Source organism: Paracoccus sp. Arc7-R13 (assembly GCF_004010775.1).
Classification (GTDB): Bacteria; Pseudomonadota; Alphaproteobacteria; order Rhodobacterales; family Rhodobacteraceae; genus Paracoccus; species Paracoccus marcusii.
In genome coordinates this window covers 1-57,113 of record NZ_CP034814.1, presented here as the reverse complement: position 1 = coordinate 57,113, position 57,113 = coordinate 1, and the positions used below count along the sequence as shown (strand labels likewise).

General features: G+C 56.4%; 58 protein-coding genes. 33 read left to right on the top strand and 25 right to left on the bottom strand.

Going from position 1 to position 57,113, the window contains the following annotated elements; genetic code table 11:
• The first annotated feature begins 302 nt into the window (after window positions 1-302).
• From EOJ32_RS18965 to EOJ32_RS18930, 8 genes are all read left to right on the top strand, one after another.
• Window positions 303-875: a recombinase family protein gene (locus EOJ32_RS18965; protein WP_198143235.1), complete on the top strand. Its 573-nt coding sequence runs from the start codon at window positions 303-305 to the stop codon at window positions 873-875.
• The gene (locus EOJ32_RS18960; RefSeq protein WP_127899896.1) at window positions 872-1,159 is read left to right on the top strand and encodes a hypothetical protein; all 288 of its coding nucleotides are present in this window, start codon (window positions 872-874) and stop codon (window positions 1,157-1,159) included. The genes EOJ32_RS18965 and EOJ32_RS18960 overlap by 4 nt, the downstream gene beginning before the upstream one ends.
• A 67-nt stretch (window positions 1,160-1,226) precedes the next feature.
• A complete protein-coding gene (locus EOJ32_RS18955) occupies window positions 1,227-1,781 on the top strand; it encodes a hypothetical protein (protein WP_127899895.1) in 555 nt (184 codons plus the stop codon).
• A 279-nt stretch (window positions 1,782-2,060) separates the two neighbouring features.
• Window positions 2,061-2,855 carry a helix-turn-helix domain-containing protein gene (locus EOJ32_RS18950; protein ID WP_240542610.1) on the top strand — a complete coding sequence of 265 codons (795 nt, stop codon included), beginning with the start codon at window positions 2,061-2,063 and terminating at the stop codon, window positions 2,853-2,855.
• Between the two features lie 870 nt (window positions 2,856-3,725).
• Window positions 3,726-4,055, top strand: a complete 330-nt coding sequence (locus EOJ32_RS18945; RefSeq protein WP_127899894.1) for a hypothetical protein — start codon at window positions 3,726-3,728, stop codon at window positions 4,053-4,055.
• Between the two features lie 113 nt (window positions 4,056-4,168).
• A complete protein-coding gene (locus EOJ32_RS18940; protein ID WP_127899893.1) occupies window positions 4,169-4,603 on the top strand; it encodes a LexA family transcriptional regulator in 435 nt (144 codons plus the stop codon).
• Window positions 4,604-4,614: 11 nt separating this feature from the next.
• Window positions 4,615-5,904 carry a Y-family DNA polymerase gene (locus EOJ32_RS18935; protein WP_240542609.1) on the top strand — a complete coding sequence of 430 codons (1,290 nt, stop codon included), beginning with the start codon at window positions 4,615-4,617 and terminating at the stop codon, window positions 5,902-5,904.
• A gap of 53 nt (window positions 5,905-5,957) precedes the next feature.
• Complete coding sequence (locus EOJ32_RS18930; protein WP_127899891.1) at window positions 5,958-6,338, top strand: hypothetical protein; 381 nt, start codon at window positions 5,958-5,960, stop codon at window positions 6,336-6,338.
• A 49-nt stretch (window positions 6,339-6,387) separates the two neighbouring features.
• On the opposite strand, the gene EOJ32_RS18925 is transcribed toward EOJ32_RS18930, so the two are convergent.
• Together EOJ32_RS18925 and EOJ32_RS18920 are read right to left on the bottom strand one after the other, a co-directional pair.
• Window positions 6,388-6,645, bottom strand: coding sequence for a hypothetical protein (locus EOJ32_RS18925; protein ID WP_127899890.1), 258 nt, complete (start codon window positions 6,643-6,645; stop codon window positions 6,388-6,390).
• Between the two features lie 380 nt (window positions 6,646-7,025).
• Window positions 7,026-7,907 carry a hypothetical protein gene (locus tag EOJ32_RS18920; RefSeq protein ID WP_127899889.1) on the bottom strand — a complete coding sequence of 294 codons (882 nt, stop codon included), beginning with the start codon at window positions 7,905-7,907 and terminating at the stop codon, window positions 7,026-7,028.
• A gap of 555 nt (window positions 7,908-8,462) precedes the next feature.
• On the opposite strand from EOJ32_RS18920, the gene EOJ32_RS18915 reads away from it, so the two are divergent.
• From EOJ32_RS18915 to catB, 4 genes are all read left to right on the top strand, one after another.
• Window positions 8,463-9,269, top strand: a complete 807-nt coding sequence (locus tag EOJ32_RS18915) for a hypothetical protein (RefSeq protein ID WP_127899888.1) — start codon at window positions 8,463-8,465, stop codon at window positions 9,267-9,269.
• Window positions 9,270-9,466: 197 nt separating this feature from the next.
• Window positions 9,467-10,669 carry a hypothetical protein gene (locus EOJ32_RS18910; protein WP_127899887.1) on the top strand — a complete coding sequence of 401 codons (1,203 nt, stop codon included), beginning with the start codon at window positions 9,467-9,469 and terminating at the stop codon, window positions 10,667-10,669.
• Between the two features lie 245 nt (window positions 10,670-10,914).
• Window positions 10,915-11,427: a GNAT family N-acetyltransferase gene (locus tag EOJ32_RS18905; protein WP_127899915.1), complete on the top strand. Its 513-nt coding sequence runs from the start codon at window positions 10,915-10,917 to the stop codon at window positions 11,425-11,427.
• A gap of 283 nt (window positions 11,428-11,710) precedes the next feature.
• Window positions 11,711-12,346, top strand: coding sequence for a type B chloramphenicol O-acetyltransferase (gene catB, locus EOJ32_RS18900; RefSeq protein WP_127899886.1), 636 nt, complete (start codon window positions 11,711-11,713; stop codon window positions 12,344-12,346).
• 116 nt (window positions 12,347-12,462) lie between these two features.
• Here the strand turns inward: catB and EOJ32_RS18895 are convergent, their stop codons facing one another.
• Window positions 12,463-13,794 (bottom strand): hypothetical protein, encoded by a 1,332-nt coding sequence (locus tag EOJ32_RS18895; protein ID WP_127899885.1) that lies wholly within the window; start codon window positions 13,792-13,794, stop codon window positions 12,463-12,465.
• Between the two features lie 776 nt (window positions 13,795-14,570).
• Between EOJ32_RS18895 and EOJ32_RS18890 the strand changes: the two genes are divergently transcribed.
• The 8 genes from EOJ32_RS18890 to EOJ32_RS18855 all read left to right on the top strand — a co-directional run bounded on the left by EOJ32_RS18890 (window position 14,571) and on the right by EOJ32_RS18855 (window position 22,447).
• A complete protein-coding gene (locus tag EOJ32_RS18890; RefSeq protein ID WP_127899884.1) occupies window positions 14,571-15,440 on the top strand; it encodes a DUF932 domain-containing protein in 870 nt (289 codons plus the stop codon).
• Window positions 15,441-15,495: 55 nt separating this feature from the next.
• On the top strand, window positions 15,496-15,786 hold the full coding sequence (locus EOJ32_RS18885) for a hypothetical protein (protein ID WP_127899883.1): 291 nt from the start codon (window positions 15,496-15,498) through the stop codon (window positions 15,784-15,786).
• 134 nt (window positions 15,787-15,920) lie between these two features.
• Window positions 15,921-16,370, top strand: a complete 450-nt coding sequence (locus tag EOJ32_RS20485; protein WP_240542608.1) for a hypothetical protein — start codon at window positions 15,921-15,923, stop codon at window positions 16,368-16,370.
• 727 nt (window positions 16,371-17,097) lie between these two features.
• Entirely contained in the window at window positions 17,098-18,972 is a 1,875-nt protein-coding gene (locus EOJ32_RS18875; protein ID WP_127899882.1) for a ParB/RepB/Spo0J family partition protein, read from the top strand.
• Between the two features lie 68 nt (window positions 18,973-19,040).
• Window positions 19,041-19,220: a hypothetical protein gene (locus EOJ32_RS18870; protein WP_127899881.1), complete on the top strand. Its 180-nt coding sequence runs from the start codon at window positions 19,041-19,043 to the stop codon at window positions 19,218-19,220.
• Window positions 19,221-19,509: 289 nt separating this feature from the next.
• A complete protein-coding gene (locus EOJ32_RS18865) occupies window positions 19,510-19,728 on the top strand; it encodes a hypothetical protein (RefSeq protein WP_046001854.1) in 219 nt (72 codons plus the stop codon).
• Between the two features lie 779 nt (window positions 19,729-20,507).
• Window positions 20,508-21,845, top strand: coding sequence for a DUF3560 domain-containing protein (locus tag EOJ32_RS18860; protein WP_127899879.1), 1,338 nt, complete (start codon window positions 20,508-20,510; stop codon window positions 21,843-21,845).
• The gene (locus EOJ32_RS18855; protein ID WP_127899878.1) at window positions 21,842-22,447 is read left to right on the top strand and encodes a methyltransferase type 11; all 606 of its coding nucleotides are present in this window, start codon (window positions 21,842-21,844) and stop codon (window positions 22,445-22,447) included. The genes EOJ32_RS18860 and EOJ32_RS18855 overlap by 4 nt, the downstream gene beginning before the upstream one ends.
• 328 nt (window positions 22,448-22,775) lie before the next feature.
• Here EOJ32_RS18855 and EOJ32_RS18850 read toward each other — a convergent pair whose 3' ends face one another.
• A complete protein-coding gene (locus EOJ32_RS18850; protein WP_127899877.1) occupies window positions 22,776-23,522 on the bottom strand; it encodes a hypothetical protein in 747 nt (248 codons plus the stop codon).
• A 793-nt stretch (window positions 23,523-24,315) separates the two neighbouring features.
• Here EOJ32_RS18850 and EOJ32_RS18845 point away from each other — a divergent pair.
• From EOJ32_RS18845 to EOJ32_RS18835, 3 genes are all read left to right on the top strand, one after another.
• Window positions 24,316-24,537, top strand: a complete 222-nt coding sequence (locus EOJ32_RS18845) for a hypothetical protein (RefSeq protein WP_127899876.1) — start codon at window positions 24,316-24,318, stop codon at window positions 24,535-24,537.
• Window positions 24,538-24,541: 4 nt separating this feature from the next.
• Window positions 24,542-24,847: a hypothetical protein gene (locus EOJ32_RS18840; RefSeq protein WP_127899875.1), complete on the top strand. Its 306-nt coding sequence runs from the start codon at window positions 24,542-24,544 to the stop codon at window positions 24,845-24,847.
• Between the two features lie 407 nt (window positions 24,848-25,254).
• Window positions 25,255-25,782, top strand: a complete 528-nt coding sequence (locus tag EOJ32_RS18835) for a thermonuclease family protein (protein ID WP_164871511.1) — start codon at window positions 25,255-25,257, stop codon at window positions 25,780-25,782.
• 255 nt (window positions 25,783-26,037) lie between these two features.
• On the opposite strand, the gene EOJ32_RS18830 is transcribed toward EOJ32_RS18835, so the two are convergent.
• From EOJ32_RS18830 to EOJ32_RS18805, 6 genes are all read right to left on the bottom strand, one after another.
• Window positions 26,038-26,463: a type II toxin-antitoxin system VapC family toxin gene (locus tag EOJ32_RS18830; RefSeq protein ID WP_127899873.1), complete on the bottom strand. Its 426-nt coding sequence runs from the start codon at window positions 26,461-26,463 to the stop codon at window positions 26,038-26,040.
• Complete coding sequence (locus EOJ32_RS20205; protein WP_046001866.1) at window positions 26,463-26,711, bottom strand: type II toxin-antitoxin system VapB family antitoxin; 249 nt, start codon at window positions 26,709-26,711, stop codon at window positions 26,463-26,465. The genes EOJ32_RS18830 and EOJ32_RS20205 overlap by 1 nt, the downstream gene beginning before the upstream one ends.
• Window positions 26,712-26,823: 112 nt before the next feature.
• A complete protein-coding gene (locus EOJ32_RS18820) occupies window positions 26,824-27,711 on the bottom strand; it encodes an abortive infection family protein (protein ID WP_127899871.1) in 888 nt (295 codons plus the stop codon).
• A 12-nt stretch (window positions 27,712-27,723) separates the two neighbouring features.
• Window positions 27,724-28,176, bottom strand: a complete 453-nt coding sequence (locus EOJ32_RS18815) for a hypothetical protein (protein ID WP_127899870.1) — start codon at window positions 28,174-28,176, stop codon at window positions 27,724-27,726.
• Window positions 28,176-28,883: a hypothetical protein gene (locus tag EOJ32_RS18810; RefSeq protein WP_127899869.1), complete on the bottom strand. Its 708-nt coding sequence runs from the start codon at window positions 28,881-28,883 to the stop codon at window positions 28,176-28,178. Before EOJ32_RS18810 ends, EOJ32_RS18815 begins: the two co-directional genes overlap by 1 nt.
• Window positions 28,876-29,595, bottom strand: a complete 720-nt coding sequence (locus tag EOJ32_RS18805; RefSeq protein WP_084693958.1) for a ParA family protein — start codon at window positions 29,593-29,595, stop codon at window positions 28,876-28,878. The genes EOJ32_RS18810 and EOJ32_RS18805 overlap by 8 nt, the downstream gene beginning before the upstream one ends.
• A gap of 923 nt (window positions 29,596-30,518) precedes the next feature.
• Here EOJ32_RS18805 and mobC point away from each other — a divergent pair.
• The 3 genes from mobC to EOJ32_RS18790 are packed head-to-tail and all read left to right on the top strand — an operon-like array spanning window position 30,519 to window position 35,574.
• Window positions 30,519-31,031 (top strand): plasmid mobilization relaxosome protein MobC, encoded by a 513-nt coding sequence (mobC, locus tag EOJ32_RS18800; RefSeq protein ID WP_052715390.1) that lies wholly within the window; start codon window positions 30,519-30,521, stop codon window positions 31,029-31,031.
• Entirely contained in the window at window positions 31,031-33,400 is a 2,370-nt protein-coding gene (locus tag EOJ32_RS18795; RefSeq protein WP_127899867.1) for a relaxase/mobilization nuclease domain-containing protein, read from the top strand. The genes mobC and EOJ32_RS18795 overlap by 1 nt, the downstream gene beginning before the upstream one ends.
• A gap of 11 nt (window positions 33,401-33,411) precedes the next feature.
• On the top strand, window positions 33,412-35,574 hold the full coding sequence (locus EOJ32_RS18790) for a type IV secretory system conjugative DNA transfer family protein (protein ID WP_052715391.1): 2,163 nt from the start codon (window positions 33,412-33,414) through the stop codon (window positions 35,572-35,574).
• Between the two features lie 63 nt (window positions 35,575-35,637).
• On the opposite strand, the gene EOJ32_RS18785 is transcribed toward EOJ32_RS18790, so the two are convergent.
• From EOJ32_RS18785 to EOJ32_RS18720, 14 genes are all read right to left on the bottom strand, one after another.
• Window positions 35,638-36,657 carry a type IV secretion system protein gene (locus EOJ32_RS18785; RefSeq protein WP_164871510.1) on the bottom strand — a complete coding sequence of 340 codons (1,020 nt, stop codon included), beginning with the start codon at window positions 36,655-36,657 and terminating at the stop codon, window positions 35,638-35,640.
• Window positions 36,658-36,677: 20 nt separating this feature from the next.
• Window positions 36,678-37,133, bottom strand: coding sequence for a hypothetical protein (locus tag EOJ32_RS18780; RefSeq protein ID WP_127899865.1), 456 nt, complete (start codon window positions 37,131-37,133; stop codon window positions 36,678-36,680).
• Entirely contained in the window at window positions 37,130-38,116 is a 987-nt protein-coding gene (locus EOJ32_RS18775) for an ATPase, T2SS/T4P/T4SS family (protein WP_046001869.1), read from the bottom strand. The genes EOJ32_RS18780 and EOJ32_RS18775 overlap by 4 nt, the downstream gene beginning before the upstream one ends.
• Entirely contained in the window at window positions 38,116-39,552 is a 1,437-nt protein-coding gene (locus EOJ32_RS18770; RefSeq protein WP_127899864.1) for a TrbI/VirB10 family protein, read from the bottom strand. The genes EOJ32_RS18775 and EOJ32_RS18770 overlap by 1 nt, the downstream gene beginning before the upstream one ends.
• On the bottom strand, window positions 39,549-40,244 hold the full coding sequence (locus EOJ32_RS18765; protein WP_127899863.1) for a TrbG/VirB9 family P-type conjugative transfer protein: 696 nt from the start codon (window positions 40,242-40,244) through the stop codon (window positions 39,549-39,551). Before EOJ32_RS18765 ends, EOJ32_RS18770 begins: the two co-directional genes overlap by 4 nt.
• Window positions 40,241-40,897: a virB8 family protein gene (locus EOJ32_RS18760; RefSeq protein WP_127899862.1), complete on the bottom strand. Its 657-nt coding sequence runs from the start codon at window positions 40,895-40,897 to the stop codon at window positions 40,241-40,243. The genes EOJ32_RS18765 and EOJ32_RS18760 overlap by 4 nt, the downstream gene beginning before the upstream one ends.
• Window positions 40,897-41,706, bottom strand: a complete 810-nt coding sequence (locus EOJ32_RS18755) for a type IV secretion system protein (RefSeq protein ID WP_084693960.1) — start codon at window positions 41,704-41,706, stop codon at window positions 40,897-40,899. Before EOJ32_RS18755 ends, EOJ32_RS18760 begins: the two co-directional genes overlap by 1 nt.
• Window positions 41,703-42,815, bottom strand: coding sequence for a lytic transglycosylase domain-containing protein (locus tag EOJ32_RS18750; RefSeq protein WP_127899861.1), 1,113 nt, complete (start codon window positions 42,813-42,815; stop codon window positions 41,703-41,705). The genes EOJ32_RS18755 and EOJ32_RS18750 overlap by 4 nt, the downstream gene beginning before the upstream one ends.
• Before the next feature lie 174 nt (window positions 42,816-42,989).
• A complete protein-coding gene (locus tag EOJ32_RS18745; protein ID WP_127899860.1) occupies window positions 42,990-45,386 on the bottom strand; it encodes a VirB4 family type IV secretion system protein in 2,397 nt (798 codons plus the stop codon).
• The gene (locus tag EOJ32_RS18740) at window positions 45,376-45,654 is read right to left on the bottom strand and encodes a type IV secretion system protein VirB3 (protein ID WP_127899859.1); all 279 of its coding nucleotides are present in this window, start codon (window positions 45,652-45,654) and stop codon (window positions 45,376-45,378) included. Before EOJ32_RS18740 ends, EOJ32_RS18745 begins: the two co-directional genes overlap by 11 nt.
• Window positions 45,655-45,658: 4 nt before the next feature.
• Entirely contained in the window at window positions 45,659-45,931 is a 273-nt protein-coding gene (locus EOJ32_RS18735) for a TrbC/VirB2 family protein (RefSeq protein ID WP_255352906.1), read from the bottom strand.
• 44 nt (window positions 45,932-45,975) lie between these two features.
• Window positions 45,976-46,596 carry a lytic transglycosylase domain-containing protein gene (locus EOJ32_RS18730; protein WP_371706328.1) on the bottom strand — a complete coding sequence of 207 codons (621 nt, stop codon included), beginning with the start codon at window positions 46,594-46,596 and terminating at the stop codon, window positions 45,976-45,978.
• Window positions 46,597-47,111: 515 nt separating this feature from the next.
• On the bottom strand, window positions 47,112-47,741 hold the full coding sequence (locus EOJ32_RS18725; RefSeq protein ID WP_084693962.1) for an acyl-homoserine-lactone synthase: 630 nt from the start codon (window positions 47,739-47,741) through the stop codon (window positions 47,112-47,114).
• Window positions 47,707-47,961 (bottom strand): hypothetical protein, encoded by a 255-nt coding sequence (locus EOJ32_RS18720; protein WP_046001878.1) that lies wholly within the window; start codon window positions 47,959-47,961, stop codon window positions 47,707-47,709. Before EOJ32_RS18720 ends, EOJ32_RS18725 begins: the two co-directional genes overlap by 35 nt.
• 131 nt (window positions 47,962-48,092) lie before the next feature.
• Between EOJ32_RS18720 and EOJ32_RS18715 the strand changes: the two genes are divergently transcribed.
• The gene (locus tag EOJ32_RS18715) at window positions 48,093-48,719 is read left to right on the top strand and encodes an autoinducer binding domain-containing protein (protein ID WP_127899858.1); all 627 of its coding nucleotides are present in this window, start codon (window positions 48,093-48,095) and stop codon (window positions 48,717-48,719) included.
• A gap of 452 nt (window positions 48,720-49,171) precedes the next feature.
• On the opposite strand, the gene EOJ32_RS18710 is transcribed toward EOJ32_RS18715, so the two are convergent.
• Window positions 49,172-49,852 (bottom strand): uracil-DNA glycosylase, encoded by a 681-nt coding sequence (locus EOJ32_RS18710; RefSeq protein WP_240542612.1) that lies wholly within the window; start codon window positions 49,850-49,852, stop codon window positions 49,172-49,174.
• Between the two features lie 203 nt (window positions 49,853-50,055).
• Between EOJ32_RS18710 and EOJ32_RS20480 the strand changes: the two genes are divergently transcribed.
• Genes EOJ32_RS20480 through EOJ32_RS18680 form a run of 6 tightly spaced genes read left to right on the top strand, consistent with a single transcriptional unit; the run spans window position 50,056 to window position 57,111 of the window.
• Window positions 50,056-50,304: a plasmid stabilization protein gene (locus tag EOJ32_RS20480; protein WP_127899857.1), complete on the top strand. Its 249-nt coding sequence runs from the start codon at window positions 50,056-50,058 to the stop codon at window positions 50,302-50,304.
• Window positions 50,305-50,306: 2 nt separating this feature from the next.
• The gene (locus EOJ32_RS18700) at window positions 50,307-50,729 is read left to right on the top strand and encodes a type II toxin-antitoxin system VapC family toxin (RefSeq protein ID WP_127899910.1); all 423 of its coding nucleotides are present in this window, start codon (window positions 50,307-50,309) and stop codon (window positions 50,727-50,729) included.
• Complete coding sequence (locus EOJ32_RS18695; RefSeq protein ID WP_127899856.1) at window positions 50,726-53,470, top strand: DNA methyltransferase; 2,745 nt, start codon at window positions 50,726-50,728, stop codon at window positions 53,468-53,470. The genes EOJ32_RS18700 and EOJ32_RS18695 overlap by 4 nt, the downstream gene beginning before the upstream one ends.
• Entirely contained in the window at window positions 53,470-53,883 is a 414-nt protein-coding gene (locus tag EOJ32_RS18690) for a hypothetical protein (protein ID WP_127899855.1), read from the top strand. The genes EOJ32_RS18695 and EOJ32_RS18690 overlap by 1 nt, the downstream gene beginning before the upstream one ends.
• A complete protein-coding gene (locus EOJ32_RS18685; protein ID WP_127899854.1) occupies window positions 53,880-55,928 on the top strand; it encodes a DEAD/DEAH box helicase in 2,049 nt (682 codons plus the stop codon). The genes EOJ32_RS18690 and EOJ32_RS18685 overlap by 4 nt, the downstream gene beginning before the upstream one ends.
• Entirely contained in the window at window positions 55,921-57,111 is a 1,191-nt protein-coding gene (locus EOJ32_RS18680) for a GIY-YIG nuclease family protein (protein ID WP_127899853.1), read from the top strand. Before EOJ32_RS18685 ends, EOJ32_RS18680 begins: the two co-directional genes overlap by 8 nt.
• Window positions 57,112-57,113 lie beyond the last annotated feature (2 nt).

The window sequence follows — 57,113 nt, the reverse complement described above, 5'->3', positions numbered from 1 at the left end:
GACTGCCTACCGGTAAGTCGAGTTTAGCTCACCATTGCCGAGTCAAGCACAATCGCAAAATTAACCAATCTGCCTGTCCAAAAAGTTATTCTGCTTTCTTAGCTTAGCAAATCCTTCCAGACCCCGCGTTCTAGAGACCTAGCGCGGATCAGTGCATGCCCTCCCCTCTACCTACATACCGGCCATGTTCAAAAACGATCGTTGATGCAGCAACGCCAAACGTGTTGCAAAATCCGTCAAATAAGCGAGTTTTGCGACATGCCCAGTATGGGGTGACTTCTGCAGCATTGATGAGGCCACACGTGGCGACAGTTGGCTATTCCCGAGTATCGACAAGCGGCCAAGATCATCGTCTACAGAACGATGCCCTTGAGGCGGCCGGGTGTGACTACATCGTGTCTGAGGTGGGCAGCGGGGCAAATGAGAATGGCCGGCCGCAACTGCAGAACCTTTTGGCGAAGCTTTCTCCTAACGATACGCTGGTTGTCTGGCGCCTGGATCGGCTCGCGCGCAGCGTTAAAGAGCTGATCGCGATAGCAAATAATCTTTCTGACCGAGACATCAGCCTCCGATCGCTGAACGAATTGATCGACACGACGACCCCGCAGGGCAGAATGATCTTCCACGTCTTTGCGATGATTGCTCAGTTTGAGCGAGATCTGATTGCGGAGCGAACAAAAGCTGGCCTTGAAGCCGCGCGAAGCCGAGGCAGCCAGTTCGGGCGCAAACGCCTTTTGACCCCGGCACAGATACGTCAGGCCCAAGACTGGCTGGCCTCAAAGAAAATGACACAGGCTCAAGCAGCGAAGGCACTTGGAGTTAGCCGTGCTACCCTTATGCGTGCCATCGCACTGAAATTGGACGCCTCAAAATGATCGCATCATTGGCGATCCTTGCGCTTGCTCAGATGACTGCGCCGGGCCTTGAACCCTCAATGCAGCAGGTGCTTCATCTGTGTGTAACGCCGAATGATCCCATCGAGGACGCACAGGCACTCACCCATTACGGTCTATCTGTCAGGGACGAGTATGACCGTTATTTCAACGACCTGAATGCCTATTTGCTGTGTTTGCAGCAGTCTCAGGCCGACATAATCCAACAGGGCAACCGGTGGCATGAACGATACAAAAGCGCGATAGCTGGAAACATTGTTGAATGATTAAACATTTCATTTATGTTGTAACCTGTCGTTTGCCTATGGTAGCTCGCTCGAACGGAGGTCTGTGATGCGACTGAAATACCTAGCTGCAGCAGCTTTCGCGTCGGTCTCTCTGGCGTCAGCGCCGATAGCGGATGCTTACCCCATCGACTGCGCGATCCTCTTGTGCATGGCCGGTGGGTTTCCTCCGTCAGCTGAATGCACAGCCGCCCAGGTCGAGGTGATCCGACGAGTGACGCCGTGGCCGATTGAGCCGCCGTTGCAGCTCTGGAACTGTCCGATGAGCGGCGGCGGGTCAGTACCTGTTCCTAATCTGGGCTCAGACGGTCTCACCCCAGAAATACGGCAGTATCGTGATGCCGTTGAGGTTTGGGAGCTTTCTAAGCGAAGCCAAAGTGGCAGTGGTGGCCGTGAAGTCTCTACAACCGCGATCCGCAATTTCTACAATCGCGAGGGTGACTTTGTCCGGCAGGCACAAAGCAATGTCCCGAGCTGGGTCAGTGCTGCGGTAACCGCGCATACAGGCAACGCCTTTAGCTCAGAATTTGGTAACTTCCGGGCCATCCTCTTGCGGATGCAGGACCATACCGGTGCGTATACCACCGAGTGGGTCAGATACTGATGCGTGTCGAGAGCCGCCGACGGCTACACAAAGAATTGCCGCTAACCCCTTGCATGCGTAAGGTGATCGGCAAAATGCCCGCAAACGGGAAAGGGACGAGCAGAATCAGATAAAAGACCGGCCCAAAAGCAAAACCCCCCGCGCGGGGGTCCGCACGAGGGGGCTTAAGGTTGATAACACAGGTTTGGCGACCTGAATTAGCACTTGTTCACCTGCTATAGTTATCTCCCCGTCCCCGAAAATCAAGAGCAAAAGCGCATCTGTGCGAGCGGATGAGACTTGCCTGCGGACACCGCGCTTCTTGAATTCGAGGAGCAGGATATGTCTACGACTACAGCCGCGACAGGCGGCACTTTTTTCAAACGCCTTGGGGGCGTGATTTCAGGCGCATGCGCCGACGACCGTGCAGCAGGCGGCACCCCAATTCGTCGCAACTCTCGGCGGGTAGGATCGTGCGAAGCATCTTTCTGGCATGGCACGTCGCGTCAGGAGGTTCAGAAAATCCTCCGTGCTGCGCAACGCTATGAGCTGGAAGGCAAGAAACCCGGTCGGCGCAATGGCCCCTTGGGTGGCGTGGCACTGGAGCTTCTGACCCTTTTCGCCAACCTTGTAAGCTTCAAGACAGGCCGACTGGACCCTTCACTTGACTGGATCACCGGAAAGCTGAAGCGGTCGCGTGACGCGGTTGTTCGCGCCATGAAGGCGTTGCGCGATCATGGCTTTCTGGACTGGCTACGCCGGTACGAGCCGACCCCAAATGAAGGTCGTGGGCCGCAGGTCAGGCAGGTCAGCAATGCCTATCGCCTGTCGGCACCTAAACGCGCCCTGGCGCTTTTGGGACGTTGGGCAAGCCGTCCCGCTTTGCCCGAGGATGAGGGACGCGAGCAAGCTGATCGCAGCGCCATGGAGGCAGAGTTCAAAGCAACATTGGATCTCAGTAGCTACGCCACCTTCCAGTGTGGTGACTCGCCTCTTGGAAAAGCTCTCGCACAGCTGGGAAAATCCATTGATTTACGCGAGTCCGCTAAGCGGACTGAATCCCAAGCTACCTCTTATTCTTATGCTGCGAGCTAGTACCGACAGCCCGTGTCATATCAAGCCGCGTGCTTAGAGCAGCACCGATCCCCATGATATGCGCAGTAGAAGCATGACCGTTACAGATAATGCCTCGACCGGAGTTCTTGGTGCGATGTTGCATGGCTGGAGAAATAAGCGTGTAGAAGCCGAACAGCGTTACAAGGCCGTTTCATGCCATGAGAGCGTAGTAGGCGAGTTTTTCAGCCGTGCATGTGTGGATCAGACTGCTTCAGAACGATGCAAAGGGAGAGCATCGTTAGGCGTTTCTGCGATACCAAGCACGCTGGCGGGCGTGACGGATCAACAAAAATCCTACGCCAAGCAGGACAACGGCGCCTTCCCATTCACCTGTAACGAGCGCTTGGACGCCAAGGACGCCCAAGAGGATGCCAATATAAAGGCCCCGTCCCTTGCGACGGTAGTTGGCGCCGCACGCCGCACAGACCGTGTAGCCTCCACTGACCTCTGTGCCGCAGTGCCCGCAAAAGCGAGACGCGACCGTTTGGGTATCATGATGATGAACATGCGTCATTGTCATCGTCCTCGCTCTTGCTTCCGTGCCGCCTTTTCCGAGCATCGCACCGGGTTTTCAACCTGCGCCAGATCGCATTGTAGGCTTCTATAACCTCCATCTTGCGATGTTCGGCTTCAAGAAGCTCATTCCGCTCAATCGGCGTCAGGTGATCTTTCCAAGACATACGCCCATATTATGCTATTATTTAGCATACCTGTAGCTGTATCCGTTACAGTCAGTGATAAATTCATGGTTGTTTTTGGCAATAGCTTTACATTTAGGTCAGGAATACCTTACCTCATCCGCCGCTCATAATTGTGCTGGCTAGGCCGCAACCTGTCGTGACGGAACTGATGATGAAAGAGAACCTAAAGCTGCTATTCGACCTCCTGCCCCCACCAGGTACAAAAGGCTTTCTGGTTCTGGAGCATCTGACCGCTGCAGAACTGCAAGATCGCGGACAGGAAACAGAGGCAGACAGTGTTATCAGGCTCAGCCTGTGCAGCACGAGGGAGGGGGAAAATCCGGTTCCAGTCTATGAACTTCTGCTGTCCGAGTATGAAAGCCATAACCCTATCGAGGCCCACAACCGCATCAGGACATGGGCTGCTGGCTTCATGATGGGTGCGAACTATGCTGGAGAATCCATCGGGCTTGTCATCAAGTCCACGCAGGGAGCCTGAATGTCCGGAATGAGAGCCCAAGTCAGGCTTAGGAGCTAACTTTTCTCATCCGTCCTTGACGCCGCAGGGGGTGTTCGGGTTATGGCTAGTGTTCCCGTATTGTTCTAATAGCCATGACCCTGCACCTCAGCCCTATCAAGATCACGCTCATCGACCGGCATGTGCCTTTGGCATCCATGCCGGTTCCAGCCGGTTTTCCGTCACCCGCCGCGGATGATCTTGAGGATACGATCGACCCGATCAAGTGGGTAGTGCGGCATGAGCATGCGACCTTCTGGTGGCGCGTGTCCGGCGATAGTCTGGAGGCAGAGGGCATCCTGGACGGCGACCTGATCGCCGTGGATCGCGCAGGAAAGCGCCGCCATGGCCGCATCGTCGTTGCGGTGGTCGATGGTGCCATTACCGTCAAGAAGCTCGCCAAGCGCGATGGTGTCTGGTTTCTCGATCCGCGTGCCCGTGCGGATGGCTATGCCACAATCCCGGTCACGGAGACGACCGAGATATGGGGAGTTGTCGCCGGCGTCGTGCGCCGCCTGCCCATAGAATAGGGGCGGTCCTGGTGGAGCAATCCGACCGCCCCATTGCACTGATCGACTGCAACAACTTCTATGTCAGCTGTGAACGCCTGTTTGATATGTCGTTACGCGGCATTCCTGTCATTGTTTTGTCCAACAATGACGGCGCAGTAGTTGCCCGTTCGGACGAGTCTAAAGCACTCGGAATACGCATGGCCGAGCCAGTCTTTAAGATCCGTGATCTGATGAAGCGGCATGGGGTCAAGGCTATGTCGTCTAACTATGCGCTTTACGGTGACGTAAGTCGCAGAGTCTCTGAGGTCCTGCACAGCTATTCCCCGCGCCTTGAGACATACTCGATTGACGAGAGCTTTGTCGATTTATCTGGCTTTGGGGATCGCATGGAGACCCATGCTGCCCAAATGAGGGATGCAGTCAGGACCGAAACCGGCATCCCGACCTGCGTGGGTATCGCGCCCACCAAGACGCTTGCCAAGCTGGCGAACTATGCCGCCAAGAAGAACCCGCTTTTTTCCGGGGTCTGCAATCTCATGGACCAGGACGTCCGGGACTATGTAATGCGCCGCATTCCCATCGGAGAGATTTGGGGCGTTGGGTCCGCGACCGAGGCCAAGCTGAAGGCTCAGGGGATCAACTCTGCCGCCGAGCTGCGCGACCTGCCTTTGGCCCTTGGCCGCAAGATCGGCACGGTTGTCCTGGAACGCTTAGTGGCAGAGCTGCGCGGGCTGCCCTGCATAGATTTTGAGGACGTGCCCCCGCAGCGTAAGGGCATGGCCGTCACCCGCTCCGCGGGCACGCCCATGACTAGCTTCGACACGCTGGCTCAAGCCATCAGTGCCCACGCCACCCGGGCGGCCGAGAAGCTGCGGCAGCATGGCTTGGTGGCAGGCACGATGACGGTGTTCTATCACACCAATCCCCACAAGCCCGACAGGCCGCGCCATTCGTTTTCGCGCAGCATCCGCCTGCGGCCCATGTCCAACCACACTTTCGACCTGGTGGATGCTGCCGTGGCGGCTGCACGGAAGGGCTGGAAAGGCGATCCGTCCGGAAACGGCTATGGCTATACCAAGGCCGGGATCATCCTCGATGACCTGCTATCCGAGGCCGACCGACCCGCCATGCTGTTTCCCCCGGATCGACCGCGCGATGCGCGCCTGACGGATGCGCTCGATGCGATCAATGACCGGTTCGGAAAGAAGACGATGGTACTGGCGCGGGAGGGGGTCAGCCGGACTTGGGCGACAAAGGCCGATCATCGATCACGGCGCTACACAACTCGGATCAGCGAGCTGCCAACTCTTAAAGTATAGCGGCAAATTCTAAGGTGTGCCAACGTAACCCTTCAACGTACATGGAGGCGGAAATGGGTTGGAATGGGGTCAAAATAGACAGTAAAGACATTGAAAACCATATCCGTAAGGTTTCAATGTACGAGCTGGGCATAGAGAAAGAAAATATTCTCATGCTTGTTCAAGATAATAGCTTAGACCATTGGGCGCTGGCATATGAAGATATGGGGCATATAAAAGCGGCGATTATACGCGTAAAGTGGGACGATGCGGGATTTTGCAATACCAAGGTAATCACAGAAGAAGAAGGGCCGACTGCTATAGTTGTGCCAACTGAATTGCTTGATATGCTGACCCCTACAGAAAACCAGTATGCCAAAGAGTGGCGAGAGGATTGTTATCTTATATCGAAAGGCGTAACAGCCGTTATACGAGAGTTCCGCTCTGTTAGGTAGTAATATTCACCCGCAGGAAATAATATCTGTGGGTGAATATTATAGTGCTTCAGTCTTTAAGCTGGATTTCTGTGCATTGTCCTTGTACCCAGAACTTACTTTGAGATACGCAGATTTGTTCGGGAGTCATCTGGGGCCAAAGGGCGCCTTTAGCAAATCCGAATAATCCTACTAGAAGAAATGCGGAGCCAATACCTACCATAACCGCCCAGTTTAAAGGAATGTCAGAAAAAGGCTTTCTTTCAATAAGCTTGAAAAATCCACACCCTAGTATAATAAAGCCAACTATACATATTGCCGCAACCATCTTATTTACATCCTTTAATTCTGATATCACTACTGCAAATTAATAAATCATCTCTGATGATAGTTTACCACAAAAAAAATGCAGATTTGCAATGTCTATCTTTTGAAAGCAGCTAAATTTTGGCAGCGTCCCTCGCGTCGTTCGGTTTAGGGCTTGTCGCCCTAGACCGCCCGTCCCGAGGGACCGCGCTCTAGGCTCCGGCCGGCAAGGGCCGGCCTGCGCCCCGAGCCTATGCCCCTGCCCTTCCTTTACGCCTGGTCCTGCCCGCTTGTCTCGTTCCGAGCCTGCCCGTGCAGGGGCGCAATAGTCAGGCCAGCGGCATAGTCTCGGCCCTTCGGGTCACGATCGCTCGCGCAGGGACCTGCCTTCCCGTTTGGGTGCTAACGTCCTCGGACAAGGTTGAGCAAGGCTTTATCCTTCATCAGATAATCACCGAAGAATGTTGCAAGACCCGTTTCTGTCATTACTTCCAAGTGGGAAACGATATAAGAGCCTCCCGGCATTAAGCCTTTGTATTCTCTTCCAATGAATATTGATGCTCTATCTACTTGCGATGGAGAGCCCTCTTTAGAACCATCATCTGAATAATTGACGGTCCATAGGGTTCCATCAGGAATCACTACGATAGGCAGTGCTATCGCCCAATGTGGCTTTACTGAACCTACTATGTCCACAAGTTCATCGTCAGAAATATTATCTACTAAGTCGTCAAGAGACTGGAGTGCTTGCGACCACTTTTCGAAGAACTCGGCGTCGTTGACATGTAGATCTTCTTTGTTGGCATAGCGTCCCACCTGAGCGGTGCTTTTCCCGACTGGTTCACCAGTTGGATATAAGGCGCTAGTTCCGATCCTTATGCCGTGCATGGCTGAGGGCATTTCGATATGCGGGAGATAAAAAGGGGCACTCGCATCTTGCGATTTCTTTTTAGAGTGTAGGAAAGCTTCATGGAAAGCTTCTGTTTCCCTACGGTGCACACATGAGACTAAAAGCGGAAAATGTAGTCCTATCGACTTGCATTCGATAGCAGCTACAAATGTCGCTGCTCCTTGAGTTAAACTCACCCGCAAGTCAAATTCCCGGTACTTTTTCGTATCAGGGTCTCGATACTGCCCGCCATGGTCGCATGAGATACCCATTTCTGTAAGCTTTTTGAGTATTCGTAATTCGAATGAAAAATCTGAAGCTTCGTTGAGATATTCTTCCAAAGCGTCTATGCCAATAGGGTCTTTTTTTAGCTTCGTACTCAATTTCAGCTCCAATATACTTCATCCCATTGCAGATCATACTTGAGAAAGCCCGGCTGGTCGCCGGACTTGTGTCTGATCCTGCGGACGGGCCGGGGGATCGACGCGGGCCAAGGCCCGCGCTCACCCCCACCCCGACGATCTTTCATTTCATATCCGCCAACAGACCTGATCGGCCCTGTCAAAAGACAAGCGCCGCCTGCGGCGTCGTCTCCACCGGGGGCCGTGTCCTCGCGCTTTGCGCTGCGGGCCGCACCACCCCCCGGCTCCGATCCTTTGACAGAATGTAGATTCACAGACGGGTTTGCCGCGGCAGTGCTGGAAGTGCAGGCTCACACCACCTCTTTAACCACACATTTTTACCTCGTTCGTCAGGCAATATTACCGCTTTGAGCCCATTAGCGACATTCGTCCTAGCCGAAGCGAATGCAGTTGCAGCGAGCCGAACGGCCCATAGTCGTCTGTCGAGGGCGCGCCTACGCTGCGGCGCAGCTCCCCTTGTGGCCGCTCGTAGTCTGGCGCACCAAAATTTTAGTGGGTATCGCGCGAAGCGCAATCCGAGAAAGTGTGATGGCAAGAACGAAGCGTGCATATCTGCGGGCCGTATGGGACGGTAAAATGTGCGCGCTGTGTGGCGGGCTGCGAAAAGCTGAGTCAGCTGAGCACGCGCCCCCGACCGTCCTTTTCCACGGCAAATCCCGCCCGCGAGGATTGGAGGTGCCGGCCTGTGAGCGTTGTAACGGTGGCAGTAGTGTTTTTGATCAGCTAGTGACAATGGTCGCGATGAGCTCAGATCCTGAGGCGATCATCAATCCTCGTGCCTTGTCTGACTATCAGCTGAAGATTATCGCGGGCACTGCGCACAACGCTCACCTTGTCACAAAAGGCGGATCACCCTTCATCTACCGCAGTTCGGGTCCGATCAGCGTGTTGGATCATGACGGCAGTCCGACGCATACGGCACGCGCCGTTGAACTTGATTCCCTCGTCAGCGAAGGGATCGCTCGTTGGGCCGCTAAGCAAACGCTTGCGCTCTGGTATATCCATACAAAAATGATCGCATCGCATAGATCCACAATCAATGTCGACATACTGACAAACGCCGCGAAGCCGGATGCGCGGTTCGAGGCTATGATTGCCGCTATGGGCTCGGAAATGAGTTTGGGTGTCGGCGCAAAGGCCAAGTACGACGAGTTCAGCTATCGGATCGTCACATATCCTGAGCGCGGCATTGGGGTGGTGTTTGCGCAGTATCACGGCGGCATGGCGTTCATCAGTGTCCTGAACGACAGCAAATCGTCGAAGCTGTCGCGACGGGGGCTCACGTTCAGGTTTGGGACAAATGCACAGAAGGGGATACACCTTTTGAGAGGGTAAGGGCCCCGAGAGTTCCCCTATCTATTCATCACTGTGGCTTATGGGCAGACCTTCCCATGATCGGGGGCATAGATTGGGTCATGGCGGGCAGCCTATCGGCATGGCCGGGCTCCGCTGTGGACGCGCGTTTTATGCTTGTTTGTTGTTCTGGTGGGGTCGAGGGTTAGGGGTGAAATACAAGAACGGTGCGGGCGGATTTGACGACTATCCAGATCAGGACGGAGCCGGGCGAGATTAATGACTTCCGGGAGATGGCGGGTGACGATCATTTCGAGCGCTCGATCATCGATGCGGCAACGGCACATGTTGAAAACGCTTTCCGCAGAGCGTTAGGGAGTCGCCTTCTGGCCTTTAAATTGGCAAGCTCGGGCCGGGTTGGCTGGCAAAAGAAGTGGCTGGACAACCACAAGAAAACAGCCCGCACCGCGCTCGATCAGGGTGTTGTTCGCGTCACGGGGATCCGGCCGGTCATCGACGTTCCGCATGACGAGCCGGAGGCCTTCGAGTTTCTGCAAGACCCGGACGTTATGTGCTTACCCGTAACGGCGAAGATCGAGCATAACAATCCAGTTGCTACGCTTTCGATCAAAGCGAAGGTCATGAAAAATTGGAAGCGGCTGACATTCTCCCATCTGGGCGTGACGCTTCCGGTATCAGCGTTCCCATGGGCTGGCATGGATCCGCAAGCCTGCGCGTGTCCGGAATATGCGATTATCCCGCATCTCTACGGCACCGTCCCGACATACGTCTGCGCGATCTGCGGCCGGCGATCGTGGTGCGAGTGCATGTCGGACGTCGTGGAGATCCTTAGGACGCGTGAGAACTACGACACAAAGCCAATCCTTGACCTGATCAAGGCCGCCGATGGGCCACGAGAGAAGGCGTGTCACCTATGCAGAGGTGTTCCAGTGACTTCCACTCCCGACCATGGCGAAAAAGGCATCAAAGGATTGATGCTGCAGTATCGAACATATTATCTCATGGCGGCCATCGCGAATGGCTGGGACTGGAAAGAGGCAGAGAACTCTGTCCGTGAACGTCTTTCGATCCCTCGAATTGGCGAGGGATGGATCGGTGAGGCCATGCTGTTGAAGCGCGTGAGGGCTCTCTTTCCGGATGAGGAAGTCGTTCATCAGGGGGCGCCGGATTGGCTCGGTCGGCAAAGGTTCGACATCTGGATGCCTGTGCGAAAGGTTGCAATCGAATACAATGGGCAGCAGCATTATGAAGCCGTGTCGGCGTTTGGCGGGGAGGAGGCCTTTGAGCGGACTAAAATACGCGACGAATTGAAGCGCAAACTTTGCCTCGATAACGATGCAGCTCTGATTGAGCTTCCTTATTATCAAGTCCCTGAGGATTCAGCCTTATTAGATCTGATTGTCGCCATGACCCGTCCATAAACTTGCCGTACTTTTTTGTTTTGCCGGTCCAAGGCCGCCACAATGCGGCGTCGCCTTCAGATGGCTTTCCTCATATCGGATGATCTGACCGCTAAGGAGGAAGATGAGGCTGCATGCGCTGCGAAAGGGCGAAAGATCCTTCAGAGCAGACGGTCCAGGGTGACGTGCAAGCGTGCGGGACAAAGCTGCCGGTGAGCAATACCCTTGGAAACCACCTAAATCCGCAGAACTCTGGAATCCAAAGTATGAAATTTCGCCTCGCGCGTGTGTCGGATGCCCCTGCCCTTGCCGCCATTTCAATCGAGGTTTGGCTGGGGACCTATATCCGGAAAGGCGTGAATTCCTTCTTCGCAGAATTTGCGCTGAGCGAGTTCACATCGCCCAAGCTTGCGGCGCTGCTAGAAGATCCAAACGAGCATGTAATCGTGTCAGAAAACGAAGACGGCCTTGATGGGTTCATCCGCATTAGCCACGGAAAGTCAGCTCCTGTCGCAGGTTGCTCCACCATGGAGATATCGACCCTTTACGTTCAGCCGCGCCATCACGGCAAAGGACTTGGAAGGGCGCTGCTGGAACAAGGGTTGAACTACGCACTAGATGCAGGTGCACCCTCGGTCTGGCTGACAACCAATTCCGAGAACGCCCCCGCCATCGCCTTCTATCTGAGGCAGGGCTTTGAAAAAGTTGGAACCACACACTTCCACATCCATGAACAGGCATACCTGAATGATGTGTTTAGACGTTTGATCTCCCCGTAGATAAAAAGCGCCCGACTGTCCGCGAAGGGCTCTTCATGCAGCGGCCGTCGCGGCCCGGCGGCGGCAGCTATGCGGGACGGAGCTGCCGGTCGGTAGACTTGCGTTTAGTGGTTGGCCATCTATTTAATAGTAGAGTTTCATCAAGTCAGGGATCAAGTGAAGTTAGCGGACCGAACCATCTGAATGACGCCCTGAGCTAATGCTCAGGGCAATTGCGCGCCGTCATCTGCGGCCGCGCACCGTTTGCATATGCGCGGACATCTCAATCATTCAGAGGCTTCAAATGCAAAACTACTTCGACAACCCTTTCCGGGGCGTGACGCTGGACAAACAGGTCACCAATCCAAACATCGTCGTTGGACGTTTCAGCTACTATTCAGGCTACTATCATGGCCACAGCTTCGACGATTGCGCCCGATACCTTATGCGGGACGAGGGTGTTGACCGTCTCTTGATTGGCAGCTTTTGCTCTATCGGATCAGGCGCAGCCTTTATTATGGCGGGAAATCAAGGCCACCGGAACGACTGGATCAGCACATTTCCTTTCTACTGGATGCCGGAGGTTCCAGCGTTTGCTGGCTCCACAAATGGGTTCTTGCCCGCCGGGGATACCGTGATCGGAAATGATGTGTGGATCGGGTCAGAAGCAATCATCATGCCAGGTGTCAGCATTGGCGATGGCGCAGTCATTGGCACCCGTTCGGTGGTTACTCGCGATGTCGCGCCCTACGCGATTGTCGGTGGTAACCCAGCTAAGTTCATTCGCAGCAGGTTTGAGGAGGGAGTCGTCCGACTGTTACTTGAAATGCAGTGGTGGGATTGGCCCGAAGAGACGTTGCGGGAGGTCATGCCCTTGATCACAAGCGGCGACGTGGAAGCCCTTCACAGGTATTGTGAAAAGCACATCTGCTCCAACTGACAGACAAGCTCGCTCCTAGTAGGGGCGAGCATCTGACTGTCGGAAAAGGGCTCTTTGCGTCGATGCCCGGTCCCGACGCGGGCGTCCGTTCTGCGGGACAGAGCTGCCATAGGAAGCTACGTCGCCGTCTTCGAGGCGTCTTCGTTTGCGAGAAGCTGTCGAGCTACGAGATCATGGTTCAGCCACAAGACGGGACCGGCAGGTGAAGCTGTTTCGCTGAAGATAAGTTGCCCGGTCGCGGTCACGACGTGGTAGCTCAACACGTCGCTGACCAACGCTTTGTGGTCTTTGTGCAGTTGAACGATTTCGCCCGACGTGCCGATCGTCTGCTCTGCCTGTTGCGGGCTGTTGGGCAAGGGCCATGAGGCGAAGTCGTAGAAGCGTTGCATCGCCTCGTGGTTTTGGTAATCCGATATTTTCTGCAATAGATCGTCCAGCGTCACGCCGTCCTTCAGCAGCGCCTGACACTCGCTCCATAGAGCCTCGACCCATGCGCCGCCGCCTTCTTTCTGTAGTGCGCGTAGCAAAGGAAGCAGCGACAGTTCGATGCCTGCGAACACATCGGAGGAGTTGGTGCGTATCTCTGGACAATTGAAGACAGTTGCCCTCACGCCATTGGCCCAACTTTTGGTGGCAATGTCCTCTAACCGCATCTTGGCATAGCCTTGAGTGTAGTTCGTGTATGTCTGCCAGCGATATTCATCGCCGATCAGCACCTTAGTCCCGTGATATCCATAGGCCGTATAGCGAACCTGCCCTCCCGACGCCTCGATCCGCTCGCAGATAGGGGCACTGGCGTCAAGTAAGTGCTGGAAGGTGTTAGCAGAAACTTCATCGAAGTTCTGAAGAATTAGCTTGCCCAGATCGCTTTTGATCAAGGCCTGCGAGGACATGTGCCGCGCGCCACGGCCCTTGTAGATGCGGTTCGCGATTACAAGAAACGCCTTTGCCTTCGGTATGCCCCCCGCCATCGTGTGCGCAAACAGCACGTTCTTGCCGTCCGGTATCATGCCGTCCAGTTCGCGCATGACGCGACCAAGTGTGGTCTTGAAGCGGTCGACACCATGCTTCCGACACATCTCGATATGCGCCCAGTCAAGCTTGTCGGCCTCCCACGACTCCACTGTCATCCTGTTGAGAAGCTCGGTCGGAGTAGGCTGCCCAACGGGTGCGTCGAGATCAAAGCCCGCCATGAGAGGTTCATTTATGATCGTGCCGCCAAGTCTCTCCTCGGCTTCTGCGAGTTCTTGGGCCGTCAGTGCGCGGAGGGCGTTGTCCTCTTCCCGCCGACCGACCGTGATTCCCACGATCTTCATGCCTGCCTTGCGGGCCTCGTCAACAAGACCTGTGGCGTATCCCCGCCCGAACAACTCGCCAAACAGGACGAACACGTCACCTTCTTTGAACAAGGTGTTGCGGCTCATATCAGAAGGGATGGGATGATTCATGTTTTCCTGCAAGTGGCTCTCGTTCTATGCCGCGCAGTATCAGAAGACATGTGAAAGGTCATCACTGCCGCGATACGCGTTAATGGCGGCCCAGTAGAGTTTTTTCCTCTCATCTGACATTTTGCACCGTGTGCAGTTTTCCGAAGAATGGCAGCTTTGGGCTCTTCGCGTCGATGCTGCCTGGCAGTCGAGAGGCTGTTTTTTCAGAGATATGGTGATCGCGGGCACCGCGATCGCTGATCCAGGAGACAGCCGCGCCTCCGCTTCGCTCTGGCACGGCTGACGATCTTTCATTTCTTTTTCCGCCTGCCATCCGGCCGGCGATCCGAACACGGGCTCTGGTGCCGCTGCGCGTCAGCCTCCACGGAGAAATCCGGTTCCTCCCACGCGCAAGCGCGCGGGCCCCTCCCAATTTCACCGCTCCGGCCCCGTGTGTCAGATCACCGTCCGGCCGCAGGTCGGGCTGCGCCCACCCTGCTTTGCCCTTCGGATGACATGAGGTCATCCAAAGTGAAAAGCAGGGATGGCTTCGCCACTGGCGGAACAGGAAGGAGCGGGCGGAGATGTTGGGCCACCTAAAAGGCAAAGCCGTGACGGAAACGGCAATTTTGCTTGGTGTTCACACAGAACCGCCCAGGCCCGTTTGTCGGGCTTCGCCCTCCTCACTCTGTTCCGCCGAATACATGCGTATTCGTCAGACCAGACCGACGAGGCGCAGCCCATCGGCGGAAGGAGGCACCAAGCCCCCACGCCATCGCCACGAAAAGGAAACGACAATGACCATTCACAATTTTTCCCGTTTTATGCGCGGCATGAGCGCAGGCAATCGCATCACGGGCCGGGGTGAGGCCCTTAGCGATGAGCAGCTTCGCGCAGCCGTCCCGTCGATTTTTGCGACCGACGCCCACGAAAGCCGCAGCGCCCGCTTCGCGCCGGTCCCTACCATCACGGTTCTTGACGGCTTGCGCGCCGAAGGGTTTGAACCGTTCAGCGCCGTTCAGGCACGCACCCGGATTGAAGGCAAAGCGGAATACACCAAGCACATGCTGCGCCTGCGCCACCGGTCCTTGACCAATACCGAAGGCGATGCTTTTGAGATTGTGCTGGTCAATGCCAATGACGGGACAAGTGCCTATCACATGATGCCGGGGTTTTTCCGGTTCGTTTGCGAAAACGGCTTGATGACTGGCGAGACGTTCAATGAGGTGAGGGTTCGTCATTCCGGCAATGCCATCGGGGAAGTTATCGAAGGCGCTTACAGCGTCCTAGAGGATGCCCCCGTGGTGGTGGATCAGGTTTCGCGTTGGAAATCCATTGCCCTGCGGGACATTGAGCGCGAGGCACTGGCAGAAGCCGCCCACACGCTGCGTTTTCCTACTGCCGACGAAGCCAAGCCCGCGGCCATTCAGGCTGACGCCCTTTTGCGCCCCCGCCGTTCTGCGGATCGTGCCACCGATCTTTGGACGGCTTTCAACGTTGTGCAGGAAAATACGATCAAAGGCGGACTTACAGGCCGCGTTCGTGATGCCAACGGGCGCACCGTTCGCCGGAGTACCCGTGAGGTTGCCGGGATCGACCAGAACCGTTCCTTGAACCGAGCCCTTTGGATGCTGACCGAACGGATGGCTGAAATCAAAGCTGGATGAATGCCGCAGGCAGGGCCGCAAGGCCCTGCCACCTTTCCAATGGGACAACGGTGCAATGATGGATGATCTTTTTCCCGATACGATCAACAAAAGCGAACACGGCGCAACGTGGTGGGCCGGAAACTGGGAGTGTCGCAACTGGAACGGCTACTTTCAGAGCCGGGAGAGTGGACGAGGCAACTGGTGTTTTCAGGTGCCATGGTTTTCCAACGATAACCTGACCTGCAGCGTTTATGCCATAGACGCCAACGGCCAGCCTCAGACGCGCGACTTGATTCCAATTGACCAAGAGAACCGCATCACAATCCAAGGGCGTAAATATTCGCGGGACTTTTGGCACCACTAAGAAAAGCCCATCCTGACCGAAGGCAAACGCAGCTCAGGTGACCAAGTCGACCAGGGCAAAGATACCCTGGTCGGCTTGGTCTGGCGCTATCCGCGCAGGAGGCCGGTTCCGGCTAAGAACAGAAAGGCGCGGCAATGCCGCGCCTTGTGCTTTTTTATAAGGTCGAGGTTCCGAACAGAGCCCGGTTGTCCAGCCCGCAAGGGAACGACCTTGGGAGTGGACGCAGCGGGCCGGAGCAGGCTGTAAGCGAGACCACAGGGATCGAGCGTCAGCCTGTGGGCAACCGGGCGGGCGGTTGCGTCTGGTTTCAGCTTTTCGATTTTCATCCGAACTTGTCTCTTGCCGCCAGTATCAGGCAAAATCGACGGATGAAGATCACGCACACCGAATCCACTTTCACAATGTCTGGAACCCATTGGGCGGGCACCTATCCTATTGAAGAACTGACGGTTCAACTGGCTTTCTACAGAAGGATGCGAACTGACTTTCCTAAATCTGGCACGGCTTACAACGCGTCCATAGAAGGACTGGAGGCTTTAGCGCTCAAGCTGGGTGTCCAGATCCCCATGGAGGTCAACCCATAGCTAACCGGGATCATGTCGCATCCCGTCCTTTGTCCGGGACCGCGCTCTAGGCTTGGCCGGCAAGAGCCGACCTGCGCCCCGAGCCTATGCCGCTGCCCTTCCTTTGCGCCTGGTCCTGCCCGCTTGTCTCGTTCCGAGCCTGCCCGTGCAGGGGCCCAATAGTCAGGCCAGCGGCATAGTCTCGGCCCTTCGGGTCACGATCGCTCGCGCAAGGCCGGACCTTCCCACAGGGCGGCTCGCTTCCCTTCGCTCTATGATGGCGCGTCCAGCTCGCCACCCTGCAAGGCCCGCCGCGAAGCGCGGCAGGCTGGATAGCTCCGGCCTAAGATAAAGGATTGAGAAAGCCCGGCTGGTCGCCGGGCTTGTGTTTGATCCTGCGGACGGGCCGGGGGATCGACGCGGGCCAAGGCCCGCGCTCACCCCCACCCCGACGATCTTTCATTTCATATCCGCCAACAGACCTGATCGGCCCTGTCAAAAGACAAGCGCCGCCTGCGGCGTCGTCTCCACCGGGGGCCGTGTCCTCGCGCTTTGCGCTGCGGGCCGCACCACCCCCCGGCTCCGATCCTTTGACAGAACCGCCCAGGCCCGTTTGTCGGGCTTCGCCCTCCTCACTCTGTTCCGCCGAATACATGCGTATTCGTCAGACCAGACCGACGAGGCGCAGCCCATTGGCGGAAGGAGGCACCAAGCCCCCACGCCATCGCCACGAAAAGGAAACCAGATCATGAAAACCGAAATCATCACCGCCGCCGCCATCCAGTATTTCCCGCTGGCCCAACTCTATGTCTCCGACATGAACCCGCGTCAGGACGCGGACCCGGAGGGGATCGACCTGCTGGCCGACAGCCTCGCCATGATCGGCCTGATCCAGAACCTTTCCGGCACCGTTGACGCAGATGGCCGCGTCGGCATCGTCGCCGGAGGCCGCAGGCTGCGCGCCATCGCCCGCGCGGTCGAGCGTGACCCGACCGTGACCAAGCGCCACCCGGAACTGGCCTCCGTTCCCGTCCGCATCGCCCCCGACGAGGCCACCGCGCGGGCATGGGCCAGCGCCGAGAACGCCGCCCGCGAGGACTTGGCACCCGCCGATGAAATCCGTGCCTATGGCCGGATGAAGGAGGCAGGCGCAGACGTGTCCACCATCGCCCGCAGCTTCGGCAAGACCGAGGCGCATGTTTACCGCCGCCTTGCGCTGGCAGCACTGCCCGCCGCTGTTCTGGACGCCTTGAAGGCGGGACAAATCAGCCTTGGCATGGCGAAAGCCTTTACCGTGTCCCAGGACGAGGCCCTGACCTTGCAGGTTCTGGCCGAGGTGATGGGCCGCGACGTGTCCGAATACCGCATCAAGCAGGCTTTGCAGCCCGAAGCGATCAGCGGCACCGACCGCCGCGCCCTGTTTGTCGGGCTGGACGCCTATACCACAGCGGGCGGGCGGATGAACCGCGATCTGTTCAGCGACACGACCGCGCTTCACGATGGCGATCTGCTGGCCCGCCTGTTCACCGAGAAGATGGACGAGGCAGCGGCAAAGATCGGTGAAGTCTGGAAGTGGGTCGAGGCCATGCCCGACAGCTATGTGCCCTACGGCACTGCCGAGAAGCTGGACCGCATCTATCCTGTTCCGGGCGTCCTGAGCGAAGAACAGAGCGAGCGTTACGACGAACTGGCAGAGCTGGCCGAGGGCGACGTTCTGGACGAGGCGGGCCAAGCGGAATTTGCCGACCTGACAAACATCATGGAAGGCGGCTTTACCGACGCGCAGCGCGCCGTTGCCGGGGTTTTCATCTATGTCCGCAATGATGGCACCTTGGGCGAAACGGCTGCATGGGTTCGGCCCGAGGATCGCGCCGAGGCAATTGAGGCAGAGGTTCTGACCGGACATGCCGCAACGCGCTACGGCGCGGCCAGCATCGAGGATGCGCCCAAGTCGCCCTATTCCGGTGCGCTGGTCGAGGACATGAAGGCTGTGCGGCTGGCCGCGATCCAGACCGCGCTTCTGGACAAGCCGGAAATGATCTTTGACCTGCTGGCCTTCGGCATGTCGCTGGCATCTGGCGTCAGCACCCATGTTTTCGACCTGTCGCCGGGACGCCCCAACAACTGCCCGAGCAAGCCCGAGGGGTTGGAGTTTTCCGAACGGCTGACCCATGCCCCTGCGGGACATGAGGCATGGAGCCGCCCGGAACTGCGGGTTGACGATCTGGCGACCGCCTTCCGCACGTTCGTCGCCGCTGGCAAGAAGGCCCGCAACGCGGCGCTGGTCGAGAGCGTGGCGCGGACCCTGCCCTATGGTGCAGGCAGCGCGGAGTTTTTCGGACTGATCGAGGCCGATGCCGGGGCCGGTATCCGCAAGGTCTGGACGCCCACCGCCGAGAACTTTTTCAGCCGCGTCAGCGCCGATTATCTGGACGCGCTGCATCTGGACCTGACGGGCTGCGATCCGCAGGGGAACGGCTTTAAGGCGCACAAGGCGCAGAAGAAGGCCGAGAAAGCGCAGTGCATGGAGCGGCTGTTCAGCGATGCCGAGTATCAGAAGGCATGGAAGATCGACGCGGAGAAGAAAGCCCGCATCGAGGCTTGGACCCCGGACTGCTTCTGATTCATACCGAACCGGAGGGGCGGCGTTAGCCGCCCCATACCGAGCATTTTCAGACTAGAGAGATTTCAATGTCGCTGTATATCGCAACCCACTGGAACGGCACTGCATGGGTTGATCTGCATGCCGATCCCCTGCCTTTCAAAGACGCGCAGCAAAAACTGCACAGCGCAGCATGGACACATCAGAGTGTCCGCTTGCGGCCAGCCCCGGCAGCCACCGAGTTTCCCGCCGCCGATCCTGTTCAATAGACCGCAGCCCTGCCCATCCTTCCGCGGCGAACGTTCAACTAGCCCCGCATCTAGCGGGGCTTCTTTTTGGCGGGGAGTGATGACCTGGCGGGGCGGCCGTCTGCGCCGACCCCCCCGCCCGGCCCGGCCCTTCGGGCCGAGCTGCACCTGACGGCGCAGCGGAAAGTTGACGCGCGTGTCAAGAAAAAACGTGATACTGTTCTTTTGAACAGTCCTTTTGGTCTACCTCGTGGTACAGGCCGCCAAATCAAATATGTCTTCCAGCGTAGTTATTAAGAAAGGTATTTTTATGCTTTCGACACGCGAGATGGGACAGGACGCCAAGGCGGAAGTGACACGCGATATGGTGGAAAAGATGCTGGCATGTTTCGATAAGCTATCCAGCCCTGACGGCGTGCTGACGGTGGAGTTGCGCGGCAACGGCTTGTTTGTGCTGAACCCGAAAACGGGCACCTATGAGACCGTTGGAATTGCGCGCATGTCACCGGCAATGGATCATTTGCGCTAATCTCCATTTACGAGCAGAACAAATTTTTATCGCGGCGTCCCTTGGGGCGGGTGGTCTAGGGCGAGAAGCCCTAGACCACCCGCCCCAAGGGACCGCGCTCTAGGCTTGGCCGGCAAGGGCCGACCTGCGCCCCGAGCCTATGCCCCTACCCTTCCTTTGCGCCTGGTCCTGCCCGCTTGTCTCGTTCCGAGCCTGCCCGTGCAGGGGCCCAATAGTCAGGCCAGCGGCATAGTCTCGGCCCTTCGGGTCACGATCGCTCGCGCAAGGCCGGACCTTCCCACAGGGCGGCTCGCTTCCCTTCGCTCTATGATGGCGCGTCCAGCTCGCCACCCTGCAAGGCCCGCCGCGAAGCGCGGCAGGCTGGATAGCTCCGGCCTAAGATAAAGGATTGAGAAAGCCCGGCTGGTCGCCGGGCTTGTGTTTGATCCTGAGGACGGGCCGGGGGATCGACGCGGGCCAAGGCCCGCGCTCACCCCCGCCCCGACGATCTTTCATTTCATATCCGCCAACAGACCTGATCGGCCCTGTCAAAAGACAAGCGCCGCCTGCGGCGTCGTCTCCACCGGGGGCCGTGTCCTCGCGCTTTGCGCTGCGGGCCGCACCACCCCCCGGCTCCGATCCTTTGACAGAACCGCCCAGGCCCGTTTGTCGGGCTTCGCCCTCCTCACTCTGTTCCGCCGAATACATGCGTATTCGTCAGACCAGACCGACGAGGCGCAGCCCATTGGCGGAAGGAGGCACCAAGCCCCCACGCCATCGCCACGAAAAGGAAAGATCACATGACTGCCATTTCCGCAACCTACTCGCCCGAAGACAACAAAATCCGCCTCTATCCGTCCACCCGCCTTGATGCCGAAACCTACGAGCGGGTAAAGGCCGCAGGCTTCAAATGGGCACCCAAACAGGAGCTTTTCGTTGCCCCCTCATGGTCCTGCGCCCGTGAGGATTTGGCGCTGGAACTGGCGGGCGAGATTGAGCCGGAGGAAATGACTCTGGCCGAACGCGCGCAGATGAAAGCCGACCGGCTGGACGCCATCGCGGACAAGCGCGCCACGCAGGCCAGCGCCTTTTCCCGCGCCGCCGACGAGCTGTCGCGCGCTTTCGAGTTCGGGCAGCCCATCCTTGTCGGCCACCATTCCGAGCGGAAGGCCCGCAAGACGCAGGAGCGGATGCACAACGCAATGGACAAGGCTGTAAAGGCGCACAAAGCCATCGGATACTGGCAATATCGCGCCGAAGGCGTCGAGCGCCATGCCAATCGCAAGAACGATCCGAAAGTGCGCGCGGGCCGCATCAAGACGCTTCTAGCCGAACTGCGCGACCTACAGCGCAAATTGAACACGGCGCACAAGGCGCTTGAAGTGTGGGGCAAGCTGACGACCGACAACCTGATCCGCCTTGGCTTGGGTCGCGGCGATCTGCATTCCTATAACCTTTATTCCGCCGTTGAGAGTGGCGAGATAACCCCGCAGGAGGCCCGCGAAAAGGCGATGGCTGGAGCGCGCGCCACCATCGAGAGCGACAACCTGGGCCGCTGGATTGCGCACACCCTGAACCGTCTTGCATATGAACGGGACATGTTGGGCGACGTGCCGCGCTACGAAGGCGAGATTTCCCCGACCCTGCTGCAAATGTTCGTCCGAGAGCATGGCGCGGACAAGCCGAAGGGCGCGAAGGTCGATGCCGACCTGTTCACCGTCGAATGTGCCGCCCCCCTGCCCGCCCACATCGCCCAAGGATGCAGCGTCAAACTTTCCGCCGACGAATGGCGCGATCTGATGCAATCTTGCGGCTACCTGCCCCCGGCCAGCAAGCCCGCCAAGCCGCCGATCCTGAATTTCAAAGCCGAGAGCGGCACAATCTCTGTCGTGAACCCTTGGCGCAGGGAAGCCGAGAACCTGCCGCAAGTGGAAATGACCAAGGCAGATTATGCCAAAATCCACACCGAGCAGCGCGGCACCCGCCTTTCGACCTGCGGCAATTTTCGTGTCAGGATTGCCCCGAACCCGAACCACGAAGGCCCGCGCTATATGGCCGGATGGGCTGCAATCTTTATCACAGACCAAAAGCAGCACGACGCCCCGGCCAGCGTTCAAGACATGGAGGCCGCAGCGTGAAGCGCCCCGCGATTTACACCCGTCCCGCCAAGCCCCTGACCATTCCGGTCAGGGCACGACGGGACGCGCCCGCCCTCGCAATGGCAGAAGCGCCCGAAGTCATCGCAGTTGACCGCGCCACGGAATGCCACGTCACGCCCGACGACGTGGCGCGGCGCATGGTGGGTTATCTTGGCCCGGTTGGAGATTATCTGACGCTAGAGCCAAGCGCCGGGACCGGCCAGCTCGCGCGCGCGTTGATCGCCTCCGGCCACAGCGCGCAAGAACTGACGATGATCGAACGGCATCACAAACTTGCCGCATCGCTTCGCAGCATCGGCCCGACCATTAACCGTTGTTTTCTGGAATACGCCGACGAAGTGAAAGGCCGCACTGAGTTTCCCCGCATCATCATGAACCCGCCGTTTCGTGATGTGCGGAAGCATGTTGCAGCGGCTTTGACCCTTCTAGGGCGAGGCGGCCACGTCGAGGCGGCAAATTTGGTAGCCCTGGTGCCGGTCACGTTCGAGCATCCCGAGGCCGAGCATCTGGAAACCTTGCCGCCCGACACGTTCAGCACCGCGCGAGTACGTACCAAGATTGTCAGAGTGCGCCGCGTCTAAGCAGCGCCAGAGGGGCCGGGATCGGCCCCTTCTCGTTGAGAGGGTATGGTGTCTGGTTGCGGAGGCACCTGCGGCGCCCCCGCAACCAGACCTTGCGCTATCCGCGCCGGAGGCCGGTTCCGGCCAAGAACCGAAAGGCGCGGCGATGCCGCGCCTTGTGCCTCTTTTTAAGGTCGAGCTTCCGAACAGAGCCCGGTTGTCCAGCCCGCAAGGGAACGACCTTGGGAGTGGACGCAGCGGGCCGGAGCAGGCTGTAAGCAAGACCAAAGGGATCGAGCGTCAGCCTGTGGGCAACCGGGCGGGAAGTTAGAGCGCGCCAGTGCCGAAATTACTGCTTAGTTAAGTAACGCTGATGAATGATATGGTTATCTGTAAGCGTTTTGCACGCTCTATCATCTGTATACCGTTGTTTTGCGGTAGCTAACGACAGCATTTCCTCTCTGGTATCTCCAATGGTATTCTCTGTAATAGATGATCCAAGCCAATAACAATATTCACTGTCTGCAACTAGTGCGCCTTTTTCAGCGTCTCTATAAGCGTTAAGCCAAATCAAACATGAAACAAGAAACGCAACACCAAGGTATAGAAAATAAATTAAGCCCAGCTTAAAAATCTCGTACACAACGAAAGACAAGATCGAAAAAGTACCAAATATTCCTGCTGCGGCAGAGAAGATCAATACCCATGCTATTTTATTATTATTGAACCATGGTACAAAATCAAAATAAATTACAATTCCGCATAAAAGAAACAAAACAGCTACAAAGATAAGCCAATTCCTTATTGATTTGAGTGCGGGAATGTCATAGCTTGGAACTTGGTGAAGGTGGATTAGACCAGTAGAAAATTCCATTAGCACAAGAAGAAAAAAGGAAGTCAAAAGAGATAAGGTAACTATTAGGAAAAATGTGAAAGCTTCAGCAAATCCTCCAGAAAGCATATCTTTGTAACTCCCGCTTCCAAGCGAGGCAGCGATTATATAACAAAGAGCAGCTAACGTCGTACATAAGCTAAAATCTCCCAAATCAGGTTGACGTTTTTCTGTCGAAGAGGAGGATGGATTTATAGTATTCAAGTGGACACCCTAGGAAATAGGCCAGAAGAACTGCATTAAGTCATGCTGCACTAAAAAGGCATGGCTTCTCCAAGATTTCTAGAGCGAATCCCGCCCCATGGCCGGGACCGCGCTCTAGGCTTGGCCGGCAAGGGCCGGCCTGCGCCCCGAGCCTATGCCCCTGCCCTTCCTTTGCGCCTGGTCCTGCCCGCTTGTCTCGTTCCGAGCCTGCCCGTGCAGGGGCCCAATAGTCAGGCCAGCGGCATAGTCTCGGCCCTTCGGGTCACGATCGCTCGCGCAAGGCCGGACCTTCCCACAGGGCGGCTCGCTTCCCTTCGCTCTATGATGGCGCGTCCAGCTCGCCACCCTGCAAGGCCCGCCGCGAAGCGCGGCAGGCTGGATAGCTCCGGCCTAAGATAAAGGATTGAGAAAGCCCGGCTGGTCGCCGGGCTTGTGTTTGATCCTGCGGACGGGCCTGGGGATCGACGCGGGCCAAGGCCCGCGCTCACCCCCACCCCGACGATCTTTCATTTCATATCCGCCAACAGACCTGATCGGCCCTGTCAAAAGACAAGCGCCGCCTGCGGCGTCGTCTCCACCGGGGGCCGTGTCCTCGCGCTTTGCGCTGCGGGCCGCACCACCCCCCGGCTCCGATCCTTTGACAGAACCGCCCAGGCCCGTTTGTCGGGCTTCGCCCTCCTCACTCTGTTCCGCCGAATACATGCGTATTCGTCAGACCAGACCGACGAGGCGCAGCCCATCGGCGGAAGGAGGCACCAAGCCCCCACGCCATCGCCACGAAAAGGAAACGACAATGACTACTTATCGCTTGGGTTCTTCCCCCGCAGTCCACACCCCCGGCATTCTTGCATGGGCAATCAACGGCTATGCGTTTCAACAGGATCGTCAGCGGCTACTCGATCTGTTCTGCACGACCTTTTCGAGTGTCCCGTCCGACGCCTTCGAGAGCCTGTTGAGCAAGGCCGTGCCGTACACGGTTGATGGTGAAACTGTCGTTTTCACCGTGGAGGGCTGAAGATATGTCCGCACAGCCCTATAAGACATGGCGTTTGTTCGATTGTTCCGCCGACGCCATTGCCTTCCGCGGAGAGCATGGCACCGGAGGCTGGATCTTTGTCATTTCCGACAGTGACGAAGCCGTGCTGTTTCCTTGGCAGATGACCCCTAAAGACATTTTCGAGTCCGTCTTTGTCGCGCATCGCGAGGGGTGGTTGATCGGAGCTGACAACAAGCGTCGGCCTGACCGTGAAATGCGGGACCTTCCGAACGCCACGCCTCTGTTGGGTCGGATTGTGCGCCGCAGTCCGCAAGCCACTGCCTCCTAATCATTCAGGCAATCCAGTCAGCCCGCAAAAGGCGCGGGCTGACGCTTCCCGAAATGGGGCCGCGAGAGGATAAACACATGAGCAGAATGATTTTGGAACAGCGTCTTGCAGAAGCGTGGGCGCTTGTCAGGAAGGGCGATACCTTTGGTATCGGACGCCGCTTCCTGACGCAGCATGGGGCCGGTTGAAACCCCCCCCCGGCTCGTCCTGCCCTCACAGCCGGGCGAGGCATCTAACACCTAAGTACCCGTGCAGGGTCGAGCAAGCCGAGCGGTTGCCCCTTTCGCACAGGATCATGTAATTCCCGCGAACCCTATTTTTGTGTTCGTTATTCAGAAGTCTGTTGGCCCCTTATGCGAAAACGCCCCATCCGTAGTCCCCTGCGCCGTCGTTTGCGCCGGTCTGCCTTGCCGATCCTGGCCGCACTGGCTGCGCTGGCCGTCATGTCTCAGGGTGACTATGGCGATTTGCTGGACGATCTGACCGGCAAGGCAGACCGGCGCAGCGCCCCTTCTGCTGACGGATCGCGAGTAATCGAGGGCATTCCGCGCATTGTGGATGCAGATACCTTTGTCATCAGCCTCAAAACTATCCGACTGCATGGAGTTGACGCGCCGGAGGGCGATCAGCTTTGCCGGGATCGTTCTAGCCGGTCATACCGCTGCGGCGACATGGCGACACGCTGGCTAACTGAGTGGATTGGCGATCAGCCCGTCCGATGTGAACAGCGTGATATGGATCGCTACGGGCGGGTGATTGGGCAGTGCTTTGTCGGGGAGGAAGATATGAACGCCGCGCTCGTTTACTCAGGCCAGGCCGTCGCCTATCGCCAATATAGCGGTGAATACATTGCCGCCGAGAATGCTGCCCGCAGAGCCAGGCGCGGCATTTGGGAGGGGAGTTTTGACATGCCGTGGGACTGGCGGCGCAGGTAGCGCGTGTCCCGCGAGGTTGACGCATTGCGACAAATCACGCATTGCTGATACCAGACAGTTTTCCTCGTGGCGAGGAAACAACTTGCCGCCCCTTACGGGGCGGTTTTTTTTTGGGTGCCAGTGTTCTTACCAGTGCGAGGGCGGTTTTCCACCCTGGCCCTTGGGCCAGGGCTTGCAGCCGCCGAGCCGGACGCGCCTTCATGGAGCGAAGGGAGGCGAGGCGGCTGTGGTAAACCGCTGGCGCGGCCGATGTAGTTAGGCAAGATCCGTGTGGGAGAAGTCGTTGCCTTTGTAGAGCAAGGGCACGGCATGGGACTTGGCACACGCGTAAGACAGTGCGTCACCCATGTTTAGCTGCGCCGGATGCCCTACTAGCTTCCCATAGGTCGCAAGCGCCTCGATCGCCGCATTTCCCATGGCTGACGAAATCATCATTTCCTGTGCTTGGATGGCTTCAAGCAAATCGTTGACCAGCTCTGCGGCAATCTTAAAATCTTCGGCCGTCGCCGGGCCTGCGCTTCGCGCATCCCGGCGTATCCGGGCAACGGCAAGAGTCGCTTCAAGCCGAACGACTGGCGACACACGGAGCTTCCCACGCGCCGCCTCCATCGCCTTCAGCAGAGCTGGAGCGTCTGGTTCATTTTTTAGGACGGCGACAAGGGCACTTGCATCAACGAACATCAGTCTTCATCGCCCCATATAGCGTCCATGAAAGCTTTGTCATCGGCACTGTCAGCTACGATGCCCAAGGCCGCTGCGCGGTTCTGGATACTGGCGACTCGATCAGCGAGGCTTTCCTTTTGCGACAATGCAGAAATTTGGGCGGCCAGTGCTTGGCGCACGGCTTCGCTCTTGTTCCTCACCCCAGTTAAAGCGCAGTATTTCGCCACAAGGTCGTCAATTTCATCGCCTTTGATGAGCATTGTCATAAGTATATCCCTGCCTGTGTTACCTATATATACCATGCGGTATATACTAGTGCAAGACAGGCTATAACCCTGTTGGCTTACAGCATCGTCAATGCACGTTGCTCTTGGACGGTCATGGGTTCTCTGCCCTGGGAAGTGGGCGAGATGGGAATTTGCGTTGCCATGTCTCGATAAGGAATAGGGCAGCGGTGCTTGCTGCATGGATTGATAATCTGGCAATCCGCGCATCTATTCGGGCAAAGCCTTTTTCTCTGCCGTGTGCATCCCCGCCATGCGTGCGAAGCGCCCCTACCCCTGCAATAACCGTGGCAAGCCCTGACAGAATTTGCCGTACATCGCCTGCTATCAGAGGGTCTATGTCTGAACGATCAGGAGACAAGCCAAGAGGTTGCTTCACCGCGTTATAAAGGCCCTGCACGTCTTTTTTCGCAGGTAGTGGTTGCCCTAGCTCGATGAGAATGGATCGACATACGCTTTCCACAGTGCTGCAGGCTGCAGTGACGGCATCCTCTGGGTCAGTCTGGCTGCTGACTAGCGCGCGATCTAGATCCCGGCTCACCGTGTCGAAGTCGATTACTCCGGACAGTCCGGCCAGTTCTGCAATGACGGCCCCGCCCTTACCAGCTTCGATAAGACGCATCCGCCCGCCATGTTGTTGAACCTCATAGCCGTCGAAGCCTAGCGCGCGGTTGAGAAATTCGAGAACAAAGGCATGCCGCTCTGGGTCATGAAAGAAGTCACGGGGATCAGCTGATGCTTCAATGATCCTGGAAAGCTTTAGCTGGGCCTCCGGGCTGTTGTTAAGCTCGGTAAGGCATTGGACAAGGGAAGGTACGCGAGAGCCATCAACCTCAAACGTGACGTTGCAGCTCCGCATAAATTTCTCAATCTTGGCGGCGCTGCGATAGATGCCAATTGGGGGTGTTCCGTCGCCAGATACGCCCCCGCTTATTACGTCAGCAATTGCATCAATACTCTGAATTGACAGCGGAAACGGCATGGGGGAAACCTCCTATCTGGCTGTGCAGACATTTGCGAGGCTTTCTGCTTGAAGTTGGGCAGCCACGTCACCTACAGCGACGTTGACCCCCCTGCCCCCGAACAGCATGTCCATAGCTGTATTCCAGTTCTCAACATTGCCAGTTGGAACGGCGGCGGCCCCGATGATCGGAAGGTTCACCGTATCATCACCCTCCGAAACTGTCAGTTGTCCGGTTTCGACACGTTGGCCGCGACGTTCGACAAAGAGGTAGTTTTGCGGCGGTGAAAATGCCCCCTCGGGGTCGCATACGACTGTCATGCGAAGATCAGTGGCAGCAAGACGATGGACTACGAGGCTCTTGTCCTTTGTCACGTCCCATTGTTCGGCGCCCGCTGGCACGGCGGCTGCAGCAAATAGTGCGGCAATGGCAATCAGGGCCGAGTTTGACATTTTTCTTCGCTCCTTGAGGGATACGGCAAGCATCACTGAGCTTTTGTCAGCTCAGAAATGATGCGTCGGGCACTGCGATTAAATGCGTGTTGAACAGCATTATAGGCGATTTCACCGGGCTGTTTTACACCGAGGGGATCAAGTTTCTTCGACCATTTGTTGAGCAAGGACGAGGACAGCTTGCACTTCACCCGCAGAGTATAGTCGATCGGGCGTGAGCGAGTAGGCGCAGGCCATAGCGGTTTGGCTTCAAAATCAGCATCCGTGACGATCATCTTGCGGGCTGCAACGCCGACCAAATCAGGAAGAGCGGCCCCCGTTGCTTGGCAACATTTTTCCGCCAGTTCCCTCACCTTGGGCTCAAAACCCAATCGGATTGTGACGAACTGCGTGTCCGCTGCCGCCGAGGGGGCGGCATGACGCGTCGTTTCTTCGGGCGCTAATGGGGTATCCCCCTGCCCTCTCGTGAGATTGCGCCTTGAGCCGGTCTGTTCAGTCTTACGGGTCTGCTTGTCTTGCGGCTCTTCAGCCGCTGCTGGCGCATGTTCTGGTTTCTGTTCGACGGCTTCTGCTTTCTCTTGCTCTGGCAAGGGTCGAGTAGAGGCATTGGCTTCACCGTCTATCTCGCTCTTTGTGCTGACCTTCTCGAAGCTAGGTGGGTCAGGCAACTTAGTGCCTTCTTTGAGCTGCAAGCCACGTCGAGGGGAGCGATCCGTGCGGGGGGGCGGCAGACTAGCCATTGACGGTAACCTCCTCAACTGCGGTTAGTAGTTCTTTCGCCTCGTCCATTGCCTGCGTCATGTATTTTGGCATGACTTTTCCAACCGACGTTGCTTCGACGCGTTTAGCGTATTCCCCTAAAAGAATGCCCTGATCGGTCTGGTTATACACATTGCGCTCTTGCAGGTAGAAGCGCAGCATTCTGTCATGACTTGCAATTTCATCAAACAAGTCACGAAGCGAAGCAGGATATTTGACGCCTGGCTTAATCTGATTCAGTAGGAACATAATTGGCGGCAACTTGGACGGGTCAACTACGGCATCACGCAAAGCGACGTATCGTTTGTAGGTTTCCAACTGCACTGTAAAATCGGTTTCAGAAACCTTGACGGGTATGATTACCCTATTAGAAAGCTCAATCACATCATCTACCCAATTCACAAGGTCGCCTTGGGTGTCAATGATGCAGTAGTCTATATTTCCCGTTTCATCGGCCTCGATGATATGACGTTCCATTTCTTCAGTGTTGGCACAGTGAAAGGCAGTCACGCTTTCTGCCGAGGTCGGATCGTTCCGCATCAGCTTTTGATAAAAGGAGTAAGTGCTTTTGTTTGGGTCGCAGTCGAGCATCAAAACGCGCTTACCTTCGAGAACGGCTGCGGATGCAAGAACGCGGGCGACAGTGCTTTTTCCTGCGCCCCCTTTTTGCCCGATCAGTGAAATTACTTTCATCTTCTGTCCCTCACGTCGCTATTTGGTGGCGTTGCGTGATGCCACATCGCCACATTACCGCTTTACCATATCACCACTTCGCCATGTTGCCATGATGCCGCGTCGCCATGATGCTGCTTCGCCATATGACCATATCGCCATAATGCCGGATAGCCATCAAGCCGGAAAACCGCATCGCCGCATCGCCACTATGCCATGTTGTCATATCGCCACAATGTCGTATCGCCGGAATGCCACTGCGCCACTTCGCCTAAATGCCACATAGCCGCTAAGCCGCTATACCGTAGCGCCGCAATACCGCTACGCCATAGGACCATATAGCCGCAATGCCGCTTCGCCGCTTTGCCGGAATGCCGCAATGCCGCAGCGCCACTTTACCGGATTGCCGGAATGTCGCTAAGCCATGTTGCCACTGTGCCACTTCACCATATCGCCATATCGCCATATCACCATGTTTAGGCTGTTTCTGTTGGCGTGGAGCCCGCAATCTGTTGTTGGTTCGGATCGCCAATCCAACCCATAGCCTAAACGCGCCGTGTGGGCGGAAAGAACCCCTGGCCGCACCCACCCTGGCTGGCAGGTCCGGTATGGGTACTCAGCGGCCCTCCTGTGGCCTCTGAGAAGGGTCTGCGCCTGTTGGGAAGGGTGCGGATGGGCAATAGCATGGCTCACCCGAGAGGCTGCAAGGCGCGATCTGCGATGCATATCGCGGCTTCGGGCTGATCGCCCGAACCTGTCCGCCCTGGGGGCGGCCACCGAAACGGACTTCAACCATAGGGCCTTTCCGCGGGCATTTTCTTGCCAGCGGTGCGGAAACGCCCTATGGTTGAATGGAAGAATATGGCGGGAAATGTAACATGTTAACTTCGCCACCATCTAAACGGCCCCAAAGGCGTTTAAATGCTGACGAAAAGCGGCGACTGGTGCAGGATTTGGCGAAGAACATCTCGACAGATGAGCTTGCCAAAACCTACGGGATCAGCCGCCGCGCCGTTCAGATGATTGCGGCCAGGCTGCATCGCGATCCGATAGCAAGGATCGAGACAAAGGTTCTTGGTGTTCGCTTGGAAAGCGACGAAATGCGCGCCCTTGATGTTCAAGCGGGGCGGTTCGGCATGACCCGAGCAGCATTTGCAAAGAAGGCTCTGCGTCGTGCATCGGGCTTTTTTGATCCAGACGATGACCTGATTGAGATCGGAGCCGAGCTATCTAAGGAGGTTCGCCGCGTTGGCAACAACCTAAATCAGCTTGCCTATCACGCTAATCGTAAGGCGCTTGTCTCCGGCAGCGCAGAAATTTCGCCACATGATCTGGCTACAATCGTCGCCATGAGGGATGAGCTTAAGGCTGTATCTGACCTCGTTTCAAAGCTAATTGTGACGAAAGCCCGCCGCCGCAAAGCTCGCCTTGATCAAATTTTGAAGGCGCTGGACTGATGGCACAGCGAAGCAGCATCGTCACCAATTTCCTTGATGATCACCATGTCCGGTCTGGTCGGAGGGTCAAATCTGGGGGTGGGGGCGGCTCCGTCACGCGGCTTCTTAGCAATGTTCGCAAGGCAAACACTCCCCAGGCTGTGTTCAAGATCATCCGCAGCGGAGGATGCTACAACCGTGCCGACATAAAGGCTCAGATGAATTACGTCTTGGGAAAGTCGGATCACGTTATCGACCCTAGTTACCGGCACGATGGCGGCAAGGAGCTGACAGGTCGTCAGGTTTCACGACTTGCTACCGATTGGTCTGAGGGTTGGCGCGGTAAGATCGAGAACGGGAACTCGATGCACTTGATGATGTCATTTCCCAAAGGGACTGACACCGAGAAGGTTAAAGCCATCACGCGTGGAGTATGTGATGAGCTCATAGGGCAAGGATATGGCCGTTGGAATTATATCGCTGGCATACATACGGATCGTGATCATCCGCACGCCCACATTATTGTAGACCGGCGCAATCAAGAAAATGAGCTTTTCTATCTAGAAAAAGACGGAGAGCTTTCTTATGACCGCTTTAAAGATGCGATGGTCGAATGGGGGCGGGCGGCTGGAGTTGAAATGATCAACACTAGTCGGTTTTCGCGTGGCATTACCGAGGACGCGCTTAGCTCGATAGATTTACGAAAGAGTTTGCGCGGTGAATTGATCGAGCATGGCAAGTCCCCTTATGGTCATGACCCTAAGAATACACCAAGTTATTACGTTAAGCTGGCTACTGAAAATGGTATTAAGGAAATGTGGGGCAGTGGCTTGGGTCGGGCAATGGCCGAGGCAAATGTCGACACAGGACAAACCATTGCAATCACCAATCGAGGGAAAGAAGTTACCAGCTTTACTAATCGTGCCGGTAAGGACGTGGCCTTTACTCGCACGCAATGGGAGGTCCGTGCGATTGGACCTAGCCAGACCCAAGATCGCGCGGCCGAGCGCGTGGACAGCGATTTTATCAAGCAAAGACTGTCCGAGGTTGCAGACACATATCGCAGCCTTGGCAGCATAGCTGACCGACTTGGGAATACCCTTACGGCAAACGCATTGGAGCGCATGGCGCAGCAAATTGAGAAAGGTGAAGACATGAGCGATAGGGCAGGGGCCATTGAGGCCAACCCGGCATTGGAGCGGGACGTCGATCAATTCGAGGCAAAGCTAATAGCATTGCGCTCTACGATCAAAGAAATCGACCGCAGCATTGATCGAGCGCCACCTGAGCAACGGGCGCAAATGGATAAGGACGTGGATGACATGCTGCGCAGCGTCCGAGAGTTGAATCCTCTTGGGGAGCAGACCCGCACCCTGACTAGCCCTGCATCTGACAGCATCTATGCCGAAAAGGTGGCGCGCGACATGCAACGTGATCTGGCGCCGGACAGGCTGGAAGCTGCCCTGGAAGGTAGTGGCATTGACCCGCGGGAGGTTTCAGCGCGCATTGAAATGACTGCCACCACGGCGGCGCTGGAAAGCCGGTGGGTTGAACGAGACTTGCATGCCGTCGCTGACAAGAACGGCTATGACCTCGCGACCAGTGAGGGGCTGGAGAAGGCTCGTGATCATGTCAGCGATATTTATGACAGGGTTGAAGACGCGCTACGCGATCAGAGCATTGACCGCACTGAGGCAGTCGATGTGCATTCGACTGGCGAGCGTCAGGACTTTAGACGCCTTGTCCAGCAGTTCGAACGGACTGATTTCAACTGGCCTTATTCAGAAGACAGCCAAGCGAGACAGCAGGGGCAGAACGAGGTCGCAGCAGCCAGCGACGCGTTCACTGATTTTGCTGACAGGTCGCGGGATCATGCGGAGCTTGCCTCCGAGGCATGGGACCGGAACGCAAATGACGCGCGCGGTCCCGAAGGCTATGTGCCTGCGACAGAACGCAGGATGCCTGACGAGGATATTCAGCGAGCGTTCACAGCTATCCAGATGGATCGTGTGCGAGAGCAAGAGGAACGTGCAGCACAGAGTCAGGAGCGCGATAAAGCCGCCGCACTCGATGAAGCCAAGCAACTTGCGGCGAGAGGTGGCAACATGACTTTTGACGAGTCGCGCCGGCTTGTCGATGCAGTCGAACGTGCGCTTGGGCAGGATGCAGTTCGTGACATGCAGAACGGAAGAGCGCCCGACATTCCAGGAATGGGCACGGCTCAGCGGCATGACTTTGCCATCGCTTACCTGAAGGCTGACCAGAATATCGGTAGCAGCCGTGATCACTCCCACGCAATCGCGCAACACAATGTTGCGGCCGTCAAGCATGAGCAAGCCCTCCGTCATGAGCGGCGTGGTCATGAGCAAGACGGTCACGATTTTGGATAAGGAGTAATCCCATGACCAGACTTGAAGGCAGGCTGCGCCAACTAGTAGGGGTTCTCCTTATTGGTTTCTTCGCTTTTCTGATTGGCTACGTGCTGGCGTCGGGTCTCGCCCAGTACCGCTACGACTTGGCCGAACTCGATCTCTTTTTTATCGCTACGCAGTACAGTGACATCCAAGCGCGTGATCCACGCGGCTATGTCCTAATAAACTTTGTGGTCATTGCAACCACCCTGGCGGGCTTCATGCTGGCTGCTAAGGTGACGACAGAAGACCTTACACGCTTTGGGAAGACGAGCTGGCAGACGAAACGGCAAATGAAGCGCAAACGCTTCTTAACCAATCCCGCCAAAGGCTTTGTTTTGGGAAAGACGGGTGACCCAGGCTCAAACCAACCCTTTATTGTATCTGCCGAGCATCCACATGCCCTAATCGTTGCGCCTACGGGACGTGGTAAGGGCGTGGGCTTCGTTATTCCCAACTGCCTAACCTATGCAGGCAGCAGCGTAGTGCTGGACGTGAAAGGCGAAAACTTCGAGCTAACGTCACGCCACCGGAAAGCGCGGGGCGATACGGTCTATCGCTTTGCACCGACCGATTGGGAGTCGCCGTCGCACCGATACAACCCCCTCAAACGCGTCGGCAAGATGAAGAACCCTGCGCAGCGCATGATGGAGCTTCAAAAGATCGCCAAGCTGTTCCTGCAAGCCGGGCAGGGGGCAGAGGAGTTTCTACCGGGCGCGACGGATATTTTTGTCGCTTGCGGGATGCTGGCTTATGAGAAAACCCGCGTCACGTTGGGGGAGATTTACCGCTATGCGGTTCAAGGCGGGGAGACAAAGACGCAGTACGCTTACTATGCCCGAATAGCGGAAGATCCTGCCACTAAGATGATGTTCAACAAGCTCGCGAATATCACCGAACGCACCCTGTCGGCATACCTCTCAGTTCTCAGCAGCTCGGGCCTTGGAACGTGGGCAAACCCGCGCATTTGCGCTCTGACTGATGATAGTGATTTTGAGTTTGTGACCTTCCGCAAAAAACCTCAGACTGTTTATCTGGTTGTGCCGCCAGATGACGTTGCTGCAATCGCACCGCTGATCAGATTGTTTTTTTCCGATCTCATTTCTTCATTGCAGGGGGCTGGCGAGCCAGGTCCGGACGAACCCTGGCCGGTCCTAATCATGCTGGATGAGTTCGACAAACTTGGAAAAATGCCGATCGTAGCTGAGTCGATCAAAACTCTGCGGTCATACGGCGGCAACTTGGCAATTGTTACGCAGACGGTTCCAGCGCTGGACGAGATCTATGGGCAGAATGTCCGCCTGTCGCTCCAAGGTGGCGCAGGGATAAAATTATATCTGACGCCTTCTGAGGAAAAAACGGTGTCTGACCTGTCTCGTGCCACAGGCATGACGACGCGGCGGGTCGTCAGCAAGAGTCGGACTATTGGTCAAGGTGCTTTCAATGGCGTCAATGTCAGCGAACGAACAGAAGAACGGCCTTTGTTGTCAGAGGATGAAGCGCGCCGGCTGCCCAAGGATGACGTGATTATCATTGTTGATGCCGACATGCCGATCCGGGCAAAGCGTATCAAATACTTCAGTGATGCAAAGTTGAAGCCCATGTTCGAGGCTCAAACCGGTCCTATGCCGATGCCTCCGCATAACCCTGCTATGGATAAGTACGTTTTCCCCGACATTGGCTTGATGGAAGCGGACGCCGCCCGCGCGGCAGAAAAAGCTAGGGTACGCTTGTTGCCACCCCCGGAGAAGGTGGATGCCGAGGCGTCACCTGAAATCGTTGAGCCTGTTGCGGTCGGGAAGGATGCCAGCGTTGAAACCGCTGACAGAACGATCGTTCAGGACGTCGAAATTGCAGCGCCTCAGATCGTAGAGCAAAACGATCCGGCTCCGGATGATAGGCCCAGATCATCACGCAGGTTGGCTCGAAAAGCGCCTTCAGCTGACACTTCCGTTTCCGCTGTTCGCTCGACACGGAGGCCACAACGAAAAGCGGTGGCAACTGCACAATTAGATTTGGCCTTAAAGGACGTGCCCGACACTCCAGAAGCCCGCGCGGTCGTTGACCGCACGTTGAAGAAGGGGCGATCAATGCTGGACGATCTGCGAGACAAATTCACTGATATGGACGTAATATCTCAGGTTGAGGTTTGACGTATCAAGTACCTACCCGAACAAAAAAAGCCCGCCGTTAAGGCGGGCTTTTCTGTTATGGGATCAGGAACGGTCCCGGAACCTATTTGGCATGTTAAGTTGTCGCTGCACGCTTGGCTGTGCCTGATGCGGGGAGGCGGGGCTTGCCCCCGTACCCGGTCCGGGCCCAGGTGCGGGAGGTGATGACCCTGCATTGCCGCCGCTACTGGCACCGCGGAACGATCTCGACAGAGCTGCAGGGCCTGCCATCGACCCGGACAGGTTGCGATACACGCCAGCAGTAACCGCAGCCGCCGCTAAAGGACCAACGGCCGCAACCATCCCGCTTAGGCCGCTCACAATCATCGGTATCAGGACAATGGTGAAAATCATCATAAAGAGGATCGTCAGAAACGGGACCAAGCCAGCGATGGATTCGATGTTTGTTGGATCAAGGTTATCAACAACACCTTGCGTAAGCCTGATCATTGAACCCAGCACAGCGGCGATGACGATAGGATAAAGAACGTAACTTAGAGTCGAGCGAAGCCACTGAAAAAAGAAGTCGGACGTCGCTTTGAAGACTGAAAGACCAATAAAAATGGGCGCGAGGCCAAGATGGATCGTGATCATGACTAGGGCGAAAATCAAGATCAGTCCCGCCACTGCCGCCGTGAGGGAATGTAGGATGAAGAAAATGCCGCTCATTACGGCACGGCTCATGTAACTGAGGTTGTCCATTGTCGTATTGGCGCTGGTTGCGAGGCGGTCCAGCATATCATCGAATGAGGCTGCAAGACCCATGTTCGGATTAGAGCTGCCTGACAGCATGGCGCCTGCAATTGAATCCATGCCGTTTATGACCGCACTGGCTATGGCATTGAATTGGCTCCACACTGTCGCGAACTGGAAAATTAAAAGCAACTTTACGACCAGTATCAACAGATCTCCGACAGGCTGTGGCCGAATTTGCAGGAGCGCATTGATAAATACGAGGATGATAGCCAGCGATGCTGCTACTTGGAGTGTGTCACCGATAGCTGCGGCGGTAAGGCCAAACTGCGATTGCGCGGCGTCACTGAGTTGCTGCTGTCCAATTTCCACCAGTTCCGAAACTATAGGCATTATAGGACACCACTTTCTTTGCAGATTGTCCGCACTTCGGAGGATAGGGCATTCGTGGCCCTGCTGTTTTCAAGCCGAACGCTTGCCCACTCATCGAAGTGTAGCCCCTCAAAAACGGCCATCATTTCATCGAGCGCGCTGTCCCAATCCGAGAAATACATGTCGCACGAGCAGGCTTGCTCAGACACAATCCGCTCTGCGTTCTGGCGCCTGTAGACTGATAGCAGGACAGAATTCGCTTGATCCGGGTTGGCATTGACTGGCGCGTTTCTTGGGTTTGGAAGAACAGGACGTGGTGGGATTGAGCAGCCGCGTTCTGAAATTTCTGGATTTCCTGCGCTCTGCGTGTCGAAGCGCAGAAACTTACGTTCCTGATCTTCCGTCACCTTGTCTGCGTGGGCAGTAGCGGCAGTAGCGGCAACTGCGATAGCAGCGAGAACAATAGACTTCATCATCCCGCTGTTCCCTTCGCTGTCGGAAGGTAAAACTCGGCAATGCCGCGCTTTCCGTCTTTCCGACCTGTCTGAATGATGACGTCGATAGATCGGGTGATGTATTCACGAATTTCCGAATAGCTCATGGGCACATCTGATCGGCCCGCTTTCATGGCAAGGGCATCTAAGGCCAAGGTTGGCGTTTCGGCATGAACGGTAGTCGCTGAGCCGCCATGCCCTGTGTTGATAGCTTCAAGGAATGTCATCGCTTCCTTGCCGCGCACTTCGCCAACGATCACTCTGTCAGGCCGCATTCGGAGCGAAGAAATCAGAAGCGCGTCAGGCGATCGCACGTCGCTGTTCCTGTCGGCAATCAAGGACACTGTATTAGGTTGGCTAGGCAGCAACTCAGCGGCGTCCTCAATAGTGATGACCCGTTCAGTTGGAGGAATGAAGGTCATGATTTTGCGAAGGGCTACAGTCTTGCCCGTCGAGGTTCCGCCTGACAGGACCATGTTCAGCTTTTCACCGACACAGAACTCTAGGGCTTCATCGAGGGTGCCCTTTTCTGCGATTTCTTTGAGCTGCAGGTTTCGTGCAGCGCGCTCCTCATCCAATGATCGCTGTTCTCCATAGAGATAGTCTAGTTTGACCTCATCGAGGGGCAGGGACGAGAAGAAGCGCATTGCGATAGCATGGCCTGAGAGTGCCGCAGGTGGTGCGACGACCTGGACCCTGATCGGACGGCCGAGATACTCAATAGAAGCCGAGATAAGGGGTTTGGCTTTGCTGATGGTCGCTTGGGCCTGGCCGACGATACTAGCGGCTAAGTCAGCCAGCACATTTCTTGACAGATGCGCCTCACACTTCCGCATGAAGTGGTCACCACGAGTTTCTGCCCAAACTGTTCCATCAGGGTTGATGCACAGCTCCACAAGGTCATCGCGCGTGACTACATCGCCTAGCGCGGCCATCGCCTGATTAAAGTAGCTGTCATCTTGCATCAGAAAATCTCCAGATCACGGTCAACCATGATCGTCACACGGGCGCCTTGGGCGACACGGATAGTTGGCTTGATGCGTAGGGACTCACTCAGCACGGAGGTTGTTGCGTTGGTTAGGTTCTGCCCTACGCTATCCGCCATGTCATTTGCGCGGTCATCATCCGTGTTTTCCGTCGCGAGTGCCGGAAGGATCGTCAGGAAGCTAACGAGAGCCGCCGAACCAAAACGCTGACCGAAATGATTGTTAACCCGTCCCGTAAGCCCGGACTGTCCTATTTCATCGCCACCATAGGCTGAAATTGTGACGGACTGATTGTCCGGCATGATGATGCGTTCCCATGCCACCAGCGCGCGGCGCTGGCCCAATTCCACGCCTTCAGAGTATCGTCCGATCACTTGCGATCCCCGAGGGATCAAAATGCGCGTCCCGTCATAGGAATGCACATCCTCGCTTACGACCCCCCTAATCGCACCGGGAAGCTCCGAATTAATCGCAGTTTCCAAAATAGCTTGGATCATCGTTCCTTGCGTTACAGTGTTTGCGGGGTTCACTATTACGGAAGCCCGCTCGACCTGCGCCGGCCTTCCTGCATCGCGCACGAACGCCTCGTTATCTGACAGCCGCGCTTCACGCTGTTCAGCAGCACCGGAGGCTTCGCCACCGCCTCCACCGCTTCCCCCAAAGGCAAGCATACCCGAAGAACGGCGACGTTCCTGTTGCTCTTGGGCTAGGCGTCGTGCTTCTTCGGCTTGTCGGGCACGATCATCTAGCGCGGCATTGCCGGACTGGTCGTAATTGTCACCCCCACCAGACAGCCGGGCAAGATCCAGCTCGCTTTGCAGTCGTTGCATTTCACGCGCATGGTCCTGCGCGATCCGCGCCGCTTCCGAGTCACGTTCCGCATCGCGAAGACGCAGTGCTTCAAGTTCCTCTGCAAGCTTCGATAGCCGGTCATCATCCACAGGGGTTTCCGTGACGACTTCGGCATTATCTGTTTCGCTGGCTGCATCCCGCGCCGCAATCTCAGCCCGCAACGCTGCAAGTTGTTGCTGCATTTCTTCATAGCGAGGATCAGGTTCTGGCTGCTGCGGCTCCTCCGGCTCCGGCTGCAGGTCTGGTTCAGCGCCTTGGGCTACCCGCAGATGGCCGTAGGCGCTTGTACCAATATTCTGGAAAGGGTCAGACTGTCCTGTGCGAAGGCTGGAACCATCCGTTGAAGACTGTGAAACTGTATAAGCAGCCAAGCCTAGCCCGCAGATCGCAATCAGTCCCGTGACCAAGATCGCAGGTGACCGTTTGCTCTCAGTTTTTTTTGCACCCTGACTCTCAGCCTCAAGCGCCTGAAGGCGCTCATTGAGCTGTTCTTCGGGATCGCCCTCAGTGCCTTGCGCGCCTTGCTGTTGATCGACTTTTGCGTTGCTCGTGTCGTCAGTCATTTGCTGCCTCCAAGCCTCGCAATCGTGTTTTCGGTTTCCCCGGCCCGCAGCACCCAATACTGCGAGACACCCGAAACCCTGATTGTGCCATCGTCCAAAGTTTGGCTGTTCACAGTGCGCTCCCGACCGCCCGAAACGCGGAAGATTGCGGGCAGCGAGGCATTCCGCGCGAAACGGAAATACGTGAACGTCCCATCATCGAATACTTCGCGGGGCGTGATTTCAGTCAGCCGGTTCGCGCCGTATGTGTCGTACGGGGCAGTTGCGACAACTTGCTTGTTGGCAGGAGGCGCAGAGCGAGTGCGTGGGCCATCGAACCGAACAACATAGTGCGTCGCAGAATTGGTTTCTGTGACCGCAAAGTAGTATGCCCGCTGATTGGTATAGACGATGATGTTCGTGGTGACGCCCGACATCATGGGTTTGACGAGCATTGCATGGCCGCCAGGAACCGCGTCGAACTGGAATCCTTCGGTATCACCCGCAGCGATTGATATGATTTCCTCGCCCAAGCCAAACTCGATTGAGGTGACTTTCATGATCGTTGTATTGATCCGGTAAACCTGCCCATCGACATACTGAGCTAAGCGCACCCGACTATCATGTGCGCCCGCGCGGGGGGTAACCTCGGCTTGAGCCACAGTCGAAAAACCGGCGAGGCAGAGTGCGGCGAGGAAGCTAGTTTTTTTCATTCCGTGAACCTTTCCGACGAGACCACGTATTCCCGCACCGAAAAACCGAATGGGTTTTGCCACAGGGCTTCGAGAGTGCGCTGTTCTTGAGGCTGGAAGTTGAAGACAAGCGACACAGTGAATGTCCCTTCGGTCGTGCCGTTGGGCGTCACGAGCCGCTTCACAATCCGGGCCGTTGCCCTGTCATTGCTGAGAGGGGTGACGCTGATAACCTCCACATCCATACGGGAGTTCTCACCGTAGAGCGTCGGGGGGAAATCTGGATTATCCGCTGTCCACTGTTCGACTAGGGAGCCGCGTGCATTACCTTCAGAGCGATTGAGGAGCGTCTGAACGCGCTGATCGTTATCGATCCGATTGTAGGTTTCCCGGTCGCGCACATAGGCGAAAACAAGAGATTGCACGACTGCCTGCTGTTCATTCAGGCTGATGGTTCCCACGCTTGCCATTGGCAGCGCCATTCCAGTTGCAGGGTCAAATGGCACGAGGGCGGGTGCAGGTCGTTCGGTAAAGACTGCGACTGCGGCAGCAGACAAGCACCCTATGATGCCAAAGCCCCAACCCGTGAGGGCCAGCTTGCGCCAGAAAGTTTCGCGCTTGCGCGCACCGAAAATCAGCTCTTCTTCGATAATTTCCTTTTTTTCACGTGCCATTATTCGATGTTCCCGAACGTGAGGAACGCGCGCTCTTCGGCCATCGTGGCAGCATCCATCATCCCTGCCATGCCCGAATTTACTGCGGTTACAGCTTCAAGTTCGATGAGCTGCGACAGCGCAATGACGACTTCCGCATTTACGCGCGTGTTAAGGTCAATCGACGCCTTTAGATCCTCTGTCTCGCCAATCATATCGACCAGTGCACCTACGCGGCCGAGGCTTTGTGCGGTGTTTGCATGGGCGCTTTCGCCCGCTGCGGCGACGACAGCTCCTCCGGTTGCCGCGGATGCGACACGCCGAGCGCCTGGCACACTTGATCCTGCCAGTTCCTCAACGGTGCCCTCTCCAAACCCTGCGCTTTCCAGGGCTGCGGTCATAGTGGTCCGCATGTTCACCGATCGCGGGCCAGTCAGCCCGCTCCAGTCACCGTTCATTCCGGCCAGGATCGTCCCGAGGACGCCGCTCATGTTTCCTTCCAGCAGGTCATTCAGATCGCCGTCCATGGTCAGCCCGACAATGTCGCGGGCGCCAGTCAGGGAGGCATAGAGATTGTTGGCGGTCTCTAGGTGCCCTTGAAGAAGGGTCACTTGAGAAAGAAGCTGGTCGAGCTGCGCGTTTTGCAGTCCGGCATCTTCAAGCATGTTTTGAAGTTGCCGGATGGACTGAGCGATATTCTGAGTATCTACCGTCGGAACGCCTTGCGCGTAGGCTGCATTCGAGTGTGCGTAGGGCAGAACCGTTGCAGCCACGACAGCAATAGCAAAAGCTTTTGGACGAGCGAACTTTCTGAGGTCACGCATGGTCATTCTCCAAATCTTAGGAAACGGCGCTCTGAAGCCTGTTCGGCTGCGAACTGCATTGCTTCAGCACTAATAGGTTGTGAGTTCGCTGCCCGCAGACGGGTCAGCAGAACCATGACGCGCGCGGTTTCAGCGCGCATGTATGCATTGAGGGCCATCGCCTCATGCGGTGTGTCTGTAGCCTCAATCCGCTCTATTATGGCGCGGACGCGTACGGCTGACTGACGCACCATTTCATAAGCATTGTCGCCATAGAGCATCGCGCCATCGCTCATCATGGCAGTGTGCGCGCCAGCCGCTAGAACAGGCTCGATCGTGCCAAGAGCATCAACACCGCCGATTTGCGCCAGATACTCGTTATACTTGGCCGGGATGACCTGGACGTAGTGCCGCGTCTCGTTGAATGGCGGGACGCCGTTGTGACGCCGAACATTTCCAGGGCCTGAATTGTATGCTGCCAGTGCCAGAACAATGTCGCCATCAAACGTATCAAGCTGGGTTGATAGATAACGTGCGCCACCTTCCGCCTGCACGTAAGGATCACCGCGATAGGTTTCACCAATCCCTAGATCGACTGCAGTAAGCGGCATAATCTGCGTGAGGCCATAGGCCCCGACAGGTGACTCAGCGTGAGGGTTGAACCGGCTTTCCTGCCAGATCATGGCTTGCAGCAGTGCGCGCCATTGGACCGGCGACAGACCTGCTTTAGCCACACCGGGACGACTGTAGGTGGCTTGGGCAGCCCGGATGATGACTTGCTCGACAGTCACCTGAGCATCACCAAAAAGTTCCGGTGTGGCTGTATTGGCATCCTCGGCGGAATAAAGATTGGGCGCTGCTGAGGAAGGAGTTTCCCCTTCTTCCAGATCAGCAATCATGTCTTCTGAACTGCCTGTCGGACGAGTGCTGCCAATGATGGCATCAAGCGCGGCAAGCTGTTCTTCATGCAGCTGTTCAATTTCCTCAAGCCGCCCTTGTTTATTGCGCTGGCGTTCGAGGTCAGCAAACTGCTCCGTCAGGATTAGGAGGTTCTGCTGTAGCTGGTTGACGTCAATTACGGGAACGCCTTGACCCACGGCGATCGTGCTTGTGCACGATATTGCCGTTGCCAGCATGACTTTACGGAGCCGACTAGACACTGACTCCACCCTTTGCGTGCAGCTCAGGCAGCGGCGTAAAGTTGCAGGTCGGACGGCCGGAGGATGAGAAGCATTCCGATGAAACTGGACGCGTTTCACCAGCGCAGGCCGATAGTAGGCCGGACAAAGTAAGGGCGAAAATCACACGCTTCATTTCAGGGCTCTCCAGAATTCAGGATCATAATCAGGTGCGGCCAGTGCTGCGCGGCCTGCGGTGCTGTTGCCGATCGACATGAGGAGTTGGCCCAGGTCCGTGAGGTCCGTATCCAGTAGAACAGACCCTTGATCGTCTCGAACCAAGGCCACGCGCTTGCCCGGAGGGGTTTCAAGCATGATGGTCAGCTCTTTTGCGTTTAGATTGAGGGCCGCAAAGTCCTGTGCCGATGCGTCATCGTTCGGCAGAAGAATTTGCGTTTGGACGCCCTGCAAAATGGACGCGCCCGCCTTTGAGTTGGCAATTTGGGTGGCGAACTGTGTCACGAGTAGGACAACACAATTGAGCTTGCGCAGCGTGACTAGCCAACCTTGCAGCTTGTCCGCAAAGTAGTCTGTGTCGAGCGCCCGCCATGCTTCATCCACAACAATGATTGTGGGGCGGCGATCTTGCATGGCCCGCTCTAGGCGTCGGAAAATATAGCCAAGAACCGCTGCGCGCTCTTTGTCATTTCCGTTGTCTAAGACGCTTGTCAGATCGAAGCCAACTAGGTCGCCGTTCAGGGAGAAAGTGTCTTCGCGGTTTCCGCCGAAGATCCAACCATAACGGCCAGAAGGAGCCCACTCGCGTATGCGGCTTTCCAGATCACCGTCATCATCGAGGGGGGCGAAAAGGCTCGCAAATTGTGACCAATGGCGCAGCCCTTGCGGTGCTTCCGCATTTCTACGAATAGCATCTTGAAGAAACTGAGACTGTTGCGCCGTCAAAGGACGCTCGGCCCGTTCGATCAGCGCCGTTATCCATTCCGAAAGCCACTGCTGGCCCTCTGGATCAGTTTCGGACCACAGCGGGTTTAGCCCTGTTGGGCGGTTGGCTGTGATTTCGCTATACTCAGCCCCAAGCGCACGAAGAGGAACTTCAAGCCCGCGCCGATAATCGAAGGCAAACACCCGTGCGTTCATGCGCTGCGCTTGTGCAATGAGGAACGCAATAAGCACGGATTTTCCGCCGCCGGACGGACCGAGGATTAGAGTGTGGCCTGCGGGGGGTTCCGCATCCACGTTGCCGCGCGACAGTTTGCGATGAAAGCTAAACTGGTACCCGCTTCCTTCGGGGGTCGGAAATACGGTGATCGGGTCTTTCCACGGAACCTCGTCTCCATTTTTTCCGAGAGGTGTCCGATGCAGTGATGCCAAACCCGCAAAGTTTCGATTTGTGATGGTGCCGATCCGGGACCGGAAAGCGGCGTTGCCAGGAAATTGTGCGAAGTAATGTGCCCGTGATGCAAAGGCTTCGGTGATGACCTTGACGCCGGCTTCCTGGGCGACCTGCTGAATATCTGCCGCTGCCTCTGCAAGCTCACGCTCATTGCTGCTGTAGATCGCAGCTGTCATGTGATGCCCACCAAACACCAGTTTGCCTGTCACCAGCCCATCAGCCGCAGAGGCCAGTAGTTCGCGATCCGACACCCCTGCATCATTCATCGACGCCATCATCTTTTGAGCGCGACGAATACGCTCTTCCATTACATCGTTTGGAATAGGCGTGAAGCTGTGGGTGATGACCATGTCGTGGGGCAGGTTCAGGCTGTCGAACATGCCGTGTTCGGTTTGATTAGGATAATTTTTGATCGTGAAGATCAGACCGCTCTTGCGACCGGTATTTCCGCCCGACAAGGTGATCCGGTTGCTCGCGAATGTCGGGCGAAAGTTGGCTACGCTCCGGGCAAGAATACCAATCTCCGAAAGAGGATAGGTCGGAACCTCCGTGCCAGAGCCGATAGCTTCGAGGAAGCCTAGCAGCTCGCCGGAGGATGCGGTCAACGCACGACCGGACATGCCTTCTGTAGCAGACAGGAGGATCGAGACGACTTCACGCAGGCTGGCAAGCCGCCGCTCGCGAAGTTGCTTCTGATCCTCAACCTTGTCTTTGGCAAATCGCGCCCGCACTTTCTCAAAGGCAGATACTGAGCGACTAGCAGCGGGCCGACGCAAGACTGTAATGGTCAGTGTCTTGTCGCGAAGGCCGTAGGACGAAAGAGCCGACTGCCAACGCCTATCGACTTCGGCGGCGAACCCATCACCGCGAACAGGTGATATTTCCGGCGAAAGCCGCTTGCTGATCTTGTGGATATAGAAGCTAAACCGACCTTCGGTTTGCGCAATGATAGTGGCGATCCGTTTTTTCAAACGGATAAGCGCCTCATCGTTTGCTGTCATGCTGTTGAGGCCATTGACGCGAATGCACTGCATGTATTCGCCGCCGCGTGTCAGGATGGTTTCGTCATCGACAAGGCTGACAAAGGGCAAATAATCTTCGAATTGCTCTTCGCGGAAGGCAACTGATGAAATCAGGCTTGCTGCGCCCTCACCACTCAATTCCTTACGGCTCATAGCTGTTTCCATTCCAAAGGTTTTTATTCCGCGATGGTCGCGTTTTCTGAAGGACGGTCATGATTACGTCCAAAAAGTTTGGGTCCCACTGGGCCGCGGCATAAAGGGCCGGGTAGGTAGCTGCCGCCCAAGCCAGCACCCAGAAAGATTTGATCCAGATGAAAAGCAGGACGCCGGAAAAGACCCACACCATCCCGTAAATTACGGGCAAGCCGAGAAACTTTGGCGCGCGAAGCAGACCTTTAAAAACGACATCCTGCTCTGTCATGACATCAAGCCCACAGCGCCTCGACCATCGTCGTCGCGCCGCCAATACCTGCGATAGCGATGACAACCCACATGGCTTGGCGGAAGTCGATGATGCCGAAGAACCATGTGATGAACACGCCGATGAGCGCGAGCGTAGCGATGATCATCCCCAAGGGACCGGTCAGCGCATCCACCAGTCCTTGCAGAAAGTTTTGAATGGGATCGAGGTTAATATCCTGTGCCATCGCCGGTTCTGCGATCATCAGAACCATGACAGCGAGTGCGGCCAACAGCACCCAATTACGGGAAGCAGGACCGCCCACCCGGTTAAAGATTTGCGTCACAGTTGTTCTCCTTTGAGACGTTGGTAAACGGCCATTACCTTGCGGACATGGCCTTGCGTTTCGCGGTAGGGCGGGATGCCTCCATGACGCGAAACGGCTTCCGGGCCAGCATTATAGCCAGCCAGTGCCAGCTCCTTCGATCCGAAGCGGTCGAGAAGAAGAAGCAGGTAACGGGCAGAACCATCGAGGTTCTGGTGCATGTCATGTGGGTTTACGCCGAGTGTGGCGGCGGTCGCGGGCATGAGTTGGCCGAGGCCGATCGCACCGACATGGCTTAGAGCGCGAGGGTTGTACGCACTCTCGATTTCGATGTTAGCTCTGTAGAAGTCGCGCCAGTCCGTGATCGACATTCCAGCTTTGCGCAGGGCACCATGGCCTCCATAGCGCAATGCTGTCTGATGAATTGCATCGAGTACTTCAGGGCTTCCCGAGGCAGCGCGTGGTGCCATGAAACCATTGTCCGGCTCTGCTAGAAAGGACATGGAATTTTCGGGAACAGAAGCCTGACGTTCGGCTTCTGGGATTATCGGCTGCCCACCTGATCCGTAATGGCGGGCAAAGCCGTTGCTTTGTTCTCTAAATTCGAAGGCTCCGTCAGAACCTGGAACAAGGACCAAACCCTGTCCGAGACATGCAGTCGCGTTAAGAGTCAGACCTCCAATCGACCAAATAACGGCCGTCTTTAAATATTTCAAAACACTGTCCTTTTTCGAAGGGCATTATCAATCCGGGGAAGCCCCAGAGCATAAGTTTTGAAGCAACGCCCGACACGGTGAGCGATGTTTCTGGTTTGTTTCTGACTTTGTAGACCAATAACCGTTTGGATTTTTTATCGGCCGAAACGACCTCGTAAATCCATTTGCCGACTGCAGACGTTCCTTTTTTGGAAACGCTCTCTTGGCAAATTATGATTACCGATCCGCCCTCGTTTACGACCTGCGCAACGTCCTCGCTGATTATCACTGGCGGTATGGCTAGACTCATTGGGGGCTCCTGCTCACTGACAGGTGCCTTGATGCACTATGTTGGGTTGCCCGCACTAGTTGGATTTAACTAGATCACCACCTTCATACACAACATTTCAACAAACCTCAACATAAATGAATTGTTTGTTTAACATTGTTGAATGGTTTTAGCCCAGTTCACGCACAGGACACTCGAAGACCTGGAACGATCCTTCGGAGTTGCTGGCGACAGGTCCAAGCTGCTTGACCGGCCACGACAGAGAGTTTGCCATGCGCTGGAACGCTGGCGATCCGAGGAACAGAACAGTGTCAGCTCCTTCCTCACCCAAGAACGTGTTGATCTTGGCAAGGATCATCCGAGACACATCGCGCGACCCGGTGACTACCATACGCGTAATCTCCCAGACCTTTTCATTCATAGGCGGGACCGCGTGGCACAGCTCCTGCGGCAAGCCGGGCAGTACGCCCAGGCAGGCATCGCGGATCATGTAGCTATACTGGATTTGCCCGGTGCCGCTGATCTGGTCGGTGCGGCGCAGTCTTGCCCCTCCGACGACAACACCGTTCAGCGTTGCCACAACATAGATCGTGTTGAAGGAGTCATACTGTTCGAACTCCAGATCTTCCGCGTGAAACAGCGGCCATTCCAGACGATCCACGAAAATCTGCTTGCGCAGTTTCAGGTAGTCATTGACCAGATGCCACCTGTCCAAGTCCTCCGGGCAGCGGATGACCTCGACCTGATAGCCGTCACGGGCCGCGTCACTGAACATGCGGCTTGGCTGCATCTTGACCATTGGTACCTACCTCGAAAACTTCTGTTGAGCCGATGAACAGGCGGATGCCTTCCGGCGTAACGGCCCACACACCCTTATTTGAGAACTTGACGGTGATCTCTTGGCCTTCCTGTAGATGGGCAAACATCGACACCAGGTTCTGAGCCATGTCGGCAGTAAAGTTAGCCTCGGCGGAGATAACCACGCCCCTTGGGCGTACCCTTGCGGTTAAGTCGGTCATCTGTCCCTCCTATGGCTTTTTGCCGGTTTACTTAAGACGGTACTTACGGCTCAAAATTAACCATTGACACCAACATGTCCTTTTGGTCAGTTCATTAGTGCAAATTGCGTTTTTTACTTGACAGGTCTGAAATGATTGAACTCGTGATCCCGAATCATGAAGACGAACTTGCCGTTCTTGATAAGATCGGCAACGGGGGCTTCATCCTTGGCCTTGGCTTGAAATTTGGAAAACCTGATTTCTGCCTCAATCGCTATCCCGATGCGTGGACAAAAAAATACGAACAGGAGAACTACTTTTTTGGCGATCCCATGACCGTTTGGACCATGGCCCGCACCGGAATGATCCGCTGGTCGGAGTCCAGCCTTCCCGACCTACGGGGCGTGATGGCTGACGCAGCTACCCATGGTCTTGTCTATGGCGCTACCTTTGTCGAAGTGGTGAAAGGCAAACGGTCATTCCTATCCATCGCCCGAAATGACCGAGAGCTGACTGACGCAGAAATGGAACAGCTCATGGGCCGCGTGAAGGCGTGGGCAAACCTTTTCACAAGCTATTGGAAAACTATTGGGCTGACCCAAGGCGAGATCGACGCTTTGGCCTCGATCAAGGGTGGTGCCAACCAAGATGACGCCGCTGAGACGTTGAACATCAGCCGGTCGGCATTGAGACAGCGACTATCTACGGCGCAGGTCAAACTCCGGGCACCAAATTCAGTCAGCGCAGTCGCACGTGCCGCTCAGATGGGAATTATCTGAAATCCAGTAGAATTAGTCATGTGTGATGAGAAGGGTAGGGGGGAGGCATTGAGCTAGCCTCAGCTCAGAAAGTGATGTGGAGGCGCACTATGGGTCTCCATACACATCCAACAGTCGTCATACCCGCGAACCACGAAGTCTGGCAGATCGCAATGGTGTGCGCTCGGCACTTGGTGATCCGGCACGTTGCGACTGCGGTTGGCAATTGATGCCTGTGCGATAGCGGCTGAAAGCTGACCCCATACCTTTGCCTTGTCCGGGGACGGCACTACTTTGGTAGGGCTCTTCCAGAAGCCTCGGCGGTGTGGATCGTAGATGACGTACTGCATGGCAAAGGTCGGCACTATGATGAGACATGCCAATCCCCGGCTGCGCCAAACGGTTCCCGAGTCATAAATCCGATTACTATGTAACGTGATGAGCCCATCTAGCAGCCTCAATTTGGCAATCTCTTAATTGAGTGAGGTCACTGCCTTGGCCCAGATGCCGGGAATGGCCGCATGCTGATCAGGGTATCGCGCTCTTACACGTGATGAGGGATGGGCCGAGTGCCAGACCCTCAGATCCCGCATTGCCAGCATGGTCGCAGCACGCGCGGCCTTCCTACCGACAAGAACCACGCTTTGAAGGCGGGGCAGAAGGTTCAACAACGCCTCCAAACGCAGCAGCCCAACTCGCCACTCCTCGGGCGTCACCTTTATGCTGTCATTCCACCAAGGTATCGCGTTCCAGATGAGCGTCTCATTTCGCATGACCGGTATTTGCTGCATGAAAGTAAACGTGGCGGCCGCGCTCTCGTCATCGTTGTCGCGGGAGATGAAACCGGAACCGGCTCGACCTGGCCGATCGGCGTCTGTCATGGGACCAGGCTTCTCCATAAGAAAGAGGATGCGGGCTCTCACGCCGCCGTCCAGCGGATCGAAGTCTGGAACGGCCCCGCGACCTTCCGCTCTGAGGCCTGCCACCATGTCATTTAGCGGTGCCATGTGGGGGCTGTCGCGTAACATCTTGCGATAGGTAAGCTGGCGGATATCGCGCAAGCTGCGCGGCATATCAGGGGCAGGAAGGCCATCTGCCGGAATGATGATAAGCTCATCGTCCACATCATAGATGAATTTGCTTTTGCGCGGCATTGCGAGTGTCAATCTCCATGGTGATCGGCTGACCGCATCTGGTTTGGTAAGCTGCAATATCTTTATACAGGCTAGAGTTTTTTGTCAGTTTCGCGCTAGGTGGAATTCCACGGGAGAACGCGCAGACACCCCTCCCAATCCCAAAACCTGTCGTTGATTGTGATAGCGTTGCATGCGATGATGACAGCCTATGCGGAGGTACCATGGCCAGCATTACAATCAGAAACCTTCAGGATGACGTCAAGCGGCGGTTGCGTATCCGCGCTGCTGAGCATGGACGCTCCATGGAGGAGGAAGCCCGCGAGATCCTCCGGGAAGTTGTAGGGGAGGCGAAGCCTACTCATAACCTGGCCGCGGCTATCCGAGCCCGTGTTGCGCATCTTGGAGGGGCCACGCTGGACCTGCCCCCGCGAGAGCACATGAGAGACCCGCCAGCGTTTGATCAGGCGTGAGCGTGATCATTGTTGATACGAACGTGGTCTCTGAACTTTTGCGCCCTGAGCCTGAGCCTCGCGTTGAACAGTGGCTTTCCAGGCAGGACGGCCAAACTGTTTACCTGACTGCAATTTCCGAAGCCGAGCTTCGTCATGGCTTGGCAATCATGCCTATGGGGAAACGGCGCACCGCCCTGATAGATGCTGTTGATCATATCCTTCGTGAGGATATGGCGGGCCGCATCCTGCCCTTTGATAGTACCGCCGCGCAATCCTATGCAATCATCGCAGCGGGACGGCGTGCTGCCGGTCGCCCGATCATGCAGGCCGAATGCCAGATCGCCGCAATAGCGCATGCCCACGGCGCATCTGTTGCCACCCGGAACACGCCCGACTTCGAGGGCTGTGGCATAGATCTGATTAATCCTTGGAACGCTGAATGAACGCCGTTGAAATTGAACAGGCCATCTCCGAACTGGCAGAGAAGCCCTTCGACCCCGCCGAATTCCCTTATGCCTTCCTGACGGCCTTCGGGAACAAGGACACGACGATCAAACGGCTTCGCAGTGGGGGGACCAACAAGTCTGACTTTACGGGCCCGTGGGGCGGTGTTCTCCAGACAAACAACATCCACCTGGCGGCCTGCGCGCCTGGCGCTGTCGCCGAAGCGCTGGCCGCTCTCAGGGCCAGCCCAATGACAGCCCGCGCCAAGGCCAAGTTTATACTTGCCACTGACGGTATCGAGCTTGAGGCAGAGGACATTACCAGCGGGGAAACCATCGCCTGCCGCTATGTCGATTTCCCAGATCATTTCGGTTTTTTCCTGCCTCTTGCGGGCATTTCCACGATCAAGCAGATCCGTGAGAGCGCGTTCGATATACGCGCCACCAGCCGTCTGAACCGTCTCTATGTCGAGCTGATCAGGGACAATCCCGATTGGGGCAGCTCGGACCGCCGCGATGACATGAACCATTTCATGGCGCGGCTGATCTTCTGCTTCTTTGCAGAAGACACTGACATCTTTGCCACTGAGCGCCTGTTCACCGCGACGGTCGATCGGATGTCGGACCGCGACGGTGCCAACACGCATGAGGTCATTGGCGAGATCTTCCGCGCGATGAACACGCCCATTGCCAAAAGAGCCGAGGCCAAGCTGCCGCGGTGGGCCGACGCCTTCCCCTATGTGAACGGAGGGCTCTTCTCGGGCAGCGCCGATGTGCCGCGCTTCTCGAAGATCGCGCAGCGCTATCTATCCCATATCGGCGGCCTTGACTGGACGCAGATCAACCCAGACATTTTCGGCTCAATGATACAGGCGGTGGCGGACGAGGAAGAGCGCTCTGTCCTGGGCATGCACTATACCAGCGTGCCGAACATCCTGAAGGTGTTGAACCCGCTGTTCCTGGACGATTTGCGGGCTGAGCTGGAGGCGGCGGGCGACAACGCCCGCAAGCTGGCCAATCTGCGTGCGCGCATGGCCAAGATCCGGGTCTTTGATCCGGCCTGCGGGTCGGGCAACTTCCTGGTTATTGCCTATAAGGAGATGCGGGCCATCGAGGCCGAGATCAACCGGCGCCGTGGTGAAGCTGACCGCCGCACCGACATTCCCCTGACCAATTATCGCGGGATCGAGCTGCGCAGCTTCTCGGCCGAGATCGCGCGGCTGGCGCTGATCATCGCGGAATACCAGTGCGACGTGACCTATCGCGGGCAAAAGGAAGCGCTGGCAGAGTTCCTGCCGCTGGACGCGCAGAACTGGATCACCTGCGGCAATGCCCTGCGGCTGGATTGGCTGTCGGTCTGCCCGCCAACGGGGACGGGGGTGAAGTTTCAGGCCGATGACCTCTTCATGTCGCCGCTGGATCAGGCGCAGATCGACTTTGCAAACGAAGGCGGTGAAACTTATATCTGTGGCAATCCGCCCTATAAAGGGCGCAATAAGAAAGAAGGGGCAGAGAGGTTTGATACCGATCATGTTTTCTCTAGATATCCTGGTTCTTTTGCATCGCTAGATTATGTTGCAAACTGGTTCATTAAAGCCTGCCATTTTTTTAGTGAAACGGAGGGCGAAGCCGCGTTTGTGTCAACAAATTCGATATGCCAAGGCGAGCAAGTTGCCTTACTATGGCCGCTGATTTTTAAGGAAGGATACAGGGTTAGTTTTGCTCATACATCTTTTAAATGGTCAAACTTAGCCAGCGATAAAGCTGGCGTTACTGTCGTTATCGTTGGCATTTCAAAAAGTTCGCGCGATCCTTTGTTGTTTACAGAAGATGAAATTAGACGTGTTAACGAAATAGGTCCGTATTTAGTGCCAAACTCATCTGTTGTGGTGGCGCAGCGCCCTAAGCCGATCTCGGAAGTCGCAAATATGTACTTGGGAAATATGGCTAAAGATGGAGGAAACTTGATTTTTTCTGCCCATGAGGGTCGTGAATTAACTAAAACACTCGGTGATAAGGCGAGTCTTGTCAGGCCCTTCTTTGGTTCAGAAGAATTAATTCACGCAAGACCAAGGGCCTGCCTTTGGATTGAAGATGGGCATGTTTTAAGTACCTTGAAAAATGTTGAAATACTTTCTCGCATTGAGGGTGTTCGTCAATTTCGAGCCGAAAGTAAGGCTCCATCCACACGGGCACATGCGAAAACACCATATCGATTTGTGCAGCTATCTGCGAAGAATGGCAATCGGGCGATTGTTATTCCAAAGGTATCGTCGCAAAATCGTCCCTATTTGCCTGTCTCATATATTGAAGCTGGACCTATCATTGGCGATAAATGCTACGCAATTTATGATGCGGGCCTGTGGAACTTGGCCATCATAGCTTCAAAGATGCATTTGGTTTGGATTGGAACTGTATGTTCGCGTCTACGGACTGATTTTTCTTATGGAAATAAGTTAGGCTGGAACACTTTCCCTCTCCCAAAGCTGACCGAAAAGAACCGTCATGATCTTACAGCAGCTGCGGAAGGCATTCTTCAAGCCCGCGAGGCGCATTTTCCCGCTACTATCGCGGATCTTTACGAATCGGAAAAGATGCCCGCCAACCTTCGCGCCGCCCATGACCACAACGACGAGGTGCTGGAGCGCATCTATATCGGCCGCCGCTTTCGCAACGACACCGAACGGCTGGAAAAGCTGTTCGATATGTACACGAAAATGACCACGAAGGTCAGCGCCTGATGTTCAACCGCATCGCCTATGCCCGGCTGAACTCGCGCCAGAAGGAAAACTACAACTTCCAGAAGATCGCCGCGCGACTGGCCGATTACGGATTCAACAGCATTCGCCTGACGGATGACTGGCAGGGGGCGGACTTCATCGCCGTGCATATCGACGGCGAGACCTTCCTGAAGGTCCAGCTCAAGGGGCGTCTGGTCATCGACCGGAAATATCACGGCAAGGGCATCCACATCGCCTTTCTGCACGGTGATGAGCTGTACCTCTATGACCACGACGCGCTGGTCAGCTTCATGGAGGCAAACGCCAAGATCGGCGCGGACAGTGTCTCGTGGCATCAGCACGGCTTCCGCACCTGGCCCAGCCCCCCGGCCTGGGCCATCACCTATTTGAGCCAGTTCAGGATTTCGCAATGACCAAGGCCGTCCCGTCCGTCTCCGTCACCTATGCCGCCAATGGCAGTTCGACCAAGGCGAACGAGCTTGGCATGCGGGCCATGCAGGAGCGCGCCTATGACCGGCGGGGCGAGCAGTATTTGCTGATCAAGTCGCCCCCGGCCTCGGGCAAGTCGCGGGCACTGATGTTCATCGCGCTGGACAAGCTGCACAATCAGGGCCTGCGCCAAGCCATCGTGGTGGTGCCGGAAAAGTCCATCGGCTCCAGCTTCAACGACGAGCCCCTGAGCCAGCATGGGTTCTGGGCCGACTGGATCGTCAAGCCGCAATGGAACCTGTGCAATGCCCCCGGCGGTGATGACGGCAAGGTCGGTGCCGTGGGCAAGTTCCTAGCCAGCGAGGACCAGGTGCTGGTCTGCACGCATGCCACGTTCCGCTTTGCCGTGGACAGGTTCGGGGTCGAGGCCTTCGATGAACGCCTGATCGCGGTGGACGAGTTTCACCACGTCTCGGCCAATCCCGACAACAAGCTGGGCGCGCATCTGGGCGCGCTGGTGGCCCGCGACAAGGTGCATCTGGTCGCCATGACCGGGTCCTATTTCCGCGGTGATACCGAGGCGGTCCTGTCACCCGAGGACGAGGCGCGGTTCGATACCGTCACCTATACCTATTACGAGCAGCTGAACGGCTATCAGCATCTGAAAACCCTGGATATCGGCTACTTCTTCTATTCCGGCTCCTACGCCGATGACATCCTGAAGGTGCTGGACCCGAACGAGAAGACGATCCTGCACATTCCGAACGTTAACTCCCGCGAGAGCACCAAGGACAAGCACCGGGAGGTCGAGCATATCATCGATGCCTTGGGCGATTGGCAGGGCACCGATCCGGTCACGGGCTTTCAGCTGGTCAGAACTCCAGACGGAAGGATACTTCGGATCGCCGATTTGGTGGACGATGAACCGGCGAAGCGCGACAGAGTTTCGGCCGCGCTGAAAGACCCCGCGCAAAAGAACAACCGCGACCATGTCGATATCATCGTGGCCTTGGGCATGGCAAAGGAGGGCTTTGACTGGATCTGGTGCGAACACGCCCTGACGGTCGGCTATCGCGCCAGCCTGACCGAGATCGTACAGATCATCGGTCGCGCCACGCGCGATGCGGTGGGCAAGACTCGCGCCCGGTTCACGAACCTGATTGCCGAACCCGATGCCGCGGAGGCAGCGGTTACAGAGGCGGTAAACGACACGCTAAAGGCCATCGCTGCCAGCCTGCTGATGGAACAGGTTCTGGCGCCCCGGTTCAACTTCACGCCCAAGAGCTCCAAGAACGGTCCGGTCGAAGGCTTTGATTACGGGGCAGGGGGTTATGATCCTGCCAAGGAGAATGTCGGCTTTAACGAAGCAAGCGGCCAGTTCCAGATCGAGATCAAAGGGCTGTCGGAGCCCAAAAGCAAGGAAGCCAAGCGCATTTGCCAGGAAGACCTGAACGAGGTCATCACGGCATTCGTGCAGGACAAGACGACGATCGAACGGGGCCTCTTTGACGAAGAACTGGTGCCGGAAGAGCTAACGCAGGTCCGCATGGGCAAGATCGTCGGCGCAAGATTTCCCGAGCTGGATGCCGAAGACCAGGAGGCTGTACGCCAGCATGCCATGGCTGCCCTGAACCTGACCCAGAAGGCTAAGGAAATCGCACTGGCGGACAGCGCCGGTGAAACCACCTCAGGCAATACCGCTTTGATCGACGGTGTACGGAAGTTTGCGATGGATGTGCGCGAGTTGGACATCGACCTGATCGATCGGATTAATCCCTTTGGGGAGGCCTACGCGATCCTTGCCAAGACCATGAGCGAGGCAAGCCTCAGAGAAATCGCAGCAGTCATCGCAGCAAAGAAGGTCAAGCTGTCCCCGGAAGAGGCGCGCGACCTCGTGCGAAGGGCTGTAAAGTTCAAGCAGGAGCGGGGGCGTCTGCCGTCCCTGACTGCGACTGATCCATGGGAAAAGAAGATGGCTGAAGGCGTAGCCTTTCTGGCGCGCATGAAGCAGGAGGCCGCCAATGGCTAAGACATTCACCGACGAAGACGACGCATTGCTGGCCGATCTTGGTATCGAGATCGAGACCAGGAAGCATGTTGACCGTACGCCACGCGAAGAGCGGATCATTGCTGGATTTGAGGAAATCCAGCAGTTCGTCACAAAGAATGGGCGCGCGCCGCAGCATGGGGAGGATCGGGATATCTTCGAGCGTCTCTACGCAGTCCGGCTAGATCGCATCCGCGACCAAACCGAGTGCCGTGAGCTGGTCGCGCCGCTGGATAGTCAGGAACTTCTATCCGGGGCATATCTTGAAGCCATCGGGCCTGATCTGGACACCCTGGACGATGATGCCCTTCTGGCAGAGCTGGGCGTGGAGGTCGCCGCCCCGGCGATCACCGAGCTGACCCATGTCCGCTCAACTGCCGAGAAGAAGGCCGCCGACGAAATCGCGGCGCGGGAAAAATGCGATGATTTCGCAGCCTTCAAGCCACTGTTCGAGAAAGTTCAGAAGGAGCTGGACAGTAAACTGCGTGAAACGCGCACTTTTGAAATGAAGGCCGAGATCGAGAAGGGCCGCTTTTTCATCGTCGGTGGGCAGAAAGCTTACGTGGCCGAGAAGGGCGAGACGATCACCAACGATCAGGGGCGCACGGACGCCCGGTTGCGGGTGATCTTCGATAACGGCACAGAGAGCAGTATGCTCATGCGATCCCTGCAGCGTGCCCTGAACAAGGACGAGGCCGGTCGGCGCATTACCGAGCCTTCAGCAGGCCCGCTTTTCTCTGATCAGACAATGGATGGCGATGAAGCCAGCGGGACCATCTACGTCCTGCGCAGCAAGTCTGAGCATCCGCTGGTGGCCGCAAACCGAGAGCTGATCCACAAGATCGGCGTCACGAACCTGAGCGTCGAGAAGCGGATCGCCGGGGCACACCTGCAGCCGACATTCCTAATGGCGAACGTCGAAGTCGTAGCAACTTATGAACTTTATAATATCAATCGGACCAAGCTGGAAAAACTGATCCATCGGATATTCGAGCCGGCGCGGCTGAATATCGACATCATGGATCGTTTTGGCCGACCTGTGACACCGCGGGAGTGGTTTATGGTGCCGATGTACGCAATCAAAGATGCTGTCGAAAAAATTAAGGAGGGAACCATTTCAGGCTTTGTCTATGACCCAAAACAGGCTCAACTAACGAAAATATAAAA

Coding starts and splice junctions, on each gene's coding strand:
- EOJ32_RS18845 (WP_127899876.1), top strand. CDS start 24,316: ATGACTACTTATCGCTTGGGTTCTTCCCCCGCAGTCCACACCCCCGGC.
- EOJ32_RS18765 (WP_127899863.1), bottom strand. CDS start 40,244: ATGAAAAAAACTAGCTTCCTCGCCGCACTCTGCCTCGCCGGTTTTTCG.
- EOJ32_RS18805 (WP_084693958.1), bottom strand. CDS start 29,595: ATGAAAGTAATTTCACTGATCGGGCAAAAAGGGGGCGCAGGAAAAAGC.
- EOJ32_RS18940 (WP_127899893.1), top strand. CDS start 4,169: ATGACCCTGCACCTCAGCCCTATCAAGATCACGCTCATCGACCGGCAT.
- EOJ32_RS18770 (WP_127899864.1), bottom strand. CDS start 39,552: ATGACTGACGACACGAGCAACGCAAAAGTCGATCAACAGCAAGGCGCG.
- EOJ32_RS18760 (WP_127899862.1), bottom strand. CDS start 40,897: ATGGCACGTGAAAAAAAGGAAATTATCGAAGAAGAGCTGATTTTCGGT.
- EOJ32_RS18750 (WP_127899861.1), bottom strand. CDS start 42,815: ATGCTGGCAACGGCAATATCGTGCACAAGCACGATCGCCGTGGGTCAA.
- EOJ32_RS18915 (WP_127899888.1), top strand. CDS start 8,463: ATGGCAAGAACGAAGCGTGCATATCTGCGGGCCGTATGGGACGGTAAA.
- EOJ32_RS18955 (WP_127899895.1), top strand. CDS start 1,227: ATGCGACTGAAATACCTAGCTGCAGCAGCTTTCGCGTCGGTCTCTCTG.
- EOJ32_RS18945 (WP_127899894.1), top strand. CDS start 3,726: ATGATGAAAGAGAACCTAAAGCTGCTATTCGACCTCCTGCCCCCACCA.
- EOJ32_RS18710 (WP_240542612.1), bottom strand. CDS start 49,852: ATGCCGCGCAAAAGCAAATTCATCTATGATGTGGACGATGAGCTTATC.
- EOJ32_RS20205 (WP_046001866.1), bottom strand. CDS start 26,711: ATGACAATGCTCATCAAAGGCGATGAAATTGACGACCTTGTGGCGAAA.
- EOJ32_RS18690 (WP_127899855.1), top strand. CDS start 53,470: ATGTTCAACCGCATCGCCTATGCCCGGCTGAACTCGCGCCAGAAGGAA.
- EOJ32_RS18810 (WP_127899869.1), bottom strand. CDS start 28,883: ATGGCTAGTCTGCCGCCCCCCCGCACGGATCGCTCCCCTCGACGTGGC.
- EOJ32_RS18790 (WP_052715391.1), top strand. CDS start 33,412: ATGACCAGACTTGAAGGCAGGCTGCGCCAACTAGTAGGGGTTCTCCTT.
- EOJ32_RS18840 (WP_127899875.1), top strand. CDS start 24,542: ATGTCCGCACAGCCCTATAAGACATGGCGTTTGTTCGATTGTTCCGCC.
- EOJ32_RS18870 (WP_127899881.1), top strand. CDS start 19,041: ATGTCGCTGTATATCGCAACCCACTGGAACGGCACTGCATGGGTTGAT.
- EOJ32_RS18715 (WP_127899858.1), top strand. CDS start 48,093: ATGATTGAACTCGTGATCCCGAATCATGAAGACGAACTTGCCGTTCTT.
- EOJ32_RS18745 (WP_127899860.1), bottom strand. CDS start 45,386: ATGAGCCGTAAGGAATTGAGTGGTGAGGGCGCAGCAAGCCTGATTTCA.
- EOJ32_RS18930 (WP_127899891.1), top strand. CDS start 5,958: ATGGGTTGGAATGGGGTCAAAATAGACAGTAAAGACATTGAAAACCAT.
- EOJ32_RS18905 (WP_127899915.1), top strand. CDS start 10,915: ATGAAATTTCGCCTCGCGCGTGTGTCGGATGCCCCTGCCCTTGCCGCC.
- EOJ32_RS18775 (WP_046001869.1), bottom strand. CDS start 38,116: ATGCAAGATGACAGCTACTTTAATCAGGCGATGGCCGCGCTAGGCGAT.
- EOJ32_RS18815 (WP_127899870.1), bottom strand. CDS start 28,176: ATGCTTGCCGTATCCCTCAAGGAGCGAAGAAAAATGTCAAACTCGGCC.
- EOJ32_RS20485 (WP_240542608.1), top strand. CDS start 15,921: ATGCCGCGCCTTGTGCTTTTTTATAAGGTCGAGGTTCCGAACAGAGCC.
- EOJ32_RS18725 (WP_084693962.1), bottom strand. CDS start 47,741: ATGGTCAAGATGCAGCCAAGCCGCATGTTCAGTGACGCGGCCCGTGAC.
- EOJ32_RS18875 (WP_127899882.1), top strand. CDS start 17,098: ATGAAAACCGAAATCATCACCGCCGCCGCCATCCAGTATTTCCCGCTG.
- EOJ32_RS18820 (WP_127899871.1), bottom strand. CDS start 27,711: ATGCCGTTTCCGCTGTCAATTCAGAGTATTGATGCAATTGCTGACGTA.
- EOJ32_RS18895 (WP_127899885.1), bottom strand. CDS start 13,794: ATGAATCATCCCATCCCTTCTGATATGAGCCGCAACACCTTGTTCAAA.
- EOJ32_RS18925 (WP_127899890.1), bottom strand. CDS start 6,645: ATGGTTGCGGCAATATGTATAGTTGGCTTTATTATACTAGGGTGTGGA.
- EOJ32_RS18755 (WP_084693960.1), bottom strand. CDS start 41,706: ATGACCATGCGTGACCTCAGAAAGTTCGCTCGTCCAAAAGCTTTTGCT.
- EOJ32_RS18860 (WP_127899879.1), top strand. CDS start 20,508: ATGACTGCCATTTCCGCAACCTACTCGCCCGAAGACAACAAAATCCGC.
- EOJ32_RS18865 (WP_046001854.1), top strand. CDS start 19,510: ATGCTTTCGACACGCGAGATGGGACAGGACGCCAAGGCGGAAGTGACA.
- EOJ32_RS18795 (WP_127899867.1), top strand. CDS start 31,031: ATGGCACAGCGAAGCAGCATCGTCACCAATTTCCTTGATGATCACCAT.
- EOJ32_RS18830 (WP_127899873.1), bottom strand. CDS start 26,463: ATGTTCGTTGATGCAAGTGCCCTTGTCGCCGTCCTAAAAAATGAACCA.
- EOJ32_RS18695 (WP_127899856.1), top strand. CDS start 50,726: ATGAACGCCGTTGAAATTGAACAGGCCATCTCCGAACTGGCAGAGAAG.
- EOJ32_RS18780 (WP_127899865.1), bottom strand. CDS start 37,133: ATGATGAAGTCTATTGTTCTCGCTGCTATCGCAGTTGCCGCTACTGCC.
- EOJ32_RS18740 (WP_127899859.1), bottom strand. CDS start 45,654: ATGACAGAGCAGGATGTCGTTTTTAAAGGTCTGCTTCGCGCGCCAAAG.
- EOJ32_RS18885 (WP_127899883.1), top strand. CDS start 15,496: ATGATGGATGATCTTTTTCCCGATACGATCAACAAAAGCGAACACGGC.
- catB (WP_127899886.1), top strand. CDS start 11,711: ATGCAAAACTACTTCGACAACCCTTTCCGGGGCGTGACGCTGGACAAA.
- EOJ32_RS18685 (WP_127899854.1), top strand. CDS start 53,880: ATGACCAAGGCCGTCCCGTCCGTCTCCGTCACCTATGCCGCCAATGGC.
- EOJ32_RS18720 (WP_046001878.1), bottom strand. CDS start 47,961: ATGACCGACTTAACCGCAAGGGTACGCCCAAGGGGCGTGGTTATCTCC.
- EOJ32_RS18960 (WP_127899896.1), top strand. CDS start 872: ATGATCGCATCATTGGCGATCCTTGCGCTTGCTCAGATGACTGCGCCG.
- EOJ32_RS18890 (WP_127899884.1), top strand. CDS start 14,571: ATGACCATTCACAATTTTTCCCGTTTTATGCGCGGCATGAGCGCAGGC.
- EOJ32_RS20480 (WP_127899857.1), top strand. CDS start 50,056: ATGGCCAGCATTACAATCAGAAACCTTCAGGATGACGTCAAGCGGCGG.
- EOJ32_RS18680 (WP_127899853.1), top strand. CDS start 55,921: ATGGCTAAGACATTCACCGACGAAGACGACGCATTGCTGGCCGATCTT.